At 73.7% G+C, this 43,699-nt stretch carries 39 protein-coding genes and 2 pseudogenes; 18 read left to right on the forward strand and 23 right to left on the reverse strand.

Going from position 1 to position 43,699, the window contains the following annotated elements:
* Window positions 1–202: 202 nt before the first annotated feature.
* Together ACZ55U_RS33235 and ACZ55U_RS33240 are read right to left on the reverse strand one after the other, a co-directional pair.
* Complete coding sequence (locus tag ACZ55U_RS33235) at window positions 203–1,150, reverse strand: ornithine cyclodeaminase family protein (protein WP_465532228.1); 948 nt, start codon at window positions 1,148–1,150, stop codon at window positions 203–205.
* Window positions 1,151–1,870: 720 nt separating this feature from the next.
* Window positions 1,871–2,380 (reverse strand): hypothetical protein, encoded by a 510-nt coding sequence (locus ACZ55U_RS33240; RefSeq protein WP_465532230.1) that lies wholly within the window; start codon window positions 2,378–2,380, stop codon window positions 1,871–1,873.
* 266 nt (window positions 2,381–2,646) lie between these two features.
* Here ACZ55U_RS33240 and ACZ55U_RS33245 point away from each other — a divergent pair, with 266 nt between their 5' ends.
* Together ACZ55U_RS33245 and secD are read left to right on the forward strand one after the other, a co-directional pair.
* Complete coding sequence (locus ACZ55U_RS33245; protein ID WP_465532232.1) at window positions 2,647–3,099, forward strand: hypothetical protein; 453 nt, start codon at window positions 2,647–2,649, stop codon at window positions 3,097–3,099.
* 176 nt (window positions 3,100–3,275) lie between these two features.
* Complete coding sequence (secD, locus tag ACZ55U_RS33250) at window positions 3,276–5,582, forward strand: protein translocase subunit SecD (protein WP_465532234.1); 2,307 nt, start codon at window positions 3,276–3,278, stop codon at window positions 5,580–5,582.
* Window positions 5,583–5,813: 231 nt separating this feature from the next.
* Here secD and ACZ55U_RS33255 read toward each other — a convergent pair whose 3' ends face one another.
* Together ACZ55U_RS33255 and ACZ55U_RS33260 are read right to left on the reverse strand one after the other, a co-directional pair.
* Entirely contained in the window at window positions 5,814–7,094 is a 1,281-nt protein-coding gene (locus ACZ55U_RS33255) for an MFS transporter (RefSeq protein WP_465532236.1), read from the reverse strand.
* Between the two features lie 131 nt (window positions 7,095–7,225).
* Window positions 7,226–8,179 (reverse strand): LysR family transcriptional regulator, encoded by a 954-nt coding sequence (locus tag ACZ55U_RS33260; protein WP_465532238.1) that lies wholly within the window; start codon window positions 8,177–8,179, stop codon window positions 7,226–7,228.
* Between the two features lie 125 nt (window positions 8,180–8,304).
* Here ACZ55U_RS33260 and ACZ55U_RS33265 point away from each other — a divergent pair, with 125 nt between their 5' ends.
* Window positions 8,305–9,186 (forward strand): nucleoside hydrolase, encoded by an 882-nt coding sequence (locus ACZ55U_RS33265; RefSeq protein WP_465532240.1) that lies wholly within the window; start codon window positions 8,305–8,307, stop codon window positions 9,184–9,186.
* 300 nt (window positions 9,187–9,486) lie between these two features.
* On the opposite strand, the gene ACZ55U_RS33270 is transcribed toward ACZ55U_RS33265, so the two are convergent.
* The 3 genes from ACZ55U_RS33270 to ACZ55U_RS33280 all read right to left on the reverse strand — a co-directional run bounded on the left by ACZ55U_RS33270 (window position 9,487) and on the right by ACZ55U_RS33280 (window position 11,372).
* Window positions 9,487–9,780 (reverse strand): hypothetical protein, encoded by a 294-nt coding sequence (locus ACZ55U_RS33270; protein ID WP_465532242.1) that lies wholly within the window; start codon window positions 9,778–9,780, stop codon window positions 9,487–9,489.
* Between the two features lie 304 nt (window positions 9,781–10,084).
* Window positions 10,085–10,312, reverse strand: a complete 228-nt coding sequence (locus ACZ55U_RS33275; RefSeq protein ID WP_465532300.1) for a DUF6458 family protein — start codon at window positions 10,310–10,312, stop codon at window positions 10,085–10,087.
* A gap of 247 nt (window positions 10,313–10,559) precedes the next feature.
* On the reverse strand, window positions 10,560–11,372 hold the full coding sequence (locus ACZ55U_RS33280; RefSeq protein ID WP_465532244.1) for an arylamine N-acetyltransferase family protein: 813 nt from the start codon (window positions 11,370–11,372) through the stop codon (window positions 10,560–10,562).
* 884 nt (window positions 11,373–12,256) lie between these two features.
* Here ACZ55U_RS33280 and ACZ55U_RS33285 point away from each other — a divergent pair.
* Window positions 12,257–13,438 carry a ricin-type beta-trefoil lectin domain protein gene (locus ACZ55U_RS33285; protein ID WP_465532246.1) on the forward strand — a complete coding sequence of 394 codons (1,182 nt, stop codon included), beginning with the start codon at window positions 12,257–12,259 and terminating at the stop codon, window positions 13,436–13,438.
* A gap of 816 nt (window positions 13,439–14,254) precedes the next feature.
* Here ACZ55U_RS33285 and ACZ55U_RS33290 read toward each other — a convergent pair.
* The 4 genes from ACZ55U_RS33290 to ACZ55U_RS33305 form a co-directional block, all read right to left on the reverse strand.
* Entirely contained in the window at window positions 14,255–14,755 is a 501-nt protein-coding gene (locus ACZ55U_RS33290; protein ID WP_465532247.1) for an NUDIX hydrolase, read from the reverse strand.
* 73 nt (window positions 14,756–14,828) lie between these two features.
* The gene (locus ACZ55U_RS33295; RefSeq protein ID WP_465532248.1) at window positions 14,829–15,068 is read right to left on the reverse strand and encodes an NUDIX hydrolase; all 240 of its coding nucleotides are present in this window, start codon (window positions 15,066–15,068) and stop codon (window positions 14,829–14,831) included.
* A 64-nt stretch (window positions 15,069–15,132) separates the two neighbouring features.
* Complete coding sequence (locus ACZ55U_RS33300) at window positions 15,133–15,312, reverse strand: hypothetical protein (protein ID WP_465532249.1); 180 nt, start codon at window positions 15,310–15,312, stop codon at window positions 15,133–15,135.
* Window positions 15,313–15,524: 212 nt separating this feature from the next.
* On the reverse strand, window positions 15,525–16,166 hold the full coding sequence (locus ACZ55U_RS33305; protein ID WP_465532251.1) for a TetR/AcrR family transcriptional regulator: 642 nt from the start codon (window positions 16,164–16,166) through the stop codon (window positions 15,525–15,527).
* A gap of 572 nt (window positions 16,167–16,738) precedes the next feature.
* Here ACZ55U_RS33305 and ACZ55U_RS33310 point away from each other — a divergent pair.
* Both ACZ55U_RS33310 and ACZ55U_RS33315 read left to right on the forward strand, forming a co-directional pair.
* A complete protein-coding gene (locus ACZ55U_RS33310; protein WP_465532253.1) occupies window positions 16,739–18,943 on the forward strand; it encodes an MMPL family transporter in 2,205 nt (734 codons plus the stop codon).
* 159 nt (window positions 18,944–19,102) lie between these two features.
* Window positions 19,103–19,699, forward strand: a complete 597-nt coding sequence (locus tag ACZ55U_RS33315; RefSeq protein ID WP_465532255.1) for a hypothetical protein — start codon at window positions 19,103–19,105, stop codon at window positions 19,697–19,699.
* A gap of 189 nt (window positions 19,700–19,888) precedes the next feature.
* On the opposite strand, the gene ACZ55U_RS33320 is transcribed toward ACZ55U_RS33315, so the two are convergent.
* Entirely contained in the window at window positions 19,889–20,503 is a 615-nt protein-coding gene (locus tag ACZ55U_RS33320; RefSeq protein WP_465532257.1) for a TetR/AcrR family transcriptional regulator, read from the reverse strand.
* Window positions 20,504–20,679: 176 nt separating this feature from the next.
* Here ACZ55U_RS33320 and ACZ55U_RS33325 point away from each other — a divergent pair, with 176 nt between their 5' ends.
* The 3 genes and pseudogenes from ACZ55U_RS33325 to ACZ55U_RS33335 all read left to right on the forward strand — a co-directional run bounded on the left by ACZ55U_RS33325 (window position 20,680) and on the right by ACZ55U_RS33335 (window position 22,784).
* On the forward strand, window positions 20,680–21,642 hold the full coding sequence (locus ACZ55U_RS33325) for a zinc-binding dehydrogenase (RefSeq protein WP_465532259.1): 963 nt from the start codon (window positions 20,680–20,682) through the stop codon (window positions 21,640–21,642).
* A gap of 25 nt (window positions 21,643–21,667) precedes the next feature.
* A pseudogene (locus tag ACZ55U_RS33330) lies at window positions 21,668–21,889 on the forward strand (carbohydrate kinase family protein); the annotation flags it as partial.
* A gap of 400 nt (window positions 21,890–22,289) precedes the next feature.
* Window positions 22,290–22,784, forward strand: a complete 495-nt coding sequence (locus ACZ55U_RS33335) for a hypothetical protein (RefSeq protein WP_465532262.1) — start codon at window positions 22,290–22,292, stop codon at window positions 22,782–22,784.
* 379 nt (window positions 22,785–23,163) lie between these two features.
* On the opposite strand, the gene ACZ55U_RS33340 is transcribed toward ACZ55U_RS33335, so the two are convergent.
* The 3 genes from ACZ55U_RS33340 to ACZ55U_RS33350 form a co-directional block, all read right to left on the reverse strand.
* Complete coding sequence (locus tag ACZ55U_RS33340; RefSeq protein ID WP_465532264.1) at window positions 23,164–23,412, reverse strand: hypothetical protein; 249 nt, start codon at window positions 23,410–23,412, stop codon at window positions 23,164–23,166.
* A 274-nt stretch (window positions 23,413–23,686) separates the two neighbouring features.
* On the reverse strand, window positions 23,687–24,589 hold the full coding sequence (locus tag ACZ55U_RS33345; protein WP_465532266.1) for a GNAT family N-acetyltransferase: 903 nt from the start codon (window positions 24,587–24,589) through the stop codon (window positions 23,687–23,689).
* A gap of 200 nt (window positions 24,590–24,789) precedes the next feature.
* Window positions 24,790–26,592, reverse strand: a complete 1,803-nt coding sequence (locus ACZ55U_RS33350) for an outer membrane protein assembly factor BamB family protein (protein WP_465532268.1) — start codon at window positions 26,590–26,592, stop codon at window positions 24,790–24,792.
* A 502-nt stretch (window positions 26,593–27,094) separates the two neighbouring features.
* Between ACZ55U_RS33350 and ACZ55U_RS33355 the strand changes: the two genes are divergently transcribed.
* A complete protein-coding gene (locus tag ACZ55U_RS33355) occupies window positions 27,095–27,304 on the forward strand; it encodes a hypothetical protein (RefSeq protein ID WP_465532270.1) in 210 nt (69 codons plus the stop codon).
* A gap of 480 nt (window positions 27,305–27,784) precedes the next feature.
* Here the strand turns inward: ACZ55U_RS33355 and ACZ55U_RS33360 are convergent, their stop codons facing one another.
* Entirely contained in the window at window positions 27,785–28,321 is a 537-nt protein-coding gene (locus tag ACZ55U_RS33360; RefSeq protein ID WP_465532272.1) for a hypothetical protein, read from the reverse strand.
* Between the two features lie 59 nt (window positions 28,322–28,380).
* Between ACZ55U_RS33360 and ACZ55U_RS33365 the strand changes: the two are divergent.
* Window positions 28,381–28,590 (forward strand): annotated as a pseudogene (locus ACZ55U_RS33365) (TetR family transcriptional regulator); the annotation flags it as partial.
* Window positions 28,591–28,623: 33 nt separating this feature from the next.
* On the opposite strand, the gene ACZ55U_RS33370 reads toward ACZ55U_RS33365, so the two are convergent.
* A complete protein-coding gene (locus tag ACZ55U_RS33370; RefSeq protein WP_465532274.1) occupies window positions 28,624–29,325 on the reverse strand; it encodes a type 1 glutamine amidotransferase domain-containing protein in 702 nt (233 codons plus the stop codon).
* A gap of 255 nt (window positions 29,326–29,580) precedes the next feature.
* On the opposite strand from ACZ55U_RS33370, the gene ACZ55U_RS33375 reads away from it, so the two are divergent.
* Window positions 29,581–30,555, forward strand: coding sequence for an alpha/beta hydrolase (locus ACZ55U_RS33375; protein ID WP_465532276.1), 975 nt, complete (start codon window positions 29,581–29,583; stop codon window positions 30,553–30,555).
* A gap of 558 nt (window positions 30,556–31,113) precedes the next feature.
* On the opposite strand, the gene ACZ55U_RS33380 is transcribed toward ACZ55U_RS33375, so the two are convergent.
* The 5 genes from ACZ55U_RS33380 to ACZ55U_RS33400 all read right to left on the reverse strand — a co-directional run bounded on the left by ACZ55U_RS33380 (window position 31,114) and on the right by ACZ55U_RS33400 (window position 37,822).
* A complete protein-coding gene (locus ACZ55U_RS33380) occupies window positions 31,114–31,680 on the reverse strand; it encodes a DUF6461 domain-containing protein (RefSeq protein WP_465532278.1) in 567 nt (188 codons plus the stop codon).
* 985 nt (window positions 31,681–32,665) lie between these two features.
* Window positions 32,666–32,947, reverse strand: coding sequence for a hypothetical protein (locus ACZ55U_RS33385; protein ID WP_465532280.1), 282 nt, complete (start codon window positions 32,945–32,947; stop codon window positions 32,666–32,668).
* Between the two features lie 182 nt (window positions 32,948–33,129).
* Window positions 33,130–33,810: an adenylate kinase family protein gene (locus ACZ55U_RS33390; RefSeq protein ID WP_465532282.1), complete on the reverse strand. Its 681-nt coding sequence runs from the start codon at window positions 33,808–33,810 to the stop codon at window positions 33,130–33,132.
* A gap of 14 nt (window positions 33,811–33,824) precedes the next feature.
* Complete coding sequence (locus ACZ55U_RS33395; protein ID WP_465532284.1) at window positions 33,825–34,523, reverse strand: oxidoreductase; 699 nt, start codon at window positions 34,521–34,523, stop codon at window positions 33,825–33,827.
* On the reverse strand, window positions 34,520–37,822 hold the full coding sequence (locus tag ACZ55U_RS33400) for a BTAD domain-containing putative transcriptional regulator (RefSeq protein ID WP_465532286.1): 3,303 nt from the start codon (window positions 37,820–37,822) through the stop codon (window positions 34,520–34,522). Before ACZ55U_RS33400 ends, ACZ55U_RS33395 begins: the two co-directional genes overlap by 4 nt.
* A 200-nt stretch (window positions 37,823–38,022) precedes the next feature.
* Between ACZ55U_RS33400 and ACZ55U_RS33405 the strand changes: the two genes are divergently transcribed.
* From ACZ55U_RS33405 to ACZ55U_RS33430, 6 genes are all read left to right on the forward strand, one after another.
* Window positions 38,023–38,586: an SDR family oxidoreductase gene (locus tag ACZ55U_RS33405; RefSeq protein ID WP_465532288.1), complete on the forward strand. Its 564-nt coding sequence runs from the start codon at window positions 38,023–38,025 to the stop codon at window positions 38,584–38,586.
* Between the two features lie 173 nt (window positions 38,587–38,759).
* A complete protein-coding gene (locus ACZ55U_RS33410; protein ID WP_465532290.1) occupies window positions 38,760–39,989 on the forward strand; it encodes an MFS transporter in 1,230 nt (409 codons plus the stop codon).
* 150 nt (window positions 39,990–40,139) lie between these two features.
* Window positions 40,140–40,496: a hypothetical protein gene (locus ACZ55U_RS33415; RefSeq protein ID WP_465532292.1), complete on the forward strand. Its 357-nt coding sequence runs from the start codon at window positions 40,140–40,142 to the stop codon at window positions 40,494–40,496.
* An 86-nt stretch (window positions 40,497–40,582) separates the two neighbouring features.
* A complete protein-coding gene (locus ACZ55U_RS33420; RefSeq protein WP_465532294.1) occupies window positions 40,583–40,915 on the forward strand; it encodes a hypothetical protein in 333 nt (110 codons plus the stop codon).
* Window positions 40,912–42,279: an NtaA/DmoA family FMN-dependent monooxygenase gene (locus ACZ55U_RS33425; protein WP_465532296.1), complete on the forward strand. Its 1,368-nt coding sequence runs from the start codon at window positions 40,912–40,914 to the stop codon at window positions 42,277–42,279. Before ACZ55U_RS33420 ends, ACZ55U_RS33425 begins: the two co-directional genes overlap by 4 nt.
* The gene (locus tag ACZ55U_RS33430; protein WP_465532298.1) at window positions 42,276–43,526 is read left to right on the forward strand and encodes an LLM class flavin-dependent oxidoreductase; all 1,251 of its coding nucleotides are present in this window, start codon (window positions 42,276–42,278) and stop codon (window positions 43,524–43,526) included. The genes ACZ55U_RS33425 and ACZ55U_RS33430 overlap by 4 nt, the downstream gene beginning before the upstream one ends.
* Before the next feature lie 50 nt (window positions 43,527–43,576).
* On the opposite strand, the gene ACZ55U_RS33435 is transcribed toward ACZ55U_RS33430, so the two are convergent.
* A partial coding sequence (locus ACZ55U_RS33435; RefSeq protein WP_465532302.1) for a glycoside hydrolase family 15 protein occupies window positions 43,577–43,699 on the reverse strand: 123 nt, incomplete at its 5' end.

Consider the following 43,699-nt stretch of genomic DNA (forward strand, 5'->3'; position numbering starts at 1 on the left):
GGTCGACGTGCTGTGGGCGATGCTGCGTGACAAGAGGCTCTTCACCTCCGCCCCGCCGGTCACGCAGACGGCTTGACACGATCATTGAGATTCTCTTTTCGGGTGGCTCTGCTGCGATCGGCCGGACTGTCGTCCGAGGCTGCCGGGGCCGGCGCCGAGCAGGGTGATCAGCGGGCCGGCGGGGCCGGTTCATCCGGCGGCGTCAGTTGTGGAGAACAAGATCGTGGAGAACAGCTGAGGCGAGTGCCGCGTCCAGGGCGCCGACGCCGGTGAGGTCCGCGATCGTGATCGCGCCGTCCGGCCGCTCGACAGGGTTTTCAAGGAGGAGGCCGACGGGTGTGTCGCTGGTGCCGGTGGTGAGGCCGGCGCGTACGGCGCGGCCGAAGTCGCCGTGGTCCAGGCACTGCTCGTGGTCGTCCGTCGTGATCAGTGTCGCGCGGGCGAAGAGCGCCGCCGGCAGTTCGTTCTTGTGGGGCATGTCCGTGCCGATGCCGGTCACGTGGGTGCCCGGGCGGACGTGATCGGCTCGCAGGACCGGGGCCGTGGCCGGGGTGGTGGTGACGACCACGTCGGCGGCGGCGGCTTCGCGGGCGGTGGCGGGCTCGGCGTGATGGCCGAGCGCGGTCAGCTTCTCGCACAGTGATCGGGCCTTGTCCTGGCTGCGGCCGTGGACGAGCACCGTGCCGATCGGGCGGAGCATGGCCAGCCACTCGACCTGGAGCCGGGCCTGCTCTCCGGTCCCGAAGACGGCCAGGGTGACGGCGTCAGGTCGGGCCAGGGCATGGGTGATCAGGGCGCCCGCCGCCGCGGTGCGCCAGGCGGTGAGCAGCCCCTGGTCGTCGAGGATCGCGCGAGTTCGTCCGGTGCGGGCGCTGACGACACAGACCAGGCCGTGGTTGGTGGGCAGGCCGGCCGAGGCGTTGCGGTAGAAGCCGGTTGCGATCTTGACCGCGAAGTCGGGCGCGCCGGTGACCCAGCCGACCTTGACGTGGCAGTCGCCGTCCGCCTCCGGGAACCGGAGGTGCAGCGGGGGTGGGACGGCGGTGCGGCCCTGGGCGTGCGCGATCAGCGCGTTGCGGACGGCGGTGAAGACCACGTGCGGCGTGGCGGCGCGCTCGATCTCGGCGGCGCCTATGACGGGCGGAATCATCGATACCTCGCTGGCGCGATACGAAGGCGGCCGGGGCCGCGCTGGTACGGGCCCAGCAACACTGAGGACATGGGCTGGACACTACATCCAGTCCGGACGAAACGTCCACCACGGGCTTCTCGAAAGGGCCTGGTCCCCGGATCCCGGCAGCCCTCCCCGAACATCCGGCCGGACGTCGGAGAGGTCGAAACGGAATATGTGTTCGAAGCGTGACGTCGAAGCCCGGCTTTCGACTCGACGCGCTCAGCATGCACGGCATCCCCGGAACGAGGCCTTCAGTGAGAACGCCGGCACCGGGTGCGGGGGCCGCCCGAAAGCTCGGGAGGCGCTGTGGACAGGGCGAGCGGCCACGGCGCACGCCCCGCACTGCCGGGTCGTCCTCACCGGGTGCGAGACGTGTCGCTTCGTGACGGCTTCGGGGAACAGGGCCTGCCGGTGCGCGCCCTGGGACCGCCGGGCGGCCGCGCCCTAACCGCCTTGACGGCCCCGGCTACGGCACGCGGGCCCGGGGGAGGGCAGGGCCGCCGCCGGGAGCGCCGGATGGCCGGAGAGGGCGCGGCCGCCCGGGGGACGCCCGGCCGGGTCGGGGCCCACGGCGTGCAGCGGGGCGGTCGACGTGTGGACCTTGACGCCGGTCGACCCGGACGAGGCGGGCCGCCTCCGGCCCACCTCGCCGAACCCCCGGCGGCCCGGCGCCGGCGCGTCACCCGGGCCGCACCGTCAGCCTCGCTGGCCCGGAACGGTGGCGAGGCGGCCCAGCATCGCCATCACGGTGATCCGCAGCCTCTTGTCGTTCGTCACCGTGCAGTGGGCGTCGACGGCTCGCTCGTCCGGGTCCTGATCCGGTTCGGTCAGGCCCACCCGGATCAGGTCGATGGCGTACTCGTGGCAGCGGGAGTACTCCGCCGCGGTGCTCACCGCCTCGACGTGGTCGATGCGGCCGGGATCCACGGCGCGCAGCCGCGCCGGGGTGGGCGGCGGGCCCAGCACCTCGTCCATCCACTCCGAGACGGCCTCCCGGGGGCAGCCCCGGCCCAGCCCCGAGGAGGCCGCCGCGGTGAGCGCCAGATGGATGACGAGCGACCCGAACCACGCGGCGGCCTCGGCCGGGGGCGTCTCCGTGCCGGCCGGCGGCATCACGGCCTGGTACAGCGCGGCCAGGTCATCGTCGTGCGCGGCGGCGATGACCGCCTTCACCGCGCTGCCGAGGGCAGCCTGGTCGATGGTCATGTCGACGGTCCTTCCGTAGTTGGCACCCCGTCAACTTACCGCTCGGGCCGGGCATATGGGTGCCGAAGGGAAGCGGCGCCCTGATGCGGCGCCGACCGGCAGCGCGGGCCGTCCGCCCACGCGGAGGTGGCCCGGCCGCGAAGCCGGGTTCCTCTCCGCCAAGAGCGGAGGCTTCTGCGCGCGGGTCAGAGTGCGCTGCCGTCGCCTACAGTGAGAGCTTCTTGCGGACGGGACCGGTTGACGGCACGAGCGGGGAGGGGGCCGGAGTGGAGCGACGCGTACGTCGGACCGCGGCGGCCGCGCTGTCCTGCGCGTTCCTCGCGGTCTGGGCCGTCTGCCAGGTCCTCCTCGGCACGGCGACGGGCACGGCGCAGCCGGCCCCCGTCGCGCCGTCCGCCGTCGCGACCCAGGTCGCCCCCGCCGCCGTACGGCTCGCCCCGGCGGGCCCGGCGGGCGCGGCGGCGCCCAGCGCCCCCGCGCGCGTCCGGCACCCCTCGGTCCGCCCCGACCTCGACGTCGTCCAGCGGCAGACGGCCGCCGCCGAGCCGGGCGTCCGGCTGCCGGCGCTCCCGCCGGCCGCGCTCCCGGCCACCCGGACCGACGCCCCCCGGCTCCGCCCCGGGACGTACGCCCCGGGGCCGCGCCAGGAGCGGGCGCCGCCGTCCGACCGCTACGACCCCCGCCACACCCGCGGTCCCCCCTCCACCCGGTCCAGCTGACGTTCCACCGCGCCCGCCGACCGGGTGCCGCGGCCTGCCCGCGGCCCGGACGGGAGGACTCCGGACACCGTGCCCGGAGCGTTCCCGGCGGCGCGCCGTCCCCTCGCGTCCGCCCGTCCCGGGTGCGGCGTCCCCCTGCGGACGCCCGGCTCCCGAGGACCGCCCGTGGAGTACCCATGCCTGCTCGCCGTACCGCGTTCTGGCGCGCGCTCATCGCGCTCGCCGTCGTCGGCCTCTCGCTCTACACCGCCCTGACCACCCCGCCCCGCCTCGGCCTCGACCTGCGCGGCGGCACCCGGATCGTCCTGGAGACCCAGGACTCGCCCACCGTCCGCGCCGACGCGGACGCCACCGACCGGGCGCTGGAGGTGCTGCGCCGCCGGGTCGACGGCCTCGGCGTCGCCGAACCCTCGCTCGCCCGCGCGGGGGAGCGGCGCATCGTCGTCGAACTCCCCGGCCTCCAGGACCCCCGCGAGGCCGCCGGGGTCATCGGCCGCACCGCCCAGCTCACCTTCCACCCCGTCACCGCGACCGCCGACGGACCGGCCGGGGCGCCCGCGGCGGACGGCTCCCGGGTCCTCGCCGACCCCGGCCTCCCCGGCGGTCACCTGCGGCTGGGCCCGCCGGCGCTGACCGGCGACGGCGTCAAGGACGCCTCGGCCGTCCTCGACACCCGGACCGGCCTCGGCTGGAGCATCGACCTCTCCTTCCGCGGCCCCGCCGGAGACGCCTGGGCCCGGCTCACCGGGCAGGCGGCGTGCGCCGCGCCGGCCGACCCCGCCCGCCGGGTCGCCATCGTGCTCGACGACCGCGTCCTGTCCGCCCCCGGCGTCCAGGACAGCGTGCCCTGCGGACAGGGGATCACCGGCGGCTCGACGCAGATCACCGGCGGCTTCTCGGCCGACGAGGCCCGCGACCTCGCCGCCCTGGTCAAGGGCGGCGCCCTGCCCGTCCCGGTGACGCTGATCGAACAGAGCACCGTCGGCCCCACCCTCGGCGCCGAGGCCATCCGGGCCAGCGCCCTGGCCGCGGTCATCGGCCTGCTCTGCACCGGAGCCTTCGTCATCGCGGTGTACCGCCTGCTCGGTGTGCTGGCCACCATCGCGCTCGCCCTCTACGGACTGATCTCGTACGCCGCCGTGGTCGCGCTCGGCGCGACGCTCACCCTGCCCGGACTGGCCGGCTTCGTGCTCGCCATCGGCATGGCGGTCGACGCCAACGTGCTGGTCTTCGAACGGGCCCGGGAGGAGTACGCCGCCTCCCGGGCGGCCGGGCCCGGCAAGGAGCGCGACCTGCGGCGCCCGCTGCGCGTCGGGTTCGCGAAGGCGTGGAACGCGGTGGCCGACTCCAACGTGACGACGCTGCTCGCCGCCGGCCTGCTCTTCGCGTTCGCCACCGGCCCGGTCAAGGGCTTCGGGGTGACGCTCTCGATCGGCGTGCTGGCCTCGATGTTCTCCGCCATGCTGATCACCCGGCTGCTCGCCGAGTGGGCGGTGCGCCGGCCCGCCGTCGCCCGGCGGCCCGCCCTGACCGGCATGGCCACCGTCGGCCGGCTCCGCACCCGGCTGACCCGCCGGCCGCCGCGGCTGATGCGCCACCGGCGGCGCTGGCTGGGCGCCTGCGCCGGCCTGTTGCTGCTCGCCCTGGCCGGGATCGGCCGGCGCGGCCTGGACTTCGGCGTCGAGTTCACCGGCGGCCGGGTGGCGCAGTACACCGCCGCGCAGCGGGTCGACGCGGACGCCGCCCGCGCGGCGGTGGTCGACGCCGGATTCCCGCAGGCCGTGGTGCAGACCACCGGGGACACCGGCGTGTCCGTCCGCACCAAGGAGAACGGCGACGACCAGCAGCAGCGCATCCGGGAGGCGCTCACCGGCGTCACCGGCGAGCTGTCCGTGGAGCGCGACGAGCTGATCGGGCCGAGCCTCGGCAGCGAGCTGCGCGGCTACGCGCTGGTCGCGCTCGGGCTCGCGGTCGCCGCCCAGCTGCTCTACCTCACGGTCCGCTTCCGGTGGACCCTCGCGGCCGCCGCGGTGATCGCGATGGCGCAGGACCTGCTGCTCGTCCTCGGCCTCTTCGCCTGGCTGGGCAAGCCGGTGGACAGCGTTTTTCTCGCCGCGCTGCTCACCATCGTCGGGTACTCGGTCAACGACACGGTGGTGGTCCTGGACCGGCTGCGCGAGCTGCGCCGGACGGGGACGAAGGCGAGCTGGGCGGAGCTCGCGGACCGCGCGGTGGCGCAGACCCTCCCCCGGACGGTGAACACCGGCATGGGGGCGCTGTTCGTCCTGGTGGCCCTGGCGCTCCTCGGCGGGGACTCGCTCGCCGACTTCTCGGTGGCACTGCTGGCCGGGGTCCTGATGGGCACGGCGTCGACGGTGTTCACCGCGATGCCGGTGGCCGTGCTGCTCCAGGGGCGGTTCCCGGACCGGCCGCGGGAGGCCCGGGAGGCGCGGGCGCGCGGCCACAACGGGGCGGTGGTCTGACGGGCGCCGGTTCGCGGCGGGGAGGCCGTCGCCCTCGGTCGGCCGAGTACGGCGGGCCGGGGGCGGGCTTCGGCGACCCTCGCCTGGCGCCGGTGCGCGGCGAGTATCCGGGGGGCCTCCGCCGTCGGCGGAGGCCCCCCGGCCCGGGTGGAGCGGCGGCTGCGGCGCGGGACCTGACCTCGGATCACGGCGCCGGCGCCGCGGTCCGGTCCCGTGCCGGCGATGCGCGGTTCACCGTTCGTGGCGGCGGGGGGTGCCGGGTGCGGGCGGGCGGGTCCGTGCCGTGTCGGCGGGGTGCCGGAGCGTGCGGTGGTGCAGTGCTGTGGTGGCGAGCGCGAGGGCCAGGCCGGTCGCGCCCAGGGCTGCCCCGATCCACAGCGAGGACGTGTAGCCCGTGCCCGCCGAGAGCGCCGCGCCCGCCAGCAGCGGGCCGCCCGCGTTGCCGATGTTGAACGCCGAGACGTTGGCTGCCGAGGCGAGGCTGTCGGCGCCTTCGGCCGCTTGCAGCACCCGTGTCTGTGAGGGCGGGATCACCGCGGCCCCCACCAGGCCGAAGAGCAGGAAGCCGGCGATCGCGGCGGGCTTGCTGTGCACGGCGGGGATCAGCAGCGCGGAGACGAGCGTGATCCCGGCGAGCGCCCCGTAGAGCGTGGGCAGCAGCGCCCGGTCCGCGAGCCGGCCCGCCAGCGGGGTGCCCACGACCATGCCGACGCCGATCAGGACCAGCACCAGCGGGACCGTACGGTCGTCGAAGCCGGTGACCTCGGTGAGCAGGGGCGTGATGTAGGTGAGGACGGCGAGGTAGGGCGCCCAGCCGAAGGCGGTCGCCGCCAGGGCGAGCCAGACCCTGCCGCGCCGGAAGGCCGCGAGCTCCCGGCGGAAGCCGATGACCCGCTGCCGGGGCATCGGCGGGACCAGCGCCGCGATCGCGGCCAGCAGCACCGCGCCGACGGCGCTCACCCCCCAGAACGCGGCCCGCCAGCCGAGCGCCTGACCCAGCGCGGTGCCGCCCGGGACGCCGAGCACGTTGGCGAGGCTCAGCCCCATGAACACCGTGGCGATGGCACTGGCCTTGCGCTCCGGCGCGACCAGGCCCGCGGCCACGACGGCGGCGGTCCCCACGTAGGCACCTCCGGCGAGGGCCGACAGCACCCGCCCGACGAACAGCACGCCGTACCCGGGGGCCAGCGCGCTGAGCAGACCGGCCGCCGTGAACAGGCCGACCAGCCAGAGGAGCAGGTGCTTGCGGGGGAGCCGCGCGCCCAGCACCGTGAGCAGGGGGGCACCCACCACCATGCCCACGGCATAGCCCGACACGAGCAGGCCCGCCGTGGGCAGGGGGATGCCGAAGTCCGTGGCCACCTCGGGGAGCAGGCCGGCGATGACCACCTCGGTGGTGCCGACGGCGAAGGCGCCGAGTGCGAGGGCCGACAGCGGGGCCAGGTCCGCTCGTCGGGAAGGGGTGCCCGGTGCTCGGGTACGGGGCGGGACGGCTGCGAGATCGTTTGTCACGTCGTTCAGCCTCGCGCCGCCTGCGGCCGGGAACAGCACCTGTCCGCGCAACGATCGGTCAGCCCGGCTTACCGATCGGTCGCGCGCACGGGGCGCGGGGCGTTCGACGCGTGGGATCGCACGCCCGTGACCTACGGTCCGTCGGTGTTCCGCCCGCCCGGCTTCCGCCCGCCGGCGCTCTGTCCGGCGGTCCCCAGTTCGGCGGCCAGCGCCGTGGCCGCCTCGACGAAGGCCCGCACCCGGGCCGTCTCTCCCGCCGTACGCCACACCAGCCCGTACTCCACCGGCTCCGCGTCACTGAACGGCACGTACACCACGTTCCTCGGTGTGTAGTGCGCCGCGACATCGGCACCGACGGGGGAGATGCCCTGCCCGGCACCGACCATGGCGAGGGTCTCCTGCAACGTCGCCGCCGACCTGCCCCGCCGTACCGGCTGCCCGCTCGGGGTGCGCGGCGGCGCCAGGTGTTCCTGCCAGTAGTCCGGTACGTCGCCCGAGCACGCGAACACCCGGTCCCGTGCCAGGTCCTCCAGGGACACCGACTGCCGCTTGGCGAGCGCGTGGTTGGCGGGGACCGCGAGCATCCGGGGCACCCGGAGCACGACCGGGCCCCGGGTCAGATCGGGCTCCACGACCGGGAAGTGGGTGACCAGCACGTCGACCCGGCCGGTTCGGAGCGGGCCGAGCAGGTCGCTGAGCTGGGTCTCGTGGATCCGCACCTCCGCCTCCGGGTGGATGCGGCCGAAGGCCCGTGCCGCGTCCATCACGAACTCCCCCGTCGCGCTTCCCAGGTACCCGACCGGCAGCACGCCCGCGAAGCCCCGCGCCTCGGCCTGGGCCCGCGCCACGCCCTGTTCGACACGCCGGTAGCCGGGCTCGATCTCCTGGTGCAGTCGGCGGCCGAGAGGCGTGAGGCGTACCGTACGGCTGGTCCGCTCGAACAGGGGAGCGCCGATGCGGCGCTCCAGGCTCCGGATCGTCTGGCTGATCCTGGCGCGCGAGACGTGCAGCCGCTCGGCCGTGCGCCCGAAGTGCAGCTCGTCGGCGAGGATCAGGAAGCTCTCGATCTCCAGTCGTTCCAGCACCCGGTCGACGCTACCTCGTGGGTGGACGCGCCGCTCCGGCCGCCTCCCCGAACCCGCCCACCGCGCCCACCCCGCCCGGCGAAATCCCGTTGGTGACGCCCCGTCGGATCGGTACGGTCGCGGGCATGGCGATCCCGATCGTGTTCGACATGGAGACCGGCGACCCCGACGACGCCCTCACCCTGTGTGCTCTCGCGACCCACCCGTGGGCACGCCTGGTGGCCGTGACGGTCATGCCCGGATCGGATGAGCAGGTCGGCATCGTCAAGCACCTCCTGGGGCGCCTCGGCGTGAACGCGCCGGTCGGCGCCTACCGGCCCGGCGCCGACGTGAAGCCGGTGTCGGGCTTCCACCGCCGATGGCTCGGGAGGGTTCCGCCTCGCGAACCCGACGCCGAGGCCTGGCAACTGCTGCGGGACGCCCTCGCCGACGGCGACGCGACACTGCTCACGGGGGCGCCGCCGAAGAACCCCGGCGTGCTCCTGGAGCGGGAACCGGACGTGCGCATCGCCCGCTGGGTCGCGCAGGGCGGCTTCGCCGGCGACCGCGTCGTCCCGCCCGAACACCGGCTCCCCAAGTTCGAGGGACGCGAGACCTGCCCGACGTTCAACTTCAACGGCGCTCCGGACGCCGCGTCGAAGCTGCTGGGATCGCCCCACGTCGCCGAGCGGGTGCTCGTCTCGAAGAACGTCTGCCACGGCGTCGTCTACGACGGCGCCATGCACGCCGCCCTGGCGGCGCGGCGGCTCACCCCCGGGATGGCGCTCGTGCGGGAGGGCATGGGGGTCTACCTGGCCAAGCGCCGCGCCGGCAAGGCCTTCCACGACCCGCTCGCGGCGGCCGTGGCGCTCGACGAATCCGTCTGCGCGTTCCGCGAGGTCGAGGTGTACCGCGAGCGCGGCGCCTGGGGCGCGCGTCCGGCGGCCGGCACCCGCACGCGGATCTCGGTCTCCGTCGACCACGCGCGATTCCTGGACGTCCTCACGGCCACGGAGGGACGGCCGTGACCCGTGTGAGCGGGCTCGAAGGAGCCGCCCAGCGCACGCGCGCCAGGGCGAGCCGCCCGGCGGAGGACCCGGAAGCACTGCCGAGCCAGCCCAACGCACTGACCAACGGCTCGCGCGCGGTGGCCGTCCTGCCCGACCCCACCCGCCGCCGACCCACCCGCCGCCGAGTCCGTCCGCCGCCGACCCGCCCTGGCGAGGGCTCAGAGCCGCACCCCACGCCTGCGCGCAGTCACCTTCGCGCTGGCCGCCCCACCGCCGGGTGGCCGGTCCGATCCGTCTCGGGCCGGCCGTCCGGGGGATTCAGGGGATGTAGAGGCTCCGGGCGCCGGTGGTGATCTCGTCGTCACCGGCGCTGATCCGGCCGAGCTCCTCCCCGGTGCAGTCCGGACCCGAGTAGAGGGTCGCGGCCGTGTCGGTGATGTTGTCGACGATGGAGGAGTCCTCCAGGGAGTAGCAGCCGGAGGGGTCCGTGTAGACCTCTTCGTTGTTGACATAGAGGTTTCCGGTGGCGGCGGCGGCCGGGCCGAGGGGCAGGACCAGGGCGGCAGCGGTCATCAACGGGACGCCGAGAGCGGCGCGGCAGGTGATTCTCATACCGTTGCTCATAGCCATTTCCGACCGGCGCCTCGGCAGGGACGGCCACGGGTCGCCCCTGGAGGGCGCGCCCGATGGGCCGAATGCCGGGCACCCACGGCCGCGAGCCGGCCATCGGCCCCGCTGACGCGCTGCGCCGCGGCCCACCCGAAGAGCTCGACCTCGATCCGGCCGTGCTGCCGTGGCTCCGCCTCCTCCGGGACCAGGAGACCGAGCAGCCGGCGGGACGAGCCGCTCCGCCGCCGCGCTCGCGGTCCCGGCCCTTGTCGGGGGAGGACCGAAGGACCGCGAGCGCCGGCGTCGATCAGGGCTGGTCGTAGTAGCGCCGTTCCTCGACGATCTCGTCGGCTCCGGCCCGCCCCATGAAGCGCCGCCGCCGGTAGACGCTCGTGTAGGTGATCAGACCGAGCACGCCCGCGGCCATCAGGATCCAGCCCACTACGTGCACGTTCATTCCGGACAGGTGCCAGTCGACCCCGAAGGCCAGCACCGCGCCGAAGGCGAACAGAAGGATGCAGCCGCCGATACCCATCTTCACCCACTCCTCTGTGTTCGGATCGGGGTGCGGCTACCCCGGAGTCGGCGGATGACACGGGATGCCCGCCACTTGCCGCCTCGCCGGGGCGAACTCCCCGTCACCGCAGCGGTGGTGGGCGTCCCAAGGACCTGCCTGAGGTGTCCCCGGCGGGCCGCCGCGAACCAGGGCCCGACGGAGGTGGGGGGCCGCCCACGCCGCGCCCGGCGCAGGCGCCGACCCGGCGCGCCGGCGGGCCCACCCCTCAACCGCGGTGACCCGGGAGGTGCTCCAGCGTGATCCCGAAGTGGGTGCGGTAGGCGGCGAGGGCCTCCTCGTCGCCGAGAACCAGCTCGGTGCGTTCACCGTCCGGGGCGGTGGTGATCAGGCGGTTGCCGCTGATGGTCACCCGGCCGTCGTCCCCGGTGAGTATCGAGCAGGTCGCCGAGCGGGTGAAGTGGGAGTCCGGCGAGGTGGCCTGCCACCAGCAGGTCGGGCCGAAGTCCGCGAGCTGGTAGGGGCGCAGGCCCAGGCGGTACTGCGGCTCGCCGTCCTGAAGGACGTCCAGATCGCCGTACTCGCCGACCGGGGCGAGGGTGAACGTGCCGAAGGCGTCGGCCTGTTCGCCGCGCTCGTCCAGGCGAAGCGGGCCGCGGCTCAGGCGGCCGAAGCCGACGTCGACCAGCCACGGCTCGTCGAGGTCCACCCGCAGTGCGAGGTGGTCGAACGGCGGGCCGAGCCGCTCGCCGTCGTGGACGCGGGCGGCCAGCAGGCTCACCCGGTAGCCGAGCGAGGTGAGCAACTCGGCGAAAGCGCCGTTGAGTTCGTAGCAGAAGCCGCCCCGGTGGCGGGTCACGACCTTGGCCACCAGGGCGCCGGGGTCGAGGACGACGGGCTCGCCGAGGTGGATGCTCAGGTTCTCGAACGGGACGCTACGCAGATGCGCGAGCTGGAGGCGGGCCAGGGCCTCCGCGGAGGGCGCGCCGGGGTCCGGCAGCGCCAGGCGGTCGAGGTAGGCGCGCCGCTCGGCGACGGTGAGGCCGGAGCGCGGCTGTTCAGGGCGTGTCGCGTGATCCATCCGGCCATTCCACCCGGCCGCGGGCCGCAGGACCATCGGCTCTTGGTCCTACATCCTCCTCCGCCGTCCGTACGCAAGCTCTCACGGCCCCGTGGTGTGGAGAACAGGCCAGGGCCCGCGCCGTACGGTACGTCACCACCGGCCCCGCCTGACCGGCGGCGGCGGACCACACCGGCCGGTCCGGCTGAGGAGACCGCGCGGCGTTCCGATCACGCCTCCTCTATTGCTCGCCGAGTCGCTGGTGTTCGTACAGCTCGATGTCCCCAGCTCGCCGCCCAGCGTGAAGAGATCTGCACCGCCGCAGGCCAACGTCGGCAACCGCACAAGAGGATGACCCGAGGGGAAGGGCGCAACGGGTGTAGCCGTCAGGTTCAAGATGCGCCTGACGAACGATCACCTGGCTGGTCCGCGGAGCCAAAGGGTCAAACCGAGCTCCTCCCGTTCTCCGTTCCTGCCTCGGAGGCGGGGGAGGACACGCGGTCGTTCAGCGTCCGGCGACGTGTCGAGGCAGCGCGTCGACCGCAGGCCACCGCATCCCCGAGCAGATCGGCGGGTTCCCAGACGATGTCAGCTTCCAGGCAGCACCGCGCACGGCGAACGGGGTCCGGTCAGACGGACGTGACCGACTCGGGCGTGGGCGCCTACATTCGGCAGTCACACGGATGCCCGAATATTGGGCAGCCGTTCCGATGAAAACGGGGCGGGATTCCGACCGCATCCGATGCGGATTTCCATTACCGCCCGTAGCGGCCCGGCCACGCTGTACGGTTCGCAGGAAGTCTTTCGTGTACTTCCCTGCTCGTCCTCCAGGTGACGTGACTTGCCGTGTCTTGCCGCGTCCACGGAATCCACACCCCTCGCCGTCCCCCCGCTGAGGAGTTCACGTGTCACACCTTCCGCGCACCCTCGCCTGGCCGGCCGTCGCCGTCGCGCTGCTGCCGTTCTCCGGCATGTCCGCCGGGGTCCCGACGGCCGCGGCGGCACCATCAAGCGGCAACCGCCTCACGTCCGGTCAGACGCCCGGCGCCTACTCGGACTGGACGTTCGACACCAGCGGCGCCGTGACGGACGTCGACTTCCGGAACACCGTGCTCACCAGCCCGGGAGACGGTGACGTCTACTGGGCGAGCCAGTTCAACTTCAACGCGAACCTCTCCTACATCGGCTTCCAGCTCGCCGGGCAGAACGACGGGCAGTTCCTCTGGTCGACCTGGGCCGACCAGAACCTCCAGTTCAAGGACGGCACCCAGGGATCACACTGCTGGAACAACACGGGGGAGGGCCAGCACCTCCAGTGCTCCAACAATTCCGTCAACCACGGTCGCCCCGTCACCGGCCACACCTACGCCTTCCACGTGGAGATCGACCCCGTGACCCACTGGGCCAAGGCCACCGTGAACGACGAGACCGCCGGCACCGCCTTCGTCCTCGGCGAAGCCCTGCTCCCCAAGTCGTCGAAGATCAACCCGGGTTGGAACAGCTGGGTGGAGTACTTCGACTGGAACAACGACCGGTACGTGTGCAACGACAACGCGTACGCGAAGAACCGGTGGGGCAAGATGACCGGCAACAAGGGCACGCTCACCGCCAGGAACACGGGAACGTCGACCAGCGGCACCTGCCAGGGCATGGTCCGGCAGCAGAAGCAGAGCGACGGGACGCTGATCACCGAAACCGGGCTCGGCCAGTCCGCCCGTTGGCCCCTCCGCTTTGGCAACGGCGCCTGCCTGGATCGAGGAGGCAGCAACAACTACATGATCACCTACAGCTGCTCCAGTACGCCCAACGGCAACCAGCTGTTCGTCTTCGCCGGCGACGGTAGTCTCCACACCGCGCAGGGCAACGAGTGCCTGGTCGTTCCGCCCGAGGAGGGCTGGGAGGTCTCCCTCAGCCCCTGCTACGACTCGGCCGACCAGAAGTGGACGTACGACGCCCAGCGCAAGGCCGTCGTCAGCGCCAACGGGTGGGTCCTGACCTCCACGCCGTCCGGCAGCAACAACGCCTTCGTGAAGGCACAGCGCTACGACGGGAGCGCCGCGCAGACGCTCACACCCATCACGGACTAGGACTCGCCGGTCGATCGTGCGGGGAGCCGGACGGCGAGGGCTCCAGCGGGCCGTCCGTCTGCCCACCGAGCACCTGGAAGGCGAACTCGCCTTCCCCGCCGACCCCGACCCGCCAGCGAGTGGGGCATGGAGATGTCCATGACGGCCGAAGCGGCACCGCTTCGGCCGTTCGCCGCGATGGAGCGCATCAGCCGAGTCCACCCCTTCGCCAAGGGCATGGGCATCACGGCATCCCAGATCGGCAGAGGGCGCGCGGCTGCCATCGTCCAGCCGGCCGAGCCGAGCCCGGGGCACCCGCGATCCTCCTGCTGAACCCCCTCATCACCGATGCGAACCCCTGGCGGACACCGTTCGTGAGAACCGGGCATCATGAAGACGGCCGCCAATCGCCCCGTGTGGAGGAGCGGGTCATGTGGAGCAGGTTCCGAGTGCCGCTCACACTCTTGCTCGTCTTGTTCGCGGTGATCGTCACCGCCCTCGTCCTCCGTCTGCCTTCCGGTCAAAGCCGCGTGCCGACCGGCCACAGCCGTTCGGACGGTCCGGGTCGCTACGACCCGCCCGTGTACCAGCCCCCGCCGCCCCCGCCCCCGCCGCCTTGGCCGGGTTGGCCCGGTCCCGCACCGTGGAACGTGTACCGGTAGTCGTCGCGCGATGCCGGCCGTGACGATCAACCGAAAACCCACACGACGGGGCCTCCGGCGCGGCCGCAGGATCGTGCGGTGTGCCCGGCAACTCGTGGCGGCCCGCCGTCGGGCTCAGCAGCAGGTCCCCGTCCGGTCCCAGCCCGGTCCCCGTCGTAGGGGACGGTGGGGGTGCTCACGTCGGCCAGCCGAGGGCCGACAGCGTGTTGCCGCGGGCGATCTCGCCGAGCGCGTGGACGGTGTAGGGCACGGTGTCGCTCGGGAGTTCGTCGAGCGGCCAGAAGCGCAGCGCGTCGCACTTGTGCGGTTCGGCGTTGCGGATCCGGCCGCCGTAGCGGGCGGCGCGGAAGAACAGCTGGAGGCGGCCGCGGCCGTCGTCGGCGTCGAGGTGGTGCAGGGCGTGGACGAGTGTGAGGTCGGCCTCGGCGACCAGGATGCCGAGTTCCTCCTCGGCCTCGCGTGTCATCGCGCGGGTGACCGTCTCGCCGGGCTCCATGTGCCCGGCCGGCAGGTGCCACAGGCCGTTCGCGTAGGCGGTGTTGTGGCGTCGGCCCAGCAGCACGGCGTTGCCCTCGACCAGGACGAGGTGGACGCCGACGACCAGGGTCGGCGGCTCGCTCCTGGACGCGTGGGGCGGGGCGGCGGCTGGACGGCGGGCGTCGTCGAGCGGATTCACGCGGTCCTCCCGGGCGGCGGGCCGGTCGCCTCGGCGAGCATCGGCAGGTAGTGCCGCAGGTAGGGCGGGACCTTCAGGTCGAGCACCTCGTCGAGGGGGACCATGCGCACGGCCAGGCCCTCGTCACCGAGCCGCAGGGCTCGCCGTCCTCCCAGCCGCCGCCCGGGTACTCCCACAGGCCCGGCAGGACGTCGGCCGGGGACCTGCGGACCATCAGGACCCGGCCCGAGCCGTCCCGGACCACCACGCCCACACCGATCCGTTCGATGCCCTCGCGTGCGGCGAGGTCGGTGAGTTGGTCGAAGTCGATCACTGAACAGGCTCCTCGGAACCGCGGGCCGCACCTGCCGATCGGCGGGTACGGCCCGCGGAGCTGGTCAGGCGAGGCCGAGATGGAACTTCTCGTCCGCGCCGCCGTTGGCGTTGACCTGGCAGTTCACCGTTCCGCCGGGGCCGCGGTGACGCCCACGGCCAGGAAGATGGCGCTGGCCGCGGCCGCCGGCATGGTCCTGGGCCTCGAAACTCGGCTCATGGCGTCTCCGTTCGTCGGCGCGCATGGGAGAGCCCATGCGGTCATGGAGCGACCCGCCTGGCGGCGGGCCGACGCCATCAGAGCAGCACCCAGCGGTTATGCCGGGAGCAATGCCGAATTCTTCACTCGAATGAGTGCAGGACCGAACCTGCCGCGGACGAAGCGGCCCGCCGCCTCGCCGACGTCCTCAAGGTCGAATGATCATCAGATCACCCAGAGACGTTCCCGGGTGCGGGGTCAGAGGTGAGTGACGCCGGAGATCGCCGAACGGAGGTCGCCGGGGTCCTCGCCCGGTGGGGGCAGGGGCGTCGCGCCCGCCGGGCTCAGCGCGTCGAAGAGCAGGGCCGTGAAGCGCGCGCGGATGGAAGCCGTGGTACCGGGGAGGACCAGGCCGGCGATGCTCATGACCAGGAAGTGGGGGATGTCCTCCGCGGTGACGTCGGCGCGGATCTCCCCGCGCCGCTGGCCCTCTTCCAGGAGGGGGGCGAGCGACTCGCTGAAGCGCCGGAGGACGTCGAGGGCGACATCGTTGAAGTTGCCCGCGAACGTGGCCAGCCCCCGCTCCTCGGTGATCAGGTCGAGCATCCGGGTGGCGATGCCCTGGAGCGAACGGCGCGGATCGTCGAGGTTCCCGGCGTCGGCGACGAGCGGGAGGAGGTCGGTTTCGAGGATGTCGTCGAGGACGGCCCGGACGATGGCCTCCCGGTTGGGGAAGTGCCGGTAGAGCGTGGCGATGCCGACTCCCGCCTCCGCCGCGATCTGTTCCAGGGAGCCCGCGCCGGACCTGAGGACGATCCGGCCGGCCGCCACGATGCGCGCGGCGCTCGAACGGGCGTCGGCTCTGCGGGTCCGGGGTGTGTGCGGCGTGGTGTTCGGCATCTGGCCATTCTCCCGTGTCTTGCCGTCGCTTGTCCCGGGCCCCGCCGCCGGTCGGTACCGTCGCAGCCGGTCCGCCACGGTTCCCGCGCCCGCCGAGCCCGGGGATCTACAGCCCGGTGAACAGGCGCGTCGCCGTGCCCCGCCCGCGCGGTGCGCCTGCGGTGGGCACCGGCTGACGCTCGCGCGGCGTCCACCGCGGCAGCCGGGCGATCGGGAGGCGGAGCCTGGCCGCGACGACCGAAGCCCTGCTCCCGCGCCGTCCGGACCCCCTCGGGCGGTGGTCGTGTTCCGCGGTGGCAGCACTCATGGGGCACCCCTTCGGTCGGTTCCGGTTCCAGCTAAGTGATAGCTTACTATCGAATCGGTAGTTACCTATCACTTAGCTGTGGGGGCAACCCCCGGCAACCCGGCAACGGGGCCTCCGGCGACACGAGCCCCTGTCTCCCGCGCCTCTTCCCGACGCGTGCCGTCGGGCCGCCGGGGGCCATCGGGCCGGCGTGTACGACGGGCCGTCGTGCCGGTCCCCCGCGCCCTCTTCCCCATCCGACAACCCGACTGGGAGCACGTTTCCCGTGGCCACATTCCTCTACAAGCTCGGCCGGTGGTCCTTCCGCAGCCGACGCCTCGTCGCCCTGCTGTGGGTGGCCCTGCTGGTCGTGGCCGGTGCCGGCGCGATCAGCACCGACTCCACCGGCAACAACACCTTCTCCATCCCTGGCACCGAGGCGCAGAAGGCCTTCGACCTGCTGGACGAGCGCTTCCCGCAGATGCACGCGGACGGCGCCCAGGCGAACATCGTCTTCCGCGCCCCGGCGGGCCAGAAGATCACCGCCGCGGACAACAAGCGGGCCGTCGAAGCGGCCGTCGCCGAACTCGGCCACGGCAACGACCAGGTCGCGGCCGTCATCGACCCCTTCACGGCCCAGGCCGTCAGCCAGGACGGCACGACCGCCTACGTCATGGTGTCCTACAACGTGCAGTTCAGCGAGATGTCCGACGCCTCGCTGAAGACGCTGGACCACGTCCTCGACGAGGGGCGGCACGCGGGGCTGACCACGGAAGCGGGCGGCACCGCCCTGTCGACGATCCCCGAGGCCGGGTCCGCCGAGGTCATCGGCCTCGTGCTGGCGGCCGTCGTCCTGGTGATCACCTTCGGCTCACTCGTCGCCTCCGGCCTGCCGCTGCTGACGGCGGTGATCGGGGTCGGCATCGGTGTCGCCTCGATCACGGCGCTCACCGAGGTCCTCGACCTGTCCAGCACCACCCCGACGCTCGCCTCGATGATCGGCCTCGCGGTCGGCATCGACTACGCGCTGTTCATCGTCTCCCGCTACCGGTCCGAACTCGCCGAGGGCCGCGACCGGGAGGAGGCGGCGGGCCTCGCGGTCGGCACGGCTGGCTCCGCCGTCGTCTTCGCGGGCCTCACCGTCGTGATCGCGCTGGCCGGACTGGCCGTCGTCAACATCCCGCTGCTCACCAAGATGGGCCTCGCCGCCGCCGGCACCGTCGCCATCGCGGTGGTCATCGCGCTCACCCTGATCCCCGCGCTGCTCGGCTTCGCCGGTCACCGCGTCCTGGGCCGCAAGGCCCGCCGCACAGGGCGCGGTGTGGGGCATCTGTCCAGCCCGAACATGGGCACCCGGTGGGCACACTTCGTCCTGCGCCGACCGGTCCTCGCCCTGCTCACCGCCGTGGTCGCCCTCGGCGTGGTCGCCATCCCGGTCGGCGACCTCAAGATGGGCCTGCCCGGTGACGGGGACCAGCCGCGCAGCACCACCCAGCGCAAGGCGTACGACATGCTCGCCGAGAGCTTCGGCCCCGGCATCAACGGACCCCTGCTGGTGACCGTGGACGCGGCGGCCGACGGCGGCGACGTCAAGGCCGAGGCGACCCATGTGAGCCAGACCGTCACCGGGCTGGAGGGCGTCGCGGCCGTCGGACCCGCCACCTACGACCAGGCGGGGCGCACCGCCGTCCTCACGGTCCTGCCGACCACGGCCCCCGACAACCCCAGGACCGAGAAGCTCCTCGCCGACATCCGGAGCCACACCGGCGACAACGTCATGGTCACCGGCATGACGGCCATGAAGGTCGACGTGTCGGACAAGCTCGACTCCGCACTCGCCCCGTACCTGGGCCTGGTGGTCGGCCTGGCCTTCCTGCTCCTGACCCTGGTGTTCCGCTCGATCCTGGTCCCGCTCAAGGCGGCCCTCGGGTTCCTGCTCTCGGTGCTGGCCTCGCTCGGTGCCGTCGTCGCCGTCTTCCAGTGGGGCTGGGCCGCCGACCTGTTCGGTGTTGAACAGACCAGCCCGATCATGAGCATGATGCCGATCTTCATGGTGGGCGTCGTCTTCGGTCTGGCCATGGACTACGAGGTTTTCCTGGTGACCCGCATGCGCGAGGCGCACGTCCACGGAGAGAGGCCCGACCAGGCCATCGTCACCGGATTCCGCCACGGGGCCCGCGTGGTCACCGCCGCCGCGGCCATCATGATCTGCGTCTTCGCCGGCTTCATCGGCTCCGGCGATCCCATGGTCAAGATGATCGGCTTCGTCCTCGCCTTCGCCGTCTTCGCCGATGCCTTCCTCGTCCGCATGACCATCGTCCCGGCCGTCCTCGCCCTCCTCGGCGAGCGCGCCTGGTGGCTCCCGAAGTGGCTTGACAGGGTGCTCCCGGCGGTGGACGTGGAGGGCGAGGGCCTCACCAGGCACCACGAGACCGGATCCCCCGACCCCCAGGGGGAGGTGCCGGACGAGCGAGCGGCCGTTCGCGCCTGAGAACGCGCCGGGCGGTTGACCGACCGCATGGCGCGAGCTACGACGGTGGTCTTCGCGGGTGCCCCGACCGCGAAGACCACCGTCACGCGTGTCCGTTCGCGAGATCGGCCCCGGGCGGCGGGATGCCCGCCGTCCGCCGGGAACGGGGACAATGGCGCGATGGCGACGCACCGGCTCATGCTGCGACAGGACGAACTCCAGGCCGAGGCCGAGGAGGTCAACAACGACCTGGGGCTGGACGAGCTGCTCGCGCGGCTCGGGGAGCCGGTACGGGTGGGGAGCGCGGCGTTGGGGTTGATGGTGCGCAGGGACCTGGACGTCACGGTGGTGTGCCCCCGGCTCGACGAAGGGGTGCACGAGGCCGTGGCCGGGATCGGGGCGAGGCTGGCGCTGCACGAGCGGGTGCGGCAGGTGCGGTTCCGCAACGACACCGGCGCCTGGAACACCGACCCCGGCTACCCGGACGGGCTGTACCTCGGGTTGGACTACCGGTCGCCGCGGGGCCACCGGTGGTCCCTGGACATCTGGTTCGTCGACGAGCCCGACCGCCAGCCGGACCTGGCGCACCTGCGGACGTTGCCGCAGCGGCTCACCACGGAGACCCGGGAGGCGATCCTGCTGATCAAGCACGCGTGGGCGGACAGCCCCGAGTACGGCCGCGGCGTGCGCAGTTGGGACGTCTACCGGTCGGTGCTCGACGACGGGGTGCGCACGGTGGACGAGTTCGACCGGTGGCGGGCGGGCTCGTCGGCGTAGGTGATCCGGCTGGGCCGCCGTGCTGTACGAGGCTAGGCCGCGGCACCCCACCACGACGGCGCCCAGGCTCGGCGACGCCCGCACGGCCCGCCGTGCGACAACTGCGCGGAGCCGCTGCGTAGCCGGCCGGTCTCCGGGTGACGGACCTGCGCCGTGTCGGGCGAACGGGCAAGCGGGCGGGCGAACGGGCTACGGGCGTGGCGGCGGCGTGGGCGCTTCCGTCCCCGGTTCCGGTACGGCGCGGAACGCGTCGATGACGTAGGCGGCGAAGCGGCGGGAGGCCACGGCCCGGGCGGGGAGCGGGGTGTCGTGGAGACCTCGGTGGGCCGTGAGCATGAGGACCAGGTCGTCGACGACGAAGTCGGCGCGCAGCCGGCCGGTCCGCTGGGCGCGGCGGGCCAGTTCGCCGACCGCCCGCAGGGTCCGCTCCCGGTCGGCGGCGAAGTCCATGGTCCCGGGGAAGGCCGTCATGAAGGCGTCGGCGAATCCCACGCTCTGCGCGTGGAGTTCGCAGATCCGCTCGATCAGGCTTCGGAACCCGCGCCACGGGTCGGGGTCCGCCAAGGCGTCGTGGACCGCCGTACGGCAGGCGCGCCGCTGCTCGGCGAACGCCTCCGTGATCAGCGCGTGCTTGGTCGGGAAGTGCCGGTACAACGTGGCGGGGCCGACGCCCGCCTGCCGGGAGACCTCCCGGATGGGTGCGTCCAGGCCCCTCTCGCCGAACACCGCGCGGGCGGCGTCCAGGATTCTGAGCCGGTTGTCCCGGGCGTCGGAGCGCACGGGCTGAGGCAATCGGGCGGTCATCGTCTCTCACTTTAGCCAAGCGGACGGGGGCGTCCGCTACGGTCCGAAGGCGGCGCCCCGGGCCCGTCCCGGCGCTTCGCCGGTGACGGCCGGTCCCGGAACCCGCTCGACGCTCAGGCCCGCCCGTCCATCGGACGAACCCTCAAAAACCTCCCCCATCGACCCGAGGAGCAGCGATGAAAGCCGTCGTGATCAGGACGTTCGGCGACCCCGACGGCCTGGAGGTCGTCGACGTGCCCGAGCCCGCACCCGCCCCGGGACAGGTGCAGGTCGCCCCGGAGGCCATCGGGGTGGGCGGCGTGGACGCCGTGATCCGCCGGGGAACGCTCGCCGCCCACGGCTTCCGGGAGGGCCACCTCCTCGGCAGCGAGGTCGCGGGGAGGGTCACCGCGGTGGGGGAGGGCGTGGACGCCGCGTGGCTCGGGCGGCGGGTGTGGGCGTTCACCGGCCTGTCCGGCGGGTACGCCGAGCGGGCCGTCGCCGCGGTCGAGGACGTCCTCGCGCTGCCCGACGACCTGACCGCAGCCGCCGCGGTGGCCCTCGGAGGGTCCGGTGTGGTCGCCCACTTCGCCCTGGAACGGGCCGGCTTCACGCCCGGAGAGACGGTGCTCGTGCGCGGAGCGGCCGGCAGCATCGGGATCACGGCGGTCCAACTCGCCGCCGGGCACGGCGCGGGCGCGGTGGCGGTCACCACCTCGTCGGCGGACCGTGGCGCCCGCCTGCGGGAGCTGGGCGCCACCCACGTCCTCGACCGCACCGGTGCGGGCGGCCCGGACGCGCCGGCGGGCTTCGACGTGGTGATCGATGTCGTGGGAGGCGCCCAGCTCCCCCTGTTCCTGGACAAGCTGAACCCCAACGGGCGGTTCGTGGCGGTCGGCGTGGTGGGCGGGCATCCGCCGGCGGACTTCGGCATGCGGCTGGTGGACGCCTTCCGCAGGTCGTTGACGTTCGCTACCTTCAGCTCCGACACCGTGCCCGGCCCCGCCCGCCAGAGCGTGCGATCGGCCCAGTTCGCCGCTGCCGCACGCGGAGACCTGCGCACGGTCGTCCACGACGTGCTGCCGCTGGACCAAGCGGCACTGGCCCACCGCCGGATGGACACGGGCGAGGTGTTCGGCAGAGTCGTACTGGCGCCCTGACCCGGCCCCGGGCGAAGCCGAAGTCGAGGACTTCCCCATCGAGCCGGTCGACACCGTCGGCGCGGGCGACGCGTTCGTCGCCGGCTACCTCGCCACCCTGCTGGACGGCCGCCCGCCGGCTGACCGGCTGCGAGCGGCCAACGCGTGCGGCGCGCTGGCCTGTCTCAACACAGGGGACTGGGAGGGCTCCCCGGCGAGACGGGACCTGTCGGCGTTCCTGGACGGTACGGACCCGGTCGTGCGGTGACCGCCCGGTCGTGAGGACCTGGACGGCACCGCTCGGGGGTTCTGACCCTTCGCCTCACCCGACCGGCGTTTCGGCGGTCCTCGGAGTAAACCGTCGACCGCTCCCTCGGTGCTGCCGTTCGGCGTGGGCGGCTGCGAGCGCGGCGCCCGTCCCTGGCCCCCGGCACCTCCCTGGCTCCCGGCACTTCCCCGCCCGGCGAGCCGCTGCCGCCCGGGGTGGAGATCCTCGCTCACCCGGCGAGGTGACCGCCTGGCAGCGGCAGGCCCGTCGGCACCGGTCACCAGACCGGTGTCGGCCGCCGCGTCCCTCCGGGACCGAGCCCGGCGCCCGGCGGGTGGACGGGCGGCACATCGGCTAGCGTCGGTTGTGGGGGACCGGACGGCGGCCGGAGGTCGGTGGCATGGCGACGGGGACACCCACGCGGTTGGTGGACGAGTGGCAGCGGGCGGCGGACCGGCACCTGACGCCGACCAAGCGGTCGCTGGTGGTGATGTGGGCGGCGTTCGGGACCACCTTCGGCACGGTGCGGTTCATCACGCACGGGATCAGGGGCGGCTGGCTGCCCTGGGGCAACATCTCGGCGGGCGGCAAGCACCTGCACCACTACAACATCGGCATCGCGGCGCTGGCCGGAGTCGGCCTGGTGGCCGTCCGCGGCGACGAGCGGGCGGTCGGCCACCCGGCGGTGGCCGCCGTCTACGGCGCGGGCGCGGCCCTGATCTCCGACGAGTTCGCGCTGCTGCTGGACCTCCAGGACGTCTACTGGGCCAAGCAGGGCCGGGTGAGCGTCGACGTCTCGCTCGGCGTCCTCGCCGCGCTCGGCGGCTACCTGTCCGCCGCGCCGTTCTGGCACGAGCTCGTGCGGATCACCCACCGCCGGCTGACGGCAGGGTGAGGAGTCCGCCCGTGGACCCGGCGGAGTCGCCCGTCGGCGCCGTCGACCGCGATGCTGCTGCGGATTACCCACCCCACCCCACTCCCGGTCGGTGCGGCAGGGCGGCGATCCGCCCTCCAGGATGGTGAGGCGCACCGGAAGAGCCTCGCTCGGAACCTTCACGGGCCCGGGGCTCCCGCTGCCTCATCGGAGCACCTGTCGCCGAATCTCCTCAGCTCCGTGGCCAGGTGTGCGGAGCACCTGGGGGGTGTGGGCGGTGTCCATCGCGGGCCCTCCCAAGGGCGGGCCCGCCAACCAGCCACCAGGGCCAGGGCAGGGAGAAGGGCGGGAGGCCGACCACGGCCGGCCTCCCGCCCTCAGATGGCCACCCGGGCGGTTCTCAGGAGAACCAGACGGAGAGGCGGGCGGTGTTCGGGGCGACGTCACAGAAGTAGGAGACGGCTTCGCCCCGGGCCACGTAGGCCCGGCCTGCGGCATCGCACGCGGCGCCGCTCGGGTACATGCCGACGTAGGTGTAACCGGTGGTGCGGGTGGGGGACGCCTGGGCGGCGGGGGCGGCCATCAGGCCGCCCGCGACCGTGAGCAGTCCGGCCAGGGCCAGGGTGGAAACCGCTTTGCGAAGTGCCATGTGGATGTCTTCCTCGCTCAAGGGAGAACGCCGGAGTCCGGTTCCCGGCGTCCGGCGGCAAGCCTTCCGGAACCCCGGATTCGGGGCAATGGTAGAGACCAATTTGGCGGAAAGCCGTCGGCCCGCCGCCCCGGAGGCGGGGCGGCGGGCCGGTGACGTGCGGTCAGCGGACGCCGAACCCGCCGATGCGGACGCCGTTGACGGCGCCCGGCCGGCCACCACCGCGTGCTGCCCGCCCTCGTGAACGTCCTGCTCCGGCGCGGGCCGCCCCCCGTCAGGCCAGTGGGGCAGGCCGTGCGACCGCGCCCGGGCGGTGCTCCCAGCCGCGCGCGGTTCGGGCGATCTCCCGGAAGCCCCGGCGCGTCAACCGCGCTGTCCGCGCGGCTTCGTCCGGGGTGGCGTAGGCCAGCAGCCGGTCGGCGCCGCAGTGCCCGAGCCACTCGCCGGCGTGCCCCAGCAAGTGGTCGAGCACGGCGTCGTCGTCCGCTTCGAGGGCGCTGATGTCGGCGAGGCCCCCGGTCCTGGACCGCCGCTCCGGGCGGTCCAGGGTGGTGTCCAACTCCAGGTACCCCACCGGCTCCCCGCCCCGGTGCGCGGTCAGTACCGTCCCGATCTCGCCGACGGTGCGCCGCAGTTCGAGACCGCTGTCGTCGGACGCGCCCGGCAGATCGGCGACCCGCGCCAGCAGCAGGATCTCCGTACGGCCGGTGTGCCGGAAGCCCGCCCGCTCGTACGCGGCCCGGACGTGCGGCCACTGCTCCGGCACGCCGCACACCCCCGGTACCGGCAGTTCCCCCTCGGCGTACCGGGCACGCACGCGGCGCCGGGCGAACTGCGCCAGGCATGCGCCCATCAGCGCGTCGGCGGCTTCCTCCGCCCCCGGCCGGAACAGGAACCACTCGACGACACCCGCACCCCGCAGGGCCGGGCCGACCCCGGTGTCGTCCCGGTACCACAGCAGGTGCGCGGCGGCCGCGACCCGCCCGTCCTCCTCGGCGACCAGTGTCAGCCGCTCGGCCACCCACGGGTCGGTGACGAACTCCTCGGGCCGTCGCTCCAGGCTGCTGACCACCGTGTTGACGGACGCGGAGGCGCCGGGGACGACGGCGGCGGCGTGCGCGTTGACGAGGCCGGTGAGCTGATCGCGGTCATCGCGACGGAACACGCGTACGGGCATGGCTGATTCTCCATGGGTCAGGTGATGGGAAAGCCGCCATGCGATGCGGTACACGCCGATGATACGACGTGAACCCACCCACCGGGAGCCGGGTGCCCGGCCCCGAAGGCTCCGCCGGTGCGCCGCCCCCTCGGCGAGGCGGCGGCCGGCGGGTCGGCGGGCCGGCGCCGTCGGGAGAGCCGGCGTCAGGAGGGCGGACGTCAGGAGAGCCGGCGCCGTCGGGAGCGGGCGGGGCGGCGGCCGGTGAGGGCGTCGAGGCCCAGGACGGTGCCCTTGGCGGTGGTCACGTACACCACGCCGTCCGCGTAGACCGGGCTGCCGGCCGTGGCGTCCAGGGGCCGCCGCCAGTGCACCGTGCCGGTGGCCGGGTCGACGCGCAGCAGCGTGCGGTTGCGGGCCGCGGTGACCACCCAGGCGTCGGGGCCGGCGACCGTGACGGCGGAGGCGCCGTGCGGGCCGGCGAGGCGCCAGCGGCGCATGCCGTCGCTCCTGCTCAGGGCGTGGACGCCGGTGTGGAAGTCGCCGACGAGGAGCAGGTCGTCCATGACCGCCGGGCTGTCGTCGATCGCGCTGAGGCCGACCTCGACGCCCCAGCGCTGCTTGCCGGTCGCCGCGTCGAAGGCGTGCAGCAGGCCGGCACCGGTGCCGAGGTAGACGGTGCCGTCCGCGACGCTCGGGGAGCACAGGGCGAGGTAGCGCTCGGCGTTGTCGTCGTACCAGAGCCGCTTGCCGTCCTTCACCCGGTAGGCGCCCAACTGCCCCTTGACGCCCGTGACGTGGACCCGGCCGTCGGCCACCGCGGCGGCCGAGCAGGAGCCGTCCGGCAGGAGCTGCTCCCACCGCCGTCGGCCGGTGCGGGCGTCCGTGGCGATCAGCTTGCTGGGGCGGGTGTTCCGCAGCGCGAACATCGACATGGTCACGGTGTAGACCACGCCGTCGGCGACGGTCGGCGAGGCCGAGGCGCCGACACGGGTGCTCCAGCGCTCGGTGCCGTCCTCGGCGGCGAGCGCGTACAGCAGGCCGTCCTCCCCGATCACGTAGACGGTGTCGCCCGCGACGGCCGGGGTGCCGGTCAGCCGGTCCCCGGCGTCGTGGCGCCAGCGCGGTTCGCCGGTGAGCGCGTCCAGGGCGTAGCAATGCTGTCCGGCGTTCTGGTAGAGCGTGCCGGCGCAGACGACGGGGGAGCTGGTGGGGCGTTCGGGCAGGCGGGTGCTCCAGGGCAGGAAGCCGGCCGGGGCCGGGGCTTGGGGGCGGACGCCGGTGTGGGCGGGATCGCCGCGGTACATGGCGGCCGGGCCGGCGGGCGTGGCCGCGGAGGAGGACGGCGTGGCGGCGGCGGGGGCGGGGCGGCGCGTGTGCGCCGGGCGGGGCCTGCCCCACAGGGCCGGGTCGGCGAGGTCGACGAGCCGGGTCAGCGAGCGCAGGACGGACAGCGGCTGCTCGGGGCCGAGCGAGGGTTCGGCGGGGCCCACGTGGCAGAGCCAGCGGTCGTCCACCCGCCACTCCAGCCAGTGGTGGTCGTCGGCGAACTCCCGGACGGCGGGCGTCAGCAGGCGCCCGGCGACATCGGGGTCGGTGGTCTCGACCAGGTGGACGGCGTCGTACGCCTCGTCGCCGCTCTCGTACAGGTGGTGGCCGGGCTTCTCCAGGATCTGGCGGCGCAGCAGCGGCAGCAGCCGGTCGGCGCCCAGCGTGTGGAGGGAGACCACCACCAGGGGCAGCGGCCGGGGGAGTTCGACCAGGTGGACGGTGCGTATGCCGTCGCCGCCCCGGCCGGTGACCCAGTCGAACACGGTGACCCGGTGGCCGTCGAGCGTGCCGTTGGCCACGAACCGGGCACGCGGCGCGGAGCCGCCGATGGAGAGCACCGCTCCGCGCCAGCGCTCGGCCAGCTCGGGGCTCTCCTCGTGGAACGCCCAGCCCTGCTCGGCCGCCAGCCGCCGCCGCGCGGCCCTGCGCCCGCGCGGTCCGTCGGACGCTGCCCCGATTCCCCAACGACCCATGTTCCACCTCCGGTTGTGAGGTCATGAACGTATCGCGGGGGACGGACTCGGAGCACCGCCGTACCGGGGCCGGGCCGGGAAGGCGGGCCGTCAGACGTCGGGATGCTCGGCCGGGGTCTCCTTGGGAGGGTGCGCGTCCACCCTCGGCGGCTCACCCCGGTCCGGCGTACGTCCTCGCGGCGTCCGGCTTCGCCGCCGGGCATCCAGACCCTTGCGCCGTACCACACCTCCATCACTCTGCGTTACGGCAAGCCTCCTCCCAGGAGACACCAGTTCACCCGCAGCCTCTGGACACCCGGACGCTGGAGTGGGGCCTTCGCGACGCCTGCCGCGCCGGCGTCGGCCCGGCCGGCCTCGCTGGTGGTGGTTCCCCGGCCGGGCAAAGGCGGCCTCCTCCGGACGGCGCAAGTGCCGTCACCTCGGTCGGACGGCCGGAGTTGCCGGTGGCCGCCCTGAGCGGTGTGCTCGTAGGACGACGGTCCGTCACAACCTTGGGAGAAACATGCGCATGCGAATCGCCCTTCCAGCCGCCACCCTGGCCATGGTCGGCGTCATCGCCACCGCCAACTACGCCGTTGCCGACGACTTCGACGTCAACATCATCCGGAACGTCGACCTGCAGATCCCACAGGGCACGTGCCAAGGCATCGCGAACATCGGTATCCCCATCGACACGATCCCGGGCGAGAACGTCAACTGCACCAGCGGGTGACCTGACCGCCGAACCCCGGCAGTCGGCCCAGGCCCCACCCAGACCCACCCGAGGCCGGGCCGGGCGCGGGATTCGAGAACGGGGGGAACCACTACTGCCCGAGGTCACATGATCGGGCGAAGCATGGAGTCGCAGCGGGACGAGTCGGGGTACGACTGCATCGGTCCCGTCCAGGTGTCACCCCACCGCTCGTAGAGTGCCCGGACTCGCGGGTGGTCCTGATCAGGAGGTGGGAACGGTCCTCCGGCCAGTGCGACAACAGCTCCTCATGCAAGGCGCGGGCAATGCCCGTGCCGCACCACGCCGCACGAACCATCACCTCGCACAAGGCGAGCGTCCGACCATCGGTCTCCTCCAGCAAGTCCGCCGGCACCCTGAAGGCAGGGTCGAGCAGACGCATGCCCTGCTCCTCTTGATCGGCCGGCGAAGCCCCGCCCCTCCCGGGCCCGTCGACGGGCCCGGGAGGGCGCGTTCACGTGATCACCGGGACTGGTTCCCTGCGGAGGCCTTCAGCCGCGTGGGCAGCCAGGTGCGGTAGCGGCGCAGGGCCTGCCGCTGCTGCCGCTGCTCCGCGAGCAGGGCGACCGCCGGGTGGACGTTGGGCCTGGGCACGCTGCCGCGGGCGATGCGGCGCAGTTGGCGGCGGACCTGGGCCATGCTGGCGGCCGAGGCGAGGGGCTTGTCCTTCCAGGTCACCGGCCGCAGCTGCCGGTCGGCCTCGCGGCCGTCGACCCAGCGGCTGGGCAGGTCGGGAGTGACGGCGAGGGCGGTGCCCATCCCGACGACCGCGACGCCGCCGGCCAGGACCTGCTCGGCGGTGCTGCGCCGGGTGATGCCGCCGGTGAGCATCAGCAGCACGGGGCTGGTGGCGACCAGGCCCCGGGCCAGCTCCAGGAAGTACGCTTCGCGGGGCTGGGCGCGGGTGTCGGTGGCGCGGCCGGTCATGGCGGGGCTCTCGTAACTGCCGCCGGAGAGCTCGACCAGGTCGGCGCCGAGCGGCGCGAGCGATTCGATCACCAGGCGTGCGTCCTCGGCGTCGAAGCCGCCGCGCTGGAAGTCGGCATCGTCCAGAGGTCTTTCCCGGCTCCGACGCCGAGGCCCTGCCCACCGGCGTATGGGCCGTCGTCCACGGCCTGGCCTTCCTCCACTTGGACGGAAAGCTCGACACCTCCACCCCGGAGGTGGTCTCCAGCCAGGTCCGTGCCGCCGTTGGGGCACTGCTCACCGCGTCACCGGTGTCACCTCGGCCGGAGGGCGCGACGGCGCAGCAGGTCACCTCCCGGTAACCGCCGCGACCCGCGACCGGCCCGCCCTGACCGCTAATCGGCCAGGTCGGCCACCATGCGGGTGGCGAGCCGCCTGGCAGAGCCGGGGTTCTGGCCGGTGTAGAGGGCGCGGTCGACCTCGATGTGGGGCAGGAGCGGGAGCGCTCCCTTGGCGTAGTGCGCGCCGCTCTCGCGCAGCCGGTCCTCCAGGAACCAGGAGGCCTTGCGTCCGAAGCTGTTCAGCTTCTCCTCGACGTTGGACAGCGCGGTGATCCGGTACCCGGCGAAGGGCCAGGAGCCGTCGTCGTTCCTGGCCGCGAGCAGCGCGGCGGGGCCGTGGCACAGCAGGCCCAGCGGCCTGCCGGAGGCGAGTTGCCTGGTGAGGAGTGCTCCGGACACCTCGTCGTGGGAGAGGTCCTCCATCGGGCCGTGGCCTCCGGGGTAGAAGACCAGGTCGAAGTCGTCGGGATCCACCTCGCCGAGAGCGGCGGGGGCCGTCAGCGCGCCCTGGATCGTGGCGAGGTAGGCGGCGACCTCGCGGAGGGTGCCCGGAAGGCCGGCGGTGCGGCCCATGCTGATCTTGTCCAGGGTGGGCTGCCTGCCGCCGGGGGTGGCGATGGTGATCTCCCATCCGGCCCCGGTGAAGATCTTGTGCGGCAGCGCCAGCTCCTCGCCCCAGTAGCCCGTGGGGTGCTTCGTGCCGTCCTGCAGGGTCCAGTGGTCGGCTGCCGTCACGACGAAGAGGACTCGGGTCATGGGCTCGCCTTCTTTCTGGGCGATGGCGGGGTCGTTCGTCCGACCGGCTGCCGTCGTGTTCCGTTCGCCTCGATCTTCGGCGCCATCATGGGCGCCTGCCCGGTGAGAGCCGCTTTCCGCGGCCGGGGCTACAGGTTGCGCGTGGCGCGCGGGCCCCGACGATGGGAGGAGGGGAGGTTCGGCCGGGGGTCCATCAGGCGCGGCCGGCGAGGCCGAACGAGCAGGGCACACGTGTGCCCGCGACATGGAGAGAACATGACCGAGCTTCCTCCCCCGATCACGCCCTACCTGGAACCCGCCGCGCGGGAGTTGTGCGACGCGACCGATCCGCACCCGCGGATCTACGAGGTCCCGCCCGAGAAGGGCCGCGAGATCCTGCTCGGCCTCCAGGCGGACCCGAGCGTGCCGCGCCCCGAGGTCGACGAGGAGTGGGTCGACGTGGACGCCGGCCGGTGGGGCACCGTCCGGACCCGTATCATCCGGCCCAAGGGCGCCACCGGGCCGCTGCCCGTGGTGTTCTACATCCATGGCGCCGGCTGGGTCTTCGGCGACGAGAAGACGCACGACCGGCTCTTCCGGGAACTCACGGTCGGTGCGGGCGCCGCGGGGGTCTTCCCCGTCTACGACCGCGCGCCGGAGGCGAAGTACCCGACCCAGGTGGAGCAGAACTACGCCGTGGGCCAGTGGGTCGTCGAGCACGGCGAGGAACACGGACTGGACACCTCCCGCATCGCCGTCACCGGCGAGTCGGTCGGCGGGTGCATGTCGGCCGTCTTCGCGCTGATGAACAAGGAGCGCGGCGGCATCGACCTCAAGGCCCAGGTCCTGCTCTACCCGGTGACCAACGCGGACTTCGACACCCCGTCCTACCTGCAGTTCGCCGAGGGCTACTACCTCACCCGCGACGGCATGAAGTGGTTCTGGGACGCGTACACCACCGATCCCGCCCAGCGCGCCGAGCACCACGCCTCCCCCCTTCGGGCGTCCCTCGAACAGCTCAAGGGCCTGCCGACCACCCTGGTCATCACCGACGAGGCCGATGTCCTGCGCGACGAGGGCGAGCAGTACGCCAACAGGCTTCGCGAGGCCGGCGTCGATGTCACCTCGGTCCGCGTCGCGGGTATGGTCCACGACTTCCTGCTCCTGGACAGCCTCCGCGACACTCGCGCCGCCAACGTCGCGCGCAAACTCGCCGTCGACGCCCTCAGTACGGCGCTCCACGGCGCCTGAGGAGAGCTCGCCCTCGCCCTGCCCGCAGGTGCGCACGGTCCGCCGCCATCGCCGCAACGGCCCTGGCCGAAGTCCTCGCGCAGTGGGTCCACCTCGGGGCCCAGCCGTAGGCGGAACGCCGCGCTGCCGGGCGGCGGGCCCGGCGGCTTGCTCCGCCGGCGCGGGCGCGGGCCGGGCGGCGGTGTCGGGTCAGCTGTCGTCTTCGTCCGGCGCTCAACGGGCCTGCGCGCCGGTGCTCCTCTCCGCTGGTCCCGCCACGAGAAGGAGCGGCAGCGGAGCTCGGACGAGCCGGAGGCACAAGCGCGGCTGGAGGCGGCCCGTACGCGCCACGCGCACCACGACGGTGGGCAGGCGCAGAAGGCCCGCTACGGCCCTGACTCCGCGTCCGGCACGGGGCCGGCCTTCAGGGCCGGGCGGGAGAGGCCGGGTACGACTCCTCCCGCGTTGTCAGAGGTCGAATCCGGGGACGGTCCCGAGGCCGCGTGCGCGGTGTGAAGAAGTCGCTCGTCCTCGTGACCACGGTCAGGGGCCGGGGCCGAGGGCCGGCCTACTGGGGGGTCAGTCCCATGGCTCCTCCACGGTTCCGGTGAGGAAGAGGCTGGTCTCGAAGAGTTCCGGGCCTATCCGGACACCGGTGAGGTGTTCGGCGAGGGCCAGGGCTGTCTCGGTTTTGCCGGGGTACCGCTCCGGTTCGAAGTCCGGTACGGCTGCCGTGATGGAGCCCGGGGCCATGTCCTGGGCGCGTAGCTGGGTGGTTCCGTCCGCGTACCAGCAGAAGGTGGTGTTCGCGTTGACGTTCCGGAAGTGCGAGACCAGGGTGGCATCCGCCCAGGCGGCGATCGACTCCTCCCGGACGCCGAGATAGCCGTTGGGCTCGACGACCAGTGTCCAGCCGGCCAGGTCGGTTGCGGCAATGAGCATCCGCTCGCCGCTGGTCTCGGCTTCCAGGTCCTCGGCCGTATCGCAGACGGAAGTGACGCCGGTGACCTGGGGGCCTGTCTCCGCCTCTGCGCGACGCAGCAGTTCCCGGGCGGGCACGCCTTCGACCAGGGTCAGGCAGTACGCGTCCTGCAGTGAGGGGTAGAGGTCGCGGAACCAGCGGTGGTCCGGCGTGTGGCCGTCCATGGATGTTCCCCCTTCGGAGGGCGGCTCGCGTGTGGCAGGTGGGCCATGGCTGTCCGGAACCGAGCAGCCCGGCTCGCTCATTCGTATCACCCGGTGCTGTCCGGATGCTGTTCGTGCTCGGTGCACTTGTCGAACGGGGCGGGTGCTCTGTCATGGGGGCCGAGGCAAGGAACAGGAAGGCCCGGTGCGAGGTGGCTCAGCGGTGATGGCTTTCACGTAAGGAAATTCCCCACCCCGACGGTCACGTGTCCCCAGGGAGACTCTGCTCGCCGCTGTAGGGAGACGTTCAGCTGAGAGTGCGGGGCCCCACGTGCGACGAGCGGTTGGCTGTCGTCCTCTGGCAGGACCGCTAGGAAGCGCCAGTCACTGTCTTCGACGCGGGCCAGACCAATGGTCTTGGCTGCGTTGAAAGCCTCGATGGCGGCCTCGGCGCCCTCGGTCAGTGAGTCAAGGCGGGTGTAGTGTCTGGCGAGGTCAGCGGCGGGATCGCGGAGCCATAGGCGCACTTCTGCCCCCGTTTCGCAGGGCGGCGAGGAGGTCGTCGCGGGCCTGTCCTGGGTCGGCGGCCTGGAGCCTGTCGTGAAGCCGCTCTTGGGCGCACGGCTTCGTGGGAGCAGTTTCGGCCCGCCGGCGGCAGTCCGGACACGCCTCGGTCTGCGCGGGTTCGAAGAGGTGCACATAGCGGGTGACCTGGTACTCCGGGATGCCACAGAGCGTCCCGCTCTCGCCCATGGCGTGGTCGACGCCGGGCCCGCCTGTGCCCAGGCCGGCGCCGAAGCTGGCTGCCTCCCGTGCGGTCGCGAAGGACCATCCGCCGTCTGGTTCATCAGTCACGCGGCAGAGCTTGCCACAGCCGTCTCTCCTGGTCAGCCCATTCTTCGGCGGCGACGTTCCCGCATCGAGTGGTCTGAACGCCGATGAGACCCGGGGCCCGAATTGGATGTGGTCGGGTCACCTCCGCGCGGGCGGAGCGGACGGCGGCCTCTCAGCGGGCGTCGGCTTCGTTGATCAGGTACTGGAGCTCGTCGAAGATCTGAAGCACAACGACGACCAGCACGTGGTCGGCGACCATGAACTCCACCACAACGCCGGGCGCGGCGTAGGCCTTGCGCAAGTGCTCGTCCGGGCCGAGCGGCGCCGTCGCCGTCTTATGGTACGGATCACGGGCCAGAACGGTCAGCGCGCGGTCCAAGAGGTCGCGCCGGTCGGCGGGCAGCGCATCGAACGTCGCCCTCGCCTCGACGGTGTACTGCACCCGGTACGTCATGCCCACACGATAGCCGGAAGGGCTCCCCGGCCGGGAGGGTCTCCGCCCACCGGTGACCCGGCCACCGACAAAGGGACACCGGACACCTTGGTGCCCCTTGGCGCCAGGACGCCCCCATGTCCCACGACCAGGGTTCAGGCACGGATTTGGTGAAGCCGATCGTGCTTCCGTACGTCGAGTGACTACCCGCCATATCCAGTGGATGCCTGATGCTCTCGGAGCGCGGTGAGCGCCCGACTGGCTATCTCGTCGGGTGTGCCAATAGCGTCGACCGTGACGAGGAGCCCTTGCTTTGCATAGTGCTGGATGATGGGCTCCACCATTGCTTCGAAACTGCTGAACCGACCGCGGATGCTCTTCTCTTTGTCGTCCTCACGCCGATAAAGCTCACCGCCGCAGACGTCGCAGGCGCCATCGACGTCGACGGTGTCCACCGTCGGCTCGTGGACGTGGGCCGAGTCGTTACGGCAGAGGCGACGTGCGGACTGGTGGCGTACGCGGCCCTCCACCTCCTGCTCGGGAAGGTGCAGGCGCAACACGCTGTCCAGGGGCGTGCCGAGTTCGTGGAGTAGCTCGTCCAGAGCAAGCGCCTGGGCGGCGTTGAGCGGGTGCCGGTCGAGGAGGAAGGCTGCGGGGGCAGCCTGGCACAGGCGGTCGCGGACGATCGCATTGATGATCTCGTCTGGGAGCGGCCTGCCGGAGTTCATGATCTCGGCGGATCGGATCCCCAGGTCGGTGCCCTGACGGAGGTGAGCGCGTATGACATCGCTGATGTTGATGCGCGGCACTGCCAGGACCCGAGCCAGCGACTCGCTTGGTGTCTCCCACAACCAGGCCGGTGGTTGCAAGATGGCGATGCGCATCGAGCCCGGCGCCATCAGCGGCAGATCCAGTAGCTGTCGCGGATCGGGTGCTCGTGTTGCTCGCCGGTCGAGCAAGTCACCACGACATCGCCGTCTTCGTAGGAGGCCCGGTCGCCCGCCGCGACGAACAGCGGTCCGTCCAGCTCGACCTGAAAGCCGGCGTGGAGCAGGAACTCGCTGAGCAAGAGCATCCGCGACACCGGGGTGACCCCGTCGATATTCAGGCGCACGAACCAAGCATCCCGCAGGGACCGGTGCCGCCGCGACTGGTTTCGGGGGGTGCCGAGGGTGTGCAGGTAGGCCAGTCCCATGCCGGACAGCGCGTCGATGAGGGTGCGGCACGTGGCCGCGGTGAGGTGGGGGTCGGTCTCCAGCGCGCCGTGGAGGTTGATGGCGGGGGAGATGCGGATGCCGACGTGTTCGCTGCCGATGGCGTCGCTGACGGCCTGTGCCACGTCGACGACGAAGCGGGCACGAGCCTGAGGGGAGCCGCCGTAGCGGCCGGTGCGCTCGTTGGTGGAGGGAGCGAGGAATCGGTGCAGGAGGTAGCCGTTGGCGCTGTACAGTTCGACGCCGTCCGGGCCGGCGTCAAGGGCTGCGCGGGTGGCCTTCGCTCGTGGCGACGGTGAAGTCGGCGGAAGCCGCCGAGCCGCACAACGGTGCGCACGATCACCCCTGCGATGCCGGCCGAGACGGCTTGGGCCAGGGGTCACACCTCGGAGGTGGCCGTGAGGACGGGGGCGGCGGCGTGGAGGGCCTGGGCGGGGGTGAGGTGGGTGCCGTGGGTGTGGGCGGTGGTGAAGGTGGGGGTGCTGCGGACGCGGTGGGTGATGCGGTCGACGTCGGTGCGTTCGGCCGGGGGGAGGGGGGCGTCGACGGTGCGGCGGGCGGCGTCGGCGGCGCCGAGGAGCAGGGCGGCGGTGTGGGCGGCCGGGGCGGTGGGGAGCAGGGAGGCCGCGCCGGCGAGGCCTTCGAGGGAGAGGGCGAGGGCGCGGGGTTCGGCGAGGGTGCGGGCCACGGCGAGGCCGCGCAGGTGGTGGGCGGCGGCGAGGGCGGCGTCGCCGCGGAGTTCGGCGAGGAAGCCGAGTTCGGCGTGGACGAGGTGGTCGCCGGCCAGGGAGGAGACGTCGGCGTAGCCGTCGCGCAGGCGGTGGAGGTGGATTTCGGCGGCGTCGAGGTCGCCGGAGCGGCGGGCGCCGAGGGCGAGGCCCATCTCGGCGTGGATCTCGCCGTACTTGTAGCCCTGTTCGGCGGCGCCGCGGCGGGCCTGTTCGTGGAGCTCGCGGGCGCGGTCCCAGTCGCCGGCCAGGAGGGCGAGGCGGCCGAGGCCGGAGGTGCGGGCGGAGACCTCGGCGGCGAGGTCGAGTTCGCGGGCGATGCGCAGGCCGTCGAGTTGGCGGCGTTCGGCCTCCTGGTAGTCGCCCTTGATCTCGGCGAGGGCGGCGAGGGAGGAGACGGTCTGGAGTTCGCCCCAGCGGTCGCCGAGTTCGCGGAAGAGGGCGGCGCTGCGCAGCCCGTCACGGCCGAGGCCATCGAGGTCGCCGCGGATGAGGGCGAGGGCGGCGCGCAGGCCGAGGGCGGCGGCGGTGCCCCACTGGTCGTCGGCGGCGGTGAACAGCGCGAGGGCGCGATCGTTCAGCTCGCCGCCGGCGTCGGCGGCTCCGGCGCTGAAGAGGCCGTAGGCGCACAGCCACAGGGCGCGGGCCCGGCGGACGGGGTCGCGGAGGCCGTCGCCGTCGGGGACGGGGCCGGCGGGGTCGTGGGCGCCGGTGAGGAGGGTGAACGCGGTGTGGAGGGCGGCGAGTTCGGCGCCGTGGGAGGCGGGGGCGGCGTCGAGGACGGCGCGCAGGCTGCGGCGGGCCTGGGTGAGGCGGCCGCGGACCAGCCACCACCAGGCGAGCGCGGTCGCCAGCCGTACGGCTTCGGCGGGGGTGCCGGCGGCGGCGCGGCGCAGGGCCTCGTCGAGGGCGGCGAGCAGGTTGCCGGATTCGGCGTCGAGGCGGGTGAGCCAGGAGCGCTGGCCGGCGCGGCGCAGTTCGGGCTCGGCGCGTTCGGCGAGGGCGAGGTAGTGGGCGAGGTGGCGGTCGCGGACGGCGGCGAGGTCCTCCATCTCGTGGAGGCGTTCGGTGGCGTAGGCGGCGACGGATTCCAGGAGGCGGTAGCGCGGGCCGGTGGGGCCGGTGACCACGACGACCAGGGAGCGGTCGACGAGCCGGGTCAGCAGGTCGGGCACCTCGGGTGCGGCGACGCCGTCGCCCGCGCAGACGGCCTCGGCGGCCTGGAGGTCGCAGCCGTCGCTGAACGCGGCCAGGCGGCGCAGCACGATGCGTTCGGGGGCGCTGAGGAGTTCCCAGCTCCAGTCGATGACGGCGCGCAGGGTCTGCTGGCGCTCGGGGGCGCCGCGCCGGCCCGAGGTGAGGAGCCGGAAGCGGTCGCCGAGGCGGGCGGCCAACTCGTGGACGCCCAGGGCCCGTACGCGGGTGGCGGCGAGTTCGAGGGCGAGCGGGATGCCGTCGAGGCGGCGGCAGATCTCGGTGACGGCGGCGAGGTCGGCGGGGGCGAGGTCGGCTGCGGGGAGGCCGGTGGCGCCGAGGTCGGCGGGGGCGCGGCCGTCGGGCCCGGGGGAGACGCCGCGGGCCGCGGCGGCGGCGCGCTGGGTGAACAGCCGCACGGCGTCGTCGGTGGGCAGCGGCTCGACGAGGAACACCTCCTCGCCGGGCAGTCCGAGCGGCTCCTGGCTGGTGGTCAGGACGCGTAGGCCCGGCGCGGCGCTCAGCAGGAGGGCGGCCAGGTCGGCGGCGGCGTCGACGACGTGTTCGCAGTTGTCGAGGACGAGCAGGGCGCGCCGGTCGCGCAGCACGGAGGCGAGGTGGTGGGCGGGGGACGGCGTGCCGGCGCCGGAGACGGGCAGGGCGGCGGGGGCGTGGTCGCTGATGCCGAGGGCGGAGGCGACGACCTGGGCGAGTTCGGTGGCGGTCCCGTGGCGCAGGCCGGAGAACTCGACGAACCAGGTGCCGTCGGGCACGTCCTCGCAGCGGACGGCGCCGGCGGCGGCGACGGCGAGCCGGGTCTTGCCGACGCCGCCCGGTCCGCTCAGGGTGACCAGGCGGGCGGTGCGCAGGAGCCCGGCGAGGTGGGCGAGGGCGTCGTCGCGGCCGATGAGGGGGGTGAGGAAGGCGGGCAGGTTGGCGGCCACGGGGGACGAGGGGGCTGCGGCGGCCGTTGGTGCGGCGGCGGGTGGTGCGGGCGTCGGCGGGGGAGCGGGTGCGGCGGCGGCCAGTTCGGGGGCCTGGCGGAGCACCGCCCGGTGGAGCGCGGCGAGTTCGGGGCTGGGGTCGACGCCGAGTTCGTCGAGGAGGCGGGCGCGCAGGTCCTCGTACGCGGCGAGCGCCTCGCTCTGGCGGCCCGACGCGTACAGGGCCCGGATCTGGAGGGCACGCAGGCGTTCGCGCAGGGGGTGGCGGGCGGTGAGGTCGGCGAGTTCCCCGGTGAGGAGGAGGTGGTCACCCGCGGCGAGGCGGGCCTCGGCCTGCTCCTCCAGGACGGACAGCCGCTGTTCGGTGAGGCGCCCGGCGGCGGCGCGGGCGAACTCCTGGTCGGCGAAGTCGGCGTAGGCGGGCCCGCGCCACAGGCCGAGCGCCTCGGTGAGGAGGTCGGCCCGGGCGGCGGGGTCGGCGGCCTCGCGGGCGCGCCCGACCAGGGCGAGGAAGCGGGCGGCGTCCACCTCGTCGGTGACGGGGTCGAGGTGGAGCCGGTAGCCGGCGGGCAGGCGGACGACGTGGTCGCGGCCGAGGGCCCGGCGCAGCTGGGAGACCTTGGCCTGAAGGGCGCCGGCGGGCCGCCCGGGCGGGTGGTCGCCCCAGAGGTCGAGGACGAGGCGGTCCGCGGAGACCGGTCCGCCGTCGTGTGCGAGCAGGTCGGCGAGCAGCGCCCGGACCTTCGTCTCCGGAACGCGGATGGCCACCCCGTCGTCGTCCCACACCGTCAATGGGCCGAGCACCCCGAACCGCATGCGCGTCACTGTACGTCAGGGCCCCTTCCCGTCTCGATGCCCACCCAGGTCGGGGCCGTCGCTCAGGGGCTCGGAAGCGGGCCCGAAGCGGCCGTCAGCCGATCCGAAGGTTCCCCGAAGCGGCTCGGCGCACAGTCGTGGCGACCGGATCGCCGTCCGCGGTCCGGTCGGGAACAAGGGGCGGGGGAGGAAGCGAGAGCATGACCAAGTACGCGGGCCGCACGGCCGTCGTCGCCGGGGAGGCCACCGCGATCGGGCTGGCCATCGCCAAGCGACTGGTGGAGGGCGGCGCCCGGGTCGTGCTGGCCGCCCCCTCCGCCGAGGAACGCCGCAGACTGGGGGCCGAACTGGGCTCCAGTGCCCGGGTGGTGGAACCGTCCGCGCTCGCGGCCCGGTTGGACTCCGAGGGCCCCGCGGGCACCGGCAGCGGCGGCGTCGACCTGCTGTTCGCCGACACCGCCGCCACGGCCCGTCCCCTGCTGGCGCGGGTACGGGACGGCGGTGCGGTCGTGCTGACGGCCCCGGGCCGGCCGCCCACCGCCGTGCACGCGCTCGCGGGGGAGCTGATCACCCGCGGCGTCCGCGTCAACGCCGTGGCGCCGGGCTGTATCGAGGCGCCGGGCGGTGGGGCCGTCCCCCTGCCGCCGCTGGGCCGCCTCGGCGCCGCCGAGGAGGTGGCCCGGGCCGCGCTCTTCCTGGCCACGGAGGCCACCTTCACCACCGGCGTCCGCCTTCCGGTCGACGGCGGTCTCGACTCGCCCTGAGCCCTGAGCCCTGAGCCCTGAGGCCTGAGGCCTGAGGCCTGAGCGCCGGGCCCCGAGACCTGAGCCCCGACCCCGGAGCCCGGCCCCCGAAGCCCGGACCCCCGGCCCCTCGGCTCCGACCCCTGACCCGAAGCCCTTTCGAACCCCGTCCGCGACGACCCCGGAGCACCTCCATGAGCACCGCAGCCGATTCGGCGGCGACGACCGACCCGACGGCGCCCCAGCAGGGCGCAGAGGCGCAGAAGCTGCCCATGTTCGCCCTGCTGGCCCTGGCCACCGCCGTCTTCATCACCAGCCTCACCGAGACCCTGCCCGCCGGTCTGCTCCCGGCGATGAGCCACGACCTGAACGTGAGCGAGTCGGCGACGGGGCAGACGGTCACCGTCTACGCGCTCGGCACCGCGCTGACGGCGATCCCGCTGACCGCGGTGACCTCCGCCTGGCGCCGCAAGCGGCTGCTCCTGACGGCCGTGGCCGGCTTCGCCGTCGCCAACACCGTCACCGCCGTCTCCTCCGTCTACGGCCTGACCATGGTGGCCCGCTTCGTGGCGGGCGTCGCGGCCGGCGTGGCCTGGGCTCTGCTGGCCGGGTACGCGCGCCGGCTGGCCCCGCCCCACTTGCAGGGCCGGGCGATCGCCGTCGCGATGGCGGGCATCCCGGTGGCGCTGTCGCTGGGCGTGCCGGCCGGCACCTTCCTCGGCAAGGTGACGGACTGGCGGGTGGTCTTCCTGGTGATGACGGCGCTGACCCTCGTGCTGCTGGCCTGGATCACCGCCGCCGTGCCGGACTTCGCCGGCCAGGAGCGCGCTGGGCGGCCGAGGATGCTGCACGCCCTGCGCGTGCCGGGCGTGGTCGCGATCCTGTTCGTCACCCTGGTCTTCGTGCTGGCGCACACCGTCATCTACGCGTACATCGCCACCTTCCTCGACCACCTCGGCATGGGCGGCGACACCGACCTCGTCCTGCTGGTGTTCGGCGCGGCCTCGCTGGCGAGCATCTGGATCGTCGGCGCGCAGATCCACCGCCACCTGCGGGTGCTGACCGTCGCCAGCTCACTGCTGGTCGCGGTGGCCGCCGCGGTGCTGGCGCTGCCGGCAGGCCAGGACGCGCTGGTGTACGTGGCCGCCGTGCTGTGGGGCCTGGGCTGGGGCGGCGTGCCGACCCTGCTCCAGACCGCGGCCGGTGAGGCGGGCGGCGAGGAGGCGGCCGACGCGGCGCAGGCCATGCTGGTGACGCTGTGGAACGTGGCCATGGCGGGCGGCGGCGTGATCGGCGGCGTGCTGCTGGAGGTGAGCGGGGCCGGGGCGCTGCCATGGAGCGTGCTGCTGCTGATGGTGCCGGTGATCGCCGTGGTGGTGCTGGCCCGCGGCCACGGCTTCCCCGCCAGGCGGTCGGCCGGGTGAGGGCCGCCGGAAGCCCCGGCCGCCGGAAGCCCCGTCCGCCGGAAGCCCCAGCCACGGAAAGCCCCGACCGCCGGAAGCCCCGGCCACGGAAAGCCCCGACCGCCGGAAGCCCCGGCCACCGGAAGCACGTGAGCATCGGATCGTGACGCCATGACCGAAGAGTCCGGTTCGGCCCGTACCGCCGAAGCGCCGCCGCACCACGTGGAGTCCGGCGCCGGCCCGCCCGTGGTGCTGCTGCCCGGCCTCACCGGCGCCGACGGCGTCGTCCGGTTCCCCGTCGAACGCCACGGCGTCGGCGTGCCGCCCGCCGGTGCCTTCGGCGAACCGGAGGACGCGCTGCCGCGCTGCCCACCCGCGCCGCCACCAGCCGCCCGTACGGCGACACCGACGAGCGGCGCCCGGCCGCGCCCGGCCGCGCCGGCCGCACCCGACCCGCTCGCCCCGCCGTGGACCGGCCGGCCCCTCGACCACCCCGGCGAGGCCCCGGCGGACCTCGCCCGCCCCTGACGTCCGCCCCTGACGTCCGCCCGTGACGTTCGCCCCTGACCCAATCCCGACGTCCGTTCCTGACACCCCCTTTCGGAGGATCTCCCATGTCCCAGTCCCTGCCACCCGTCCTCGCCGAGGTGGCCTACCAAGGCGGCCACTACGCCACCTTCGCCACCTCCGACACCTTCGACCGGCCCGAGCCGGGCGAGGACCAGCCGCTGCACCGGATCGCCGAAGGCGCCCTGGCCGCCGCGTCCACCACCACCGGCGGCTCCGCCGCGTCCACCACCACCGGCGGCTCCGCCGCGTCCACCACCACCGGCGGCTCCGCCGAGGCCGTCCTGGCCGCCGTCACCGAGGGCACCGAGAACGCCGAGAGCGCCGAGGGCACCGAGAGCGTCCGCCCGGCCGCCCCCTCCTCCCTCCCGGCCGCATGAGCGGGGCCCCCGAGACCGCCGGACGCCGCCAGGTGCACCTCGCGGTGCAGCTGCCCGCCATCCACAACATCACCCTGTGGGCCGACCCGCGCTCGAAGAGCCAGATCGCCTTCGAGTCCTTCCGCCACCTCGCCCGGACCGCCGAACGCGGCCTGTTCGACTTCTTCTTCCTCGCCGAGGGCCTGCGCCTGCGCGAGCACAAGGGGAGGATCTACGACCTGGACGTGGTCGGCCGCCCCGACAACCTCACCCAGCTCGCCGCACTGGCCGCCGTCACCAGCCGGCTCGGACTCGCCGCGACCGTCAACGCCACCTTCAACGAGCCCTACGAACTCGCCCGCCGGCTGGCCACCCTGGACCACCTCAGCGGTGGGCGGGCCGCCTGGAACGTCGTCACCAGCTTCGACGCCTTCACCGGCGAGAACTTCCGGCGCGGCGCCTTCCTGGAGGAGCGCGACCGCTACGGCCGCGCCGCCGAGTTCCTCACCACGGCCCGCGAGCTCTGGGACAGCTGGGACGACGGCGACGTGCTCGCCGACACCGCCTCCGGTGCGTACGTACGGCCCGGGGCCGGCCGCTTCGCCCACCACGGAGGGCACTTCGACATCTCCGGACGCTTCACCACCCCCCGCTCCCCGCAGGGGCACCCGGTGATCATCCAGTCCGGGGACTCCGACGCCGGACGCGAGTTCGCCGCCGCCGAGGCCGAGGTCGTCTTCAGCAAGTACAACCGGCTCGACCAGGCCCGGGAGTTCTACCGGGACGTCAAGGGCCGCCTGGCCGCCCACGGCCGCACGCCCGACCAGCTGAAGATCCTCCCCACGGCCGGCGTCGTCGTCGCCGACACCGACGGGGAGGCCCGGGCCCTCGCCGTCGAGATCACCCGCGCCCAGGTCAGCCCGCAGACCGCGATCGCCCACCTGGAGGCCGCCTGGGGCCGCGACCTCTCCGGGTACGACCCGGACGGCCCGCTGCCCGAGACCGATCCCGACGGCGAGGCGCAGACGCTCAAGGGCCACTCCGTCTTCCGCCGGGACCGCGCCGAGACCGCCCGCCGCTGGCGGGCCCTCGCGATGGAACGGGGCTTGAGCATCCGCGAGTTGGTCATCGAGGTCCACGGCGCCCAGCAGACCTTCGTCGGCTCCCCGCAGACCGTCGCCGACCGGATCGACCACTTCGTGCAGACCGGCGGCGCCGACGGCTTCGTCCTCGTCCCGCACCTGACCCCCGCCGGCCTGGACGACTTCGTGGACCGGGTCGTACCGCTGCTCCAGGACAAGGGCGTGCACCGGCGCGAGTACACCGGCACGACCCTGCGCGACCACCTCGGGCCGGCGCCCCTGGAGAAGGGACAGACCCCGTGACCCTGCCCCCGCTGCACCTCGCCGTCGCCCTCGACGGCGCCGGCTGGCACCCCGCCGCCTGGCGGGCCGAGGGCTCCCGGCCCGGCGAGCTGTTCACCGCCGCCTACTGGGCCGACCTCGCCACCGAAGCCGAACGCGGCCTGCTCGACTTCGTCACCATCGAGGACGCGCTCGGCCTCCAGACCACCGCCTTCCACCGGCCCGACGAGGACACCGGGCGCGTGCGCGGCAGCCTGGACGCCGCGCTGATCGCCTCGTACCTGGCGCCGCTCACCACCCGCCTCGGCCTCGTCCCGACCGTCAACGTCACCCACACCGAGCCCTTCCACACGGCCGTCGGCATCGCCACCCTCGACCACGCCAGTGGGGGCCGCGCCGGGGTGCGCCCGCAGATCGCCTCCCGCGCCGCCGACGCCACCCACTTCGGACGCCGGACGACGCCACAGCTCACCGAGGAGGACGTCCGCGACCCGGAACGCATCGCCCGGCGGCTGCGCCCGCTGTTCGACGAGGCCGCCGACGTGGTGGAGGCCGCCCGGCGCCTGTGGGACAGCTGGGAGGACGACGCCGAGATCCGCGACGCGGCCACCGGCCGGTTCGTCGACCGCGACAGGATCCACCACGTCGACTTCACCGGCGAGCACTTCTCGGTGCGCGGCCCCTCCATCACCCCGCGCTCCCCGCAGGGCCAGCCGCTGGTGACCAGCCTCGCCCACGCCCGCGTCCCGTACGAGTTCGCGGCGCGCTCCAGCGACCTCGTGTACGTCACCCCGCACTCGCGCGAGGGAACGGCGCGGATCCTCGGCCAGGTGGACGCCGCCGTCACCGCCGCCGGCCGCGACCCGGTCGAGCGGCCGCTGCTGCGCTTCGCGGAGGTCCTCGTCCTCCTGGACGGGGAACCGGGCGCCGCCGCCGCGCGCAAGGAGCGGCTCGACGCCCTCGACGGCACCGAACTCGCCTCAGACGCCGAGGTGTTCACGGGCACCCCCGCCGAACTCGCCGACCTCCTCCTCGACTGGCGCGAGGCCGGCCTCGACGGCTACCGGCTGCGCCCCGCCACCCTGCCGCACGACCTCCGGCAGATCACCCGCGGCCTCGTCCCCGAACTCCAGCGGCGCGGCGCCTTCTGCACCGCGTACGAGGCGACGACGCTGCGCGGCCACCTGGGCCTGGCCCGGCCCGAGAGCCGCTACGCGCGCCGAGTGCCCGCCCGGGACCGGGAATCCGGTGGCGGGGCCGGGCGGTGATCACGGTCGGGACGCTCGACCGGACCGCCGGCGGCTTCGGTCCGTGCCCGTCAGTCGGCCGGGCCGGGGGCCGGGGTGAGGCGTAGTGCGGTGTCGATGAGTGGGACGTGGCTGAAGGCCTGGGGGAAGTTGCCGACCTGGCGTTGGAGTCGGGGGTCCCATTCTTCGGCGAG

The organism is Kitasatospora sp. NPDC034533 (assembly GCF_055575155.1).

Bases quoted from the DNA above. Each gene is read 5' to 3' on its own strand.
- ACZ55U_RS33400 (WP_465532286.1), bottom strand. From the start codon at position 37,822: ATGCGGTTCGGGGTGCTCGGCCCATTGACGGTGTGGGACGACGACGGG.
- ACZ55U_RS33340 (WP_465532264.1), bottom strand. From the start codon at position 23,412: ATGGCACTTCGCAAAGCGGTTTCCACCCTGGCCCTGGCCGGACTGCTC.
- ACZ55U_RS33385 (WP_465532280.1), bottom strand. From the start codon at position 32,947: ATGACGTACCGGGTGCAGTACACCGTCGAGGCGAGGGCGACGTTCGAT.
- ACZ55U_RS33275 (WP_465532300.1), bottom strand. From the start codon at position 10,312: ATGGGTATCGGCGGCTGCATCCTTCTGTTCGCCTTCGGCGCGGTGCTG.
- ACZ55U_RS33425 (WP_465532296.1), top strand. From the start codon at position 40,912: ATGAGCGGGGCCCCCGAGACCGCCGGACGCCGCCAGGTGCACCTCGCG.
- ACZ55U_RS33315 (WP_465532255.1), top strand. From the start codon at position 19,103: ATGGCGACGCACCGGCTCATGCTGCGACAGGACGAACTCCAGGCCGAG.
- ACZ55U_RS33325 (WP_465532259.1), top strand. From the start codon at position 20,680: ATGAAAGCCGTCGTGATCAGGACGTTCGGCGACCCCGACGGCCTGGAG.
- ACZ55U_RS33335 (WP_465532262.1), top strand. From the start codon at position 22,290: ATGGCGACGGGGACACCCACGCGGTTGGTGGACGAGTGGCAGCGGGCG.
- ACZ55U_RS33405 (WP_465532288.1), top strand. From the start codon at position 38,023: ATGACCAAGTACGCGGGCCGCACGGCCGTCGTCGCCGGGGAGGCCACC.
- ACZ55U_RS33350 (WP_465532268.1), bottom strand. From the start codon at position 26,592: ATGGGTCGTTGGGGAATCGGGGCAGCGTCCGACGGACCGCGCGGGCGC.
- ACZ55U_RS33380 (WP_465532278.1), bottom strand. From the start codon at position 31,680: ATGGACGGCCACACGCCGGACCACCGCTGGTTCCGCGACCTCTACCCC.
- ACZ55U_RS33415 (WP_465532292.1), top strand. From the start codon at position 40,140: ATGACCGAAGAGTCCGGTTCGGCCCGTACCGCCGAAGCGCCGCCGCAC.
- ACZ55U_RS33410 (WP_465532290.1), top strand. From the start codon at position 38,760: ATGAGCACCGCAGCCGATTCGGCGGCGACGACCGACCCGACGGCGCCC.
- ACZ55U_RS33300 (WP_465532249.1), bottom strand. From the start codon at position 15,312: ATGCGCGCCGACGAACGGAGACGCCATGAGCCGAGTTTCGAGGCCCAG.
- ACZ55U_RS33305 (WP_465532251.1), bottom strand. From the start codon at position 16,166: ATGCCGAACACCACGCCGCACACACCCCGGACCCGCAGAGCCGACGCC.
- ACZ55U_RS33390 (WP_465532282.1), bottom strand. From the start codon at position 33,810: ATGCGCATCGCCATCTTGCAACCACCGGCCTGGTTGTGGGAGACACCA.
- ACZ55U_RS33270 (WP_465532242.1), bottom strand. From the start codon at position 9,780: ATGAGAATCACCTGCCGCGCCGCTCTCGGCGTCCCGTTGATGACCGCT.
- ACZ55U_RS33265 (WP_465532240.1), top strand. From the start codon at position 8,305: ATGGCGATCCCGATCGTGTTCGACATGGAGACCGGCGACCCCGACGAC.
- secD (WP_465532234.1), top strand. From the start codon at position 3,276: ATGCCTGCTCGCCGTACCGCGTTCTGGCGCGCGCTCATCGCGCTCGCC.
- ACZ55U_RS33240 (WP_465532230.1), bottom strand. From the start codon at position 2,380: ATGACCATCGACCAGGCTGCCCTCGGCAGCGCGGTGAAGGCGGTCATC.
- ACZ55U_RS33345 (WP_465532266.1), bottom strand. From the start codon at position 24,589: ATGCCCGTACGCGTGTTCCGTCGCGATGACCGCGATCAGCTCACCGGC.
- ACZ55U_RS33280 (WP_465532244.1), bottom strand. From the start codon at position 11,372: ATGGATCACGCGACACGCCCTGAACAGCCGCGCTCCGGCCTCACCGTC.
- ACZ55U_RS33235 (WP_465532228.1), bottom strand. From the start codon at position 1,150: ATGATTCCGCCCGTCATAGGCGCCGCCGAGATCGAGCGCGCCGCCACG.
- ACZ55U_RS33375 (WP_465532276.1), top strand. From the start codon at position 29,581: ATGACCGAGCTTCCTCCCCCGATCACGCCCTACCTGGAACCCGCCGCG.
- ACZ55U_RS33420 (WP_465532294.1), top strand. From the start codon at position 40,583: ATGTCCCAGTCCCTGCCACCCGTCCTCGCCGAGGTGGCCTACCAAGGC.
- ACZ55U_RS33355 (WP_465532270.1), top strand. From the start codon at position 27,095: ATGCGCATGCGAATCGCCCTTCCAGCCGCCACCCTGGCCATGGTCGGC.
- ACZ55U_RS33320 (WP_465532257.1), bottom strand. From the start codon at position 20,503: ATGACCGCCCGATTGCCTCAGCCCGTGCGCTCCGACGCCCGGGACAAC.
- ACZ55U_RS33370 (WP_465532274.1), bottom strand. From the start codon at position 29,325: ATGACCCGAGTCCTCTTCGTCGTGACGGCAGCCGACCACTGGACCCTG.